We start from the raw sequence: 57,671 nt of genomic DNA on the forward strand, positions 1-57,671 counted from the left end.
CAAAAGATAAAATAATTATAAAATATGCTTAAAGATGATAGATGGAGGAACTAAAATGAAAGAGATTTTACAAGTTAAAGATATAGAAAAATATTATGGAAATAAAGGAAATGTTACAAAAGCTATTAATAACATTAGTTTTAATGTAGAAGAGGGTGAATTTGTTGGAATAATGGGACCCTCAGGAAGTGGTAAAACTACATTGCTAAATTGTATTTCTACTGTTGATAATATAACAACAGGAAATATTAAAATAAATGGTAAGGAAATAACTAAGTTAAAGTCTAAAAGTATAGAAAAGTTTAGAAGAGAAGAATTAGGTTTTATATTTCAAGATTTTAATCTTTTAGATACTTTAACTGCTTTTGAGAATATTGCATTAGCATTAACTATTCAAGAGGGGAAAAAAGCTAAAAATATAAGAGATAGAGTTTTAGAAGTTGCTAGAAAGTTAGATATTGAAGAGGTTTTAAGTAAGTTTCCATATGAAATGTCGGGTGGACAAAAGCAAAGAGTTGCAGCAGCTAGAGCTATAATTACTAATCCATCTTTAATATTAGCTGACGAACCTACTGGAGCTTTGGATTCTAAAGCGTCAAGATTATTATTAGATTCCTTTGAAAAGTTAAATGAGGAAATGAATGCTACAATACTTATGGTTACACATGATGCTTTTACGGCAAGCTATGCCCATAGAATTCTATTTATAAAAGATGGAAGAGTATTTAATGAACTAATTAGAGGAAATGATTCTAGAAAAGAGTTTTTTAATAGGATTATTGAGGTTGTAACCTTACTTGGAGGTGACACAAATAATGTATTCTAAAATGTCAGTTAGAAATGTCAAAAGAAGTTTTAAGGATTATGCAATATATTTCTTAACGTTAACTTTTGCTGTATGTATATTTTATTCTTTTAATTCTATATCATCACAAAAGGCAATGATGGATGTTACAAACAGTAAAGCTGAAATAATACAAATGCTTTCTAAAATAATTTCTATGACATCAGTGTTTGTGTCAATTATATTAGGATTTTTAATAATATATGCAAATAATTTTTTAATAAAAAGAAGAAAGAAAGAAATAGGGTTATATATGACCTTAGGTATGGGGAAAAGAAAGATATCCTATCTATTAATAAAAGAAACCTTTTTAATTGGACTCTTATCACTTGGGTTAGGTCTTATGGCAGGTGTAGTGGTATCTCAAGGATTATCTTTATTTACATCAAAACTATTTGAAGTGAATGTATCAAAGTTCAATTTTGTATTTTCTACTAACGCAGCTATAAAAACATCCTTATATTTTGGGCTGATATTTATACTTGTTATGATATTTAATACTTTGGTAATTTCTAAATATAAGTTAATAGATTTATTAAGAGCAGGAAGAAAAAATGAAAGCATAAAAATAAAGAGTACAAAAGTATCTTTTTTATTATTTCTATTATCAATAATTTTAATAGGAGTAGCCTATTTTATAATTTTAAAATTTGGATTTGATAATGGAATTAGCTATGTTCAAATTTCTGTTATCTTAGGCATAGTAGGGACAGTGTTATTGTTTTTATCTTTATCTGGTTTCTTAATTAATGCATTAGAAAAAAGTGAAAAATTTTATCTGAAGAATTTAAATATGTTTGTTCTAAGGCAGATAAATAGTAAGGTTAATACTACATATATTTCTATGTCAGTTATTTCTTTAATGTTATTTTTAACAATTACTCTCTTATCTACAGGGGTAAGTTTTAAGAATTCCTTACAAACAACTTTAAAAAATAACACTCCCTATGATGTGACTTTCTATTCATTTTCAACAGGGGATGAGGAAATTGCGAATATATCAAAATCTTTAGATAAAATAGGACTTGATTATAATAATGCTTTTAGAGAATATTTTTCATATAACTTGTATACAAGTAACGAAGGAATTAAGAAGTATATATATAACTATGGAAATGATAAAGTTAAAAAGAATTTGGATTCTTATGATAAGAATTTAGATTGTATTGCAATATCAGATTATAATAAGTTAAGAGCAATGGCTGGAGAAAGTACATTTAATCCACAAAAAGATGAAGTTATTCTAATATCAAATGTGAATGATTATGATAAGGCTGTGAATAAGTTTATAGAAAATAATAAAACAATGAGAATTGGTAACAACGATTATAGGATTATAAATAAAAAAGCTTTGAAAGATAATTTAGAAACAAGTGCATTAGCCACGAAGTTTATGGTAGCTGTATTACCTGATGAAGTAGTAAAGGATATGGAGATAAGTACTACTTATTTAAGTGGTAATTATAAGGAGAAGTCTGAGAAGATAGAGAATGAAATATATGATGTATTTACAGGATTTACAACAAGAAAATATGGCTATGATGAATATGGATTTATTTTAGGGGAAACTAGAGATATGGCTTATGATGCAAGCGTTGGAATGTCAGTTACAGTAATGTATATAGGTATATATCTAGGAGTAATATTTTTAATATCAAGTGCAGCAATATTAGCACTTCAACAATTATCAGAAGCAAGTGATAATATAGAAAGATATGAAGTGTTAAAGAAGATAGGAACATCAAGTAATAATATTAATAAAGCAGTGTTTTCACAAGTATTTATATATTTTATGATGCCTCTCACGATTGCTATAATTCACTCTATAGTAGGAATTATAATAGCTAGTAAAGTAATATCTATGTTTGGGGCGTCAAGTATTTTAGTATCAGCTATAATTACTGCAATAATAATTATAGTGGTTTATGGTGGATACTTCTTGACTACATATGTTGGATATAAGAATATAATTAAGGTAAGAAGATAAAGAGGTAAGAATGGAAAAAGTAGCTGTTGAATTAATCAACAGCTACTTTTGTATTAAATACTTAAATTTTTTTCTGCATTTTTTTCTTCTGCTCTATCACTATCTTTAGCAAATACCTTGTACACTTGAATTACAAGTGTTGGGAAGAAAGCTAATAAGTATATGGCTAAAACCAATGAACTACTTAAGCTAGCAACTTGGAATAAGTTTTGTAGTGGTGGTATAAATAGTACTGCATTTAAGAATACTAATCCAGTTCCAAATGCATACCAGCTAAATTTGTTAGAGAATACTCCAAGACTAAATACAGATTTCTTACCTCTACAGTTAAATCCATGGAATAATCTAGCTAGACATAAAGTAGAGAATGCCATTGTGCTTGCGATTTCTTTGTTTCCAGTAGATAAACCAATGTGGAAAGCAATTATAGTAAATATTGCAATTAATAAACCTTCAAATGCTATTTCTATCATAAAGTCTTTTGTTAAGATAGATTCTTTACTATCTCTAGGCTTATCTTTTAGTAAATCTTTACTTGATTTCTCCATTCCTATTGCAATAGCAGGAAGTGAGTCAGTTAATAGATTTATAAATAATAGATGAACTGGAGCAAAAGGTACTGATAAATTCATGATTGAAGCATATAAAACAGCTATTATACCGGACATATTACCAGATAGTAAGAACTTAATAGAGTTCTTTATGTTTCTATAAACATTTCTACCATTGGTAATAGACTTAACTATTGTAGCAAAATTGTCATCAGTAAGGATCATTGAAGCAGCATCTTTAGAAACTTCAGTTCCTGTTATCCCCATTGCAATACCAATATCAGCTTGTTTTAAAGCAGGAGCATCATTAACACCATCACCTGTCATAGCAACAATTTTTCCTTTGTTTTGCCATGCGTCTACTATACGAATTTTGTTTTCGGGTGAAACTCTAGCATAAACAGATATATGAGAAAGTTTTTTGTTTAATTCCTCATCAGACATTTTATCAAGCTCAAGGCCTGTTACAGCCATATCACCTTCTTGAAGAATACCAATTTGTTTAGCAATAGCAGAAGCAGTGATTTTGTGGTCACCAGTTATCATAATAGGTTTGATACCTGCCATGATACAATCCTTAACAGCTTCAGCAGACTCAACTCTTGGAGGATCTATCATTGAAATTAATCCTAAGAAAGTATAGTTGTTTTCATCATCTAAACTCAATTCTTTTTCAGAATCTAATTCCTTATAAGCAAAAGAAAGAACTCTAAGGCCATTTTCTGATAAGTATTGGTTTGTATTTAAAATTCTATCTTTATCAGCTTGAGTTATTTCTTTAACACCTTCAGAAGTTCTTATATGAGTAGTTCTATCAAGAAGAACATCTAATGCACCTTTTGTATACATAACATATTTATTATCTATGTAGTGCAATGTACTCATTAGTTTTCTATCTGAATCAAAAGGAATTTCTTTTAATCTCTTAAATTCATCTCTTACATCCTGCTCGTTTAATGAATGAACATGTCCTAAGTTAACAAGAGCAACTTCAGTAGGATCACCTATTTCTTTTCCATCTACAGAAGTAGAGTCATTACAAAGAATTGCAGCTCTCATTAAATCTTTTTGAACTAGGTTATCATTGAACTTTATATCTTCTGATTCAATTAAACTATTATCGACAAAAATCTGTTTTGTAGTCATTTTATTTTGAGTTAATGTACCTGTCTTATCTGAACAGATGATAGATACACAACCAAGTCCTTCTACAGATTTAATATTTTTAATAATTGCATTTTCTTTAGCCATTTTTTGAGTACCTAAAGCTAGTACAATTGTTACAATAGAACTTAAGGCTTCAGGAATAGCAGCAACAGCAAGGGCAACAGCAAACATTAATGCATCTAATATTTCGGTTTGTCTATATACGCTTAAACCAAATACAATAATACAAATTATTAAGATGATTGTAGCAAGCTTTTTACTGAAATCATCTAAAGTTATTTGAAGGGGAGTCTTCTTTTCTTTAGTTTGCTCCATTAAAGTAGCTATTTTTCCAAGTTCGGTTGTCATACCTGTATTTGTTACTACAATAAGAGCACGTCCATAAGTAACTAGTGAACTTGAGAATACCATATTCTTTTGATCACCAAGTGCAACTTCTTCGCTATCAATTACCTCTTCAAATTTATTAACACTTTCAGATTCGCCAGTAAGTGCACTTTCATTTACTTGTAATGAGAAGCTTTCAATTATTCTACCATCTGCAACAACTAGGTCTCCAGCTTCTAATACAACTATGTCTCCAGGAACAACTTCCCTTGAAGGTATCTCTACCTTTACACCATTTCTTATAACCTTAGCATTAGGTGAAGAAAGTGCTTTTAAGCTATTAAGAGATTGCTCTGCCTTTACATTTTGTACTGTACCTAAAATAGCATTCATAATAATAACAGCAAAAATTACAAGGGTGCTTTCAACATCTCCTGTAGCCATAGAGATAAGGGCAGCTACTATTAATATTCCTACTAAAAGATCTTTAAATTGCTCTAAGAAAACAACTAATACACTCTTTTTCTTTTTTTCTGTTAATTCATTAAATCCATTTTCCTCTTTTGATTTATTTACTTGTTCAGTAGATAAACCTTCTTTAGTCACATTAAAGTGGTTTAAAACATCCTTGGATGATTTTGAAAAAAACTTGTCCATAATATCTTCTCTCCTTTTTTGAGTAATAAAAAAAGACCCCTAATATAATTTACGCATTGCGAAAATTATATTAAAAGTCTGGTAACCTTGATTATTAGGCATATAACACCAGGTTTAAATAACCGCGATTGTTGATGCTATATTTTAAACTACTCCCTCTTAATAAAAGAAATTTATATTTAATTATATTTTTATGATAAATTGTAAATGTAAAAAAGTCAAGAATCTAAATTGAAAATGGAAAAATTATTAAATACACAAAGTGATAAATAGTTCATATACTATAATATAACATTACATGGAGTTGAAAAGTTGTGATATACGGGCTGATTTTAGCTGGAGGCAAGGGAAGTAGGCTATATCCCCTATCAAGAGCCGATCAACCAAAGCAGTTTTTAAAACTAATTAACGATAATAGTTTCTTAGTTAATACTGTTGATAGGATTGTACCTTTAATAAGTAGAGAGAATATTTATGTAGTAACTAATAGAGACTATGAGGATAAAATAAGGAACGAGTTAAGTGATATTAAAGAAGAAAATATTTTTACTGAACCAAGTAATAAAGAAACTGCTACGTGTATAGGTCTTTCAGCTGTTAAGCTTTTAAAGAAAGATGGAGATGCAGTTATGGTTGTTCTTCCGTCAGATCATTATATTGAGAATGAAAAGAATTATGTAGAAACATTGAATCAAGCTGTAGAACTAGCTAATAGAAGAAGAGGAATAGTTACTTTAGGGATAGAGCCAACTAGACCAGAAACGGGGTATGGATATATTGAAATGGGAGAAAGAATTAGTGGGAATATTGCCACTTATAAAGTAGCTAGATTTACAGAAAAACCAAATGTAGAAGTTGCTAAAGACTTTTTAGTTAAGGAAACCTATCTTTGGAATTCTGGAATGTTTGTTTTTAGAGCTGATGTAATATTAAGAGAAATTGAAAAGTATTTGCCTAAGATGCATAAAGCTCTAATGGAAATATATAAGCATGTTGGAGAAGAGGATGAGGAAGAGGTTATAAAGGAACAATATGAATTAATAGATGGTATTTCAATAGATTTTGGAGTAATGCAAAAAACTAGGAAGGCATATGTAATTAGATGTGATTTTCCGTGGGATGATATAGGGAGTTTTTCAGCATTAAGCAGATTTTTGGTGAGTTATAGGAATAATAATGTTTCTAAAAATGTTTATCTTGAAGAGTGCGAGAATTGTTCAATATTTGGAGAAAAAAATTTAATTATTGGGTTAGGGGTAAAAGATTTAGTTGTAGTAGATGCAGGGGATGTTATATTAGTTATGGATAGGGCTCGGGATCAAGAAATAAAACATTTATTAAATAATTTAAGTAAAAATGAAGAGTACCATAGGTTTCTATAAAACATAGTCGTTACAGAATGTAACGACTATGTTTTTTATTATCTTAGTGGCGATGAGGAAAATAAATCAAAAAATGTTGACAAATATACTCTGGATTCATATAATAAAATTAACATATGAACAAATGCTCATACGTTTGGAGGGATGAAAATGGAAAATGATAATTTAGAAAAATGTAGCTATAATATAATTCATGGTGATATTGTTGTAGAAGTAAAAGACAAGCTACCTAAAGAGGAAACTTTATATGATTTAGCAGAGTTTTTTAAGGTATTTGGTGATTCTACAAGGATAAAAATAATTTGTGCCTTATTTGAGGCTGAAATGTGTGTGTGTGATTTATCAGCTTTATTAGGAGTTTCACAATCAGCGATTTCACATCAGCTTAGAACTTTAAAAAGTGCAAGGTTAGTAAGGTATAGAAGAGAAGGTAAAATTGTATACTATTCATTAGATGATGAACATATTAAGCATATTTTTGATGAAGGTTTAAGACACATAACTGAATAGCAAATAGGAGGGTATTATGACAAATGAAATAAAATTATATTTAAAAGGACTAGATTGCGCTAACTGTGCAAATAAGATAGAGAATAAGGTAAACAAATTAGAAAGTGTAGAAGAAGCTGTTTTGAACTTTTCACTAAGTTTATTAATAGTAAGCTTAAAGGAAAATAGTGATGTAAATAGAGTCGAAGAAGAAATAAAGACTATAGTAAGTAAGCTTGAACCTGATGTTATAGTATCAAAATATAATAATAATATAAAAGAAAAGAAAAATGTATGTACTAGTGAATGTTGTAGTGGACATGCACATGACATTGAGGAGAAACATGAAGAAAGCCATGACCATGATCATAGTGAAGGTATTTCTTTAAGAGATAAAGTATCCTTAGCAATAGGATTTATATTATTTGCTATTGCTATATTTATTGGAGAAGAAAAAAGTTATGTTCCATATATATACGCATTAAGTTATGTATTAGTAGGAGGTAAAGTTGTATTAAGTGCCATTAGAAATATATTTAGAGGGCAAGTATTTGATGAAAATTTCTTAATGACAGTTGCAACTTTAGGAGCTTTTGCTATAGGGAACCATCCAGAAGGTGTAGCAGTAATGATTTTCTACGAAATAGGAGAACTATTCCAAAGCTATGCAGTTAATAGGTCAAGAAAATCAATATCTTCTCTTATGGATATTAGAGCAGATTATGCAAACTTAATTACAGATGGAGAAGAGAAAAAGGTAGATCCTAGTGAAATTAAAATAGATGATATTATAGTAATTAAACCAGGTGAGAGAGTTCCTTTAGATGGTATTGTTATTGAAGGAAATTCCTCTTTAGATACATCAGCTTTAACTGGTGAATCATTACCAAGAAATATTGAATTAAATGATGAAATATTAGCAGGAGTTATTAATTTAACTGGTGTAATAAGAGTAAAAGTAACAAAAGAATTTGGAGAATCAACTGTATCTAGAATTTTAGAATTAGTACAAAATGCAAGTAGCAAGAAAGCTCAAACAGAAAAGTTTATAACAAAGTTTGCTAGATATTATACTCCAGTAGTAGTACTATCAGCAGTTGCATTAGCTATGATACCACCTCTAGTAGTTGAGGGAGCATTATTCTCGGATTGGGTATATAGAGCATTAATATTTTTAGTAGTATCTTGTCCGTGTGCGTTAGTTGTTTCTATTCCTTTAGGGTTATTTGCTGGAATAGGTGGAGCCTCTAAAAATGGAGTTTTAATAAAAGGTGGAAACTATCTTGAAGCTTTAAAAGATGTGGAAACAGTTGTATTTGATAAAACAGGAACTCTTACAAAGGGTGTATTTAAGGTTGTAAAGATTAATACAAATAATATAGAGGAATCTGAGTTATTGAGAATAGCAGCAACAGGAGAAAGTTTTTCTAATCATCCTATTGCACAATCTATATTGAAAGCCTATGGAAATGAAGTAGACAAATCAATAATATCTAATTATGAAGAAATTTCAGGAAATGGTATTAAGGTTAATATAGATAATAAAGAAGTTTTATTAGGAAACTACAAACTTATGAATTCTAATGGAATCAAATATAATAATAGTGAAGAGATTGGAACAGTGGTTCATGTAGTTGTTGAGGGTGAATATAAAGGTAGCATTTTAATAGCTGACGAGGTAAAAGAAGATTCTAAAGAAGCTATAGAAATGTTGAAAAAGATTGGCGTTAAGAAATGTGTAATGTTAACTGGTGATAATAAGAAGGTGGCAGAAAAAATTGCAGAAGAATTAGGATTAGATGAAGTATATGCTGAATTACTACCAACAGATAAAGTTGTTATGGTGGAAAAGCTATTAAAGGAAAAGTCTGAAAAGGGGAAATTAGCTTTTGTAGGTGATGGTATTAATGATGCCCCAGTTCTAGCAAGAGCAGATGTTGGGGTAGCTATGGGAGGCATTGGATCTGATGCTGCTATTGAAGCGGCAGATGTAGTGCTAATGAGAGATAACCCATCATCATTGGTTGATGCTATAGAGATAGGAAGAAAGACAAATAGAATTTTATGGCAAAATATAATTTTTTCACTTGGTGTTAAAATTGCAGTATTAATTCCAGCAGCTATTGGAATAGCAAACATGTGGGAAGGAGTATTTGCAGATGTAGGGGTTACTTTAATAGCTGTATTAAACTCTATGAGAGCCTTGAGGAAATAAATGGATTTAATATATTTGTTGACAAAGTTTGTCGATAAAAGTATAATTATTAACGTTGAAATTAAAAACTTTCAGGCATGAGGGAGTAGCATGCAGAGATGTTTTATCTCTGTAACAAGGTCAACATACTGATGATATAATCATCTGGCTTTGTTTTAAATTGTGAGACTTATGTATAACGGATTAGGGTTGCGTTATACATAAGTCTCTTTTTATTTTTTAAGAAATTATACTTGCAATTAAATTGGAGATAAGTTTAATATTTAAATGCTAATAAAGTTTATTCTTTAGTGTTTATAATGATAAAAAATGTATAAAATAAAGATGTGCTATTTAGGAGGAAAAATATGAGTGTTATATCTGTTTTAATGATAGGATTGGGGTTAGCTATGGATGCTCTAGCTGTTTCGATTACTATTGGTATTAATTCTAATAAAAAAAGTAAAATAAAGATGGCTTTTAAAGCTGGTTTATTTTTTGGTGTTTTTCAAGCTATTATGCCCTTTATAGGTTGGGCTGTAGGCAGAAACTTTACTAAGTATATTGAAATGATGGATCATTGGATAGCTTTTATTTTATTAGCTATTATTGGTGGGAAGATGATTTATGAAGCATTAAAGGGAGAAGAGAGTGAAGAAGAGAAAATTTATTCAAATAAAACATTATTAATATTAGCTATTGCTACTAGTATAGATGCATTGGCCGTAGGAATAAGTTTTGCGTTTTTAAATGTAAATATATTATCATCAATATTAATAATAGGAGTAGTAACAGCTATTTTAAGTTTTATTGCAGTGTATATTGGTGAAAAGTTAGGAGAAATGTTTAAGAGTAGAGCAGAAATATTCGGAGGCATTGTTCTAATTTTAATAGGCTTAAAAATATTGATAGAACATCTTTTGAAATAGTTGTTCAAAAATCGACAAAATTCATGCTTGTTATATTGAAAGTGAAAATATTATTTAAGAAAAGTAATGGATTAATAATTAAGTTTTATGGTAATATAATAAATGGTGTATTAGTTGCGTAAAAAGTAAAGTGTAGAATTTACATAACTTTGTTAAAAAATAGATAAAATTTAGAGAGAAGGTGCAGTATGGAAAAGAAAAAAAATATTTCTATGGCTGTAATTAAACGTCTGCCAAAATATCATAGATATTTAAATGAATTAATGAAAAATGATGTAGATAGAATATCATCAAAAGAATTAGGGGAAAAGATAGGATTTACAGCATCTCAAATACGTCAAGATTTAAATTGTTTTGGTGACTTTGGTCAACAAGGATATGGGTATAATGTTAGAGAATTATACAATCAAATAAGTAGTATTCTTGGACTAAGTCAAAAATATAACACTGTAATTGTAGGTGCAGGTAATATAGGGCAAGCAATTGCAAATTATAAGTTTGATAAGCAAGGTGTAAATTTAGTTGGTATATTTGATGCAAATCCTAAGTTAGTTGGACTTAAAATTAGAGATATTGAAATAAGTGAAATAGATACTTTAAAATCTTTTTTAAGTAAGAACAAAATAGATATAGGAATAATTTGTGTTCCTAGAATAAATGCTCAAAAGGTATGCGATGAAATGGTAGAAGGTGGAGTTAAGGGAATTTGGAACTTTGCCCCTGTAGATTTATCGGTACCAGAGAATGTAAGAGTTGAAAATGTTCATTTAAGTGAAAGTTTGATGACGCTTATTTATTTATTACACAGCAATGAGGAATAAAAATAGGAAAAATATCCTTGGGTATAGCTTATAAATTTAACATAAAATCACAATTTGATATTGAAAAAAATTTAACAAGGTATTATAATCTTAATTGAAGTTTGTTAAAAACTTCAATTATTTTTTTATCTAAGTTTGTTATATTATTAACAAAAAAGATAATAAAAAAGTATTTATTTTCAGACAATTCGACAGACTCATGCCACTATTTAGTGTATAATATTGGATAGTTTGTAAAATTAAAAAAGATTAAGAAAAATAAGAGTGTAAATAAGGAGGATATGAGGGGATGGAATTGAAAAACGTGCTTCTTGAAAAAGAAGAGCATTTAGCTATTGTTACTATTAATAGACCAAAAGCTTTAAATGCATTAAATTCAGAAACATTAAAGGATCTTGACGCAGTTCTTGAGAATTTAGAAAATGATAGCAATATTTATGCTGTTATATTAACTGGGGCAGGAGAAAAGTCTTTCGTTGCAGGTGCTGATATAGCAGAGATGAGAGATTTAAATGAAGAACAAGGTAAAGAATTTGGAATGCTTGGAAATAAGGTGTTCAGAAGATTAGAAAAGTTAGACAAGCCTGTAATTGCAGCAATATCAGGATTCGCTCTTGGTGGTGGTTGTGAATTATCAATGGCATGTGATATAAGAATAGCTTCAGAAAGAGCAAGATTTGCTCAGCCAGAATCAGGTTTAGGAATAACTCCTGGATTTGGTGGTACTCAAAGACTACCAAGAATAGTTGGTTTAGGAAAAGCGAAAGAAATGATTTATACAGGAGCTATGGTTAAGGCAGATGAAGCTTTAAGAATAGGACTTGTAAATAAGGTAGTTCCTCTAGAAAATCTTATGGATGAAGCTAGAGCTATGGCTAATGCAATAATTGTTAATGCGCCAGTAGCTGTTAAGTTATGTAAGGATGCTATTGATAGAGGTATGCAAGTAGATATAGATAGAGCAATTGAAATAGAGGCAGAAGACTTTGGAAAATGCTTCAGCACAGAAGATCAAACAGAAGGAATGACTGCATTCTTAGAAAAGAGAGCAGAAAAGAACTTCCAAAACAAATAAATTGTTTTTTTAAATATAAGGAGGGTCAAATCAAATGGATTTCGAATTAACTAGAGAACAACAATTAGTACAACAAATGGTTAGAGAATTCGCAGTAAATGAAGTAAAACCAATAGCTGCAGAAATTGATGAAACAGAAAGATTCCCTATGGAAAATGTTCAAAAAATGGCTAAGTTAGGAATGATGGGTATTCCATTTTCTAAGGAAGTAGGGGGAGCAGGCGGAGATGTTCTTTCATACATAATCGCTGTAGAGGAATTATCAAAGGTATGTGCAACAACAGGAGTTATACTTTCAGCTCATACATCACTATGTGCTTCAGTTATCAATGAACACGGTACTCCAGTACAAAAAGAAAAGTATTTAGCAGACTTATGCTCTGGTAAGAAGATTGGTGCTTTCGGTTTAACTGAACCAGGTGCTGGTACAGATGCAGCAGGACAACAAACTACTGCAGTTTTAGATGGAGACCATTATGTATTAAATGGTTCAAAGATATTCATAACAAATGGTGGAGTTGCTGAAACTTTCATAATTTTTGCTATGACAGACAAGAGCCAAGGTACAAGAGGAATATCTGCATTTATAGTTGAAAAAGACTTCCCAGGATTCTCAATAGGTAAGTTAGAAAACAAGATGGGTATTAGAGCATCATCTACTACTGAATTAATAATGGAAGATTGTATAGTACCAAAGGAAAACTTAATTGGTAAAGAGGGTAAGGGATTTGGTATAGCAATGAAGACTCTTGATGGAGGAAGAATTGGTATAGCTGCTCAAGCTTTAGGTATAGCTGAAGGTGCTTTTGAAGAAGCAATAGCTTACATGAAAGAAAGAAAACAATTCGGTAAGCCACTTTACACTAAGCAAGGTTTACAATGGTACATGGCAGAAATGGATGTAAAGATAGAAGCTGCTAAGCAATTAGTATACAAAGCTGCTATGAGAAAACAAAATGGACAACCTTATTCAATAGATGCTGCTAGAGCTAAGTTATTTGCAGCAGAAGTAGCTATGGATGTTACTACTAAGGTAGTTCAAATCTTTGGTGGATATGGTTACACTAAGGAATATCCAGTAGAAAGAATGATGAGAGATGCTAAGATAACTGAAATCTATGAAGGAACTTCAGAAGTTCAAAAGATGGTTATTTCAGGTAGCTTATTCAGATAGGAGGAAGTTATAAGATGAATATAGTAGTTTGTGTAAAACAAGTTCCAGATACAACAGTTGTTAAGATAGATCCTAAGACTGGTACATTAATAAGAGATGGTGTTCCATCAATTATTAATCCAGAAGACAAGCATGCATTAGAAGCAGCATTACAATTAAAAGAAGCTCATGGTGGAAAGGTTACAGTTGTTTCAATGGGACTTCCAATGGCTAAGGCTGCATTAAGAGAAGCTTTATGTATGGGAGCTGATGAAGCTATTCTTTTAACAGATAGAGTACTAGGAGGAGCTGATACATTAGCAACTTCAAAATCTCTAGCTGGAGTAATTAAGAAGTTAGATTATGATATAGTATTTGCAGGAAGACAAGCTATCGATGGAGATACAGCACAAGTTGGTCCAGAAATAGCTGAACACTTAAACATTCCTCAAGTAACATATGTTCAAGATGTAAAAGTTGAAGGTGATTCTTTAATAGTTAACAGAGCACTAGAAGATGGACATCAAATAGTAGAAGTTAAGACTCCATGTCTATTAACTGCAATCGAAACATTAAATGAACCAAGATATATGAATGTTGGTAATATTTTTGCAACTAGTGACAATGATATCAAGGTTATGAGTGCAGACGATATAGATGTAGATAAGTCAGAATTAGGTCTTAAGGGTTCTCCAACAAAGGTTAAGAAGTCAATGACTAAGGAAGTTAAGGGAGCAGGAGAACTAGTTAAAGAAGGCCCTAAAGAAGCTGCAGCTTATGTTTTAGGAAAATTAAAAGAAAAACACTACATCTAAGATAATAGGAGGGTAATTTATTATGAATATAACAGATTACAAAGGCGTTTGGGTCTTTGCTGAACAAAGAGAAGGACAATTACAAAAAGTATCTTTAGAATTACTTGGTGAAGGTAGAAGAGTAGCAGATAAATTAGGAGTAAAGTTAACTGCTTTATTACTAGGACACAATGTAGAAGGATTAGCAAAAACTTTAGGTGAACATGGTGCGGATGAAGTTTTAGTTGCTGATGATAAGAATTTAGAACATTATACAACTGATGTTTATACAAAGGTTATTTGTGATTTAGCAAATGAAAGAAAGCCAGGAATATTATTTGTAGGAGCTACTTTTATTGGTAGAGATTTAGGACCAAGAATAGCTGCAAGATTAACAACAGGATTAACTGCAGACTGTACTTCAATAGATGTTGAAGTTGAAACTGGAGACCTTTTAGCTACAAGACCAGCATTTGGTGGTAACTTAATGGCTACAATCGTATGTCCCGAACATAGACCACAAATGGCTACAGTAAGACCAGGTGTATTTGAAAAGGTAAATACTGATGCTTCAAACTGTAAGATTGAAAAAGTAGAAGTTAAATTAGCAGATAGCGATATTAGAACTAAGGTTCTTGAAATAATCAAGGAAAAGAAAGATATAGTTGATATATCTGAAGCAAACATTATAGTATCTGGTGGTAGAGGTGTAGGATGTAAAGAAAACTTTGCTTTACTACAAGAATTAGCAGATGCTTTAGGTGGAGTTGTTGCAGGTTCTAGAGCAGCAGTAGAAAAGGGATGGGTTGAAAATGCTTACCAAGTTGGACAAACTGGTAAGACAGTTAAGCCAACAATCTATATAGCTTGTGGTATTTCAGGAGCTATCCAACACGTAGCTGGTATGCAAGATTCAGAATTAATTATTGCTATCAATAAAGATGAAACTGCTCCAATAATGCAAGTTGCTGATTATGGTATAGTTGGAGATGTTAAGAAGGTAATCCCTGAATTAATAGCTCAAGCTAAAGAAATGAAAGCAGCTGAATAATATAAAAATATTGAGTTTTTAGGAGGAATAAAAATGAAAAAGGTTTTCGTACTTGGTGCTGGAACAATGGGTGCTGGAATAGTTCAAGCATTCGCACAAAATGGATTTGAAGTTATCGTAAGAGATATTAAAGATGAATTCGTTGAAAGAGGAATAGCTGGAATAAATAAGAGCTTAAGCAGATTAGTTGCTAAGGAAAAAATGACAGAAGAAGTTAAGGAAGAAATACTTTCTAGAATTTCTGGAACAACTGATATGAGCTTAGCTGCTGATTGTGATTTAGTAGTAGAAGCTGCTATAGAAAATATGAAGATTAAGAAGGAAATATTTGCAGAATTAGATTCAATCTGTAAGCCAGAAACAATCTTAGCTTCAAATACATCTTCTTTATCAATAACAGAAGTTGCTAATGCTACAAAGAGAGAAGATAAAGTTATAGGAATGCACTTCTTTAACCCAGCTCCAGTAATGAAGCTTGTTGAAATTATAAGAGGAGCTAAAACTTCTCAAGAAACTTTTGATGCAGTTAAAGAAATGTCTGAAGCTATAAAGAAGGTACCAGTAGAAGTTGCTGAAGCACCAGGATTTGTAGTTAACAGAATTCTTATTCCAATGATTAATGAAGCAGTTGGAATTTATGCTGATGGAGTAGCATCTGTAGAAGATATAGATACTGCTATGAAATTAGGAGCTAATCACCCAATGGGACCTTTAGCATTAGGAGATCTTATAGGATTAGATGTATGTCTTGCTATAATGGATGTTCTTTATAATGAAACTGGAGATTCTAAGTACAGAGCTCATACTTTATTAAAGAAGTATGTTAGAGCTGGATGGTTAGGAAGAAAGACAGGAAAAGGATTCTACGATTATTCAAAATAATATTAGTAATACAAAACAACCAACTATCATTAAAGATAGTTGGTTTTTTGATTAATATAATGGTTTATCACTTAGTTGGATTGTATCTTGATATCTTCCTTCAGTCTCAAAGATAACAATTCTATTTTCGCCTTCTTTTAATAAAGGAGCTGGAATGTATAGATATCTTGTTGGGCCAATTTCCCAGAAACGACCTATATTAAATCCATTTATAAAGGCAGATCCTTTACCAAAGTTAGGTAGATGAATAAATGTATCCCCTTTTTCTTTAACGTTAAAGGTATATTCATAAAATGCAGGTGTATTTTCTTTATATTCACCAGAGAAATCTACATCATCTATATTATCTAATTCTAATGAATAGTGATCCCATCCAGAATGGAAATGTATGTCAAGCATTACCCCACCTTTAATTCCCTTACGTTGTTTAGGACTTACAAGGCTTGCACCATAGTTGATTCTTCCTAAGTTTTCTACCAAGATATCTATTATGTTATTATCTTCTTTATCCAACGTTAGTGGAATATTTTCTCCCATAGTTTCTTTGTATTGAGTAACTACATGTTTTTCGTTTATAAATACTTGAGCTCTATCATCACAGTCAGCAAGTTTAGCTTTTTCAAATGTACGTTTTTTTCCTATGTTTGCTCTATATAAAATATATCCAAAGTTTTGATTAAGTTTTTCCATATTTAATGTAATATCATTATGTATTGGTTTAGCAATTTTATCAAGGGTACTAAATAATGAAACTTTATTTGAAAGTTTTATAGAACCATAGTTTTTAAATTTTATATCAGTTGATAGTTTTATTTCTGGTATCTTAGTATATTCTGAGATTACTTTCTTGAAAGCTTGATATTTATCTGATGGATTTCCCCATTCATTAAGAGGAGCATCATAGTCATATGTAGTTGTTTGGGGATCTTGTCCGTTATGGTAGCTGCATCCATTGTAGAATCCAAAGTTAGTCCCTCCGTGGAACATATAGATATTTACATGACCTTCTTCTAGCATATCACTAAGTTCTTTTGCTGCATCATCAGCATCTCTTCTCTTGAATTCTCCGCCCCAATTATTAAACCAGCCTATCCAGAATTCCATACACATAAGAGGCCCTTCAATATTGTTATCTTTCATGAATTCTTTAAGGTTGCCTATTTGTTCTTTAGATCTTGAACCAAAGTTAGCTGTTGGGAATACACCTTCAATTGTTCCTGCATCTAAAACTTCTCTCCATCCTCCATCAGAAGTAAACAGAGGAACAGTAGCTCCGTGCTTTATCATTAAATCCTTTATTGCAGTTAGATATTTTTTATCATTGCCAAAAGAACCATACTCATTTTCAACTTGCATCATTATAATTGGGCCACCATTTGTTATTTGTAATGGTACAATATGTTTGAATAATTGAGTAAAGTATGAATCAACAGCATTTAAAAATCCTGGATAAGTACTTCTTACCCTCATTGAATCATCTTTAAGAAGCCATGCTGGTAAACCTCCAAATTCCCATTCAGCACAAATGTATGGAGTTGGTCTTAAAATAACATATAGTCCAAGTTCTTCAGCTATTTTTATGAATTTAACAAAGTCTCTATTACCAGAGAAATTAAACTTACCGTGCTTTACTTCATGATAGTTCCAAGGTATATAAGTTTCAACGCAGTTACAACCTATAGACTTTAATTTTTCTAACCTATCTCTCCAATATTCAGGAACTATTCTAAAGTAGTGGACAGCTCCAGAAATAATTTTTATTTTTTCATTGTTTAAATAGAAATCTTCTTTAATTTCAAATTTACTCATTATATAAAAACCTCCTAGTTTAATAACCTAAAATTTCTGGGACAACCAGTATTGTATATCTATCTTCAAACTTTCTTCCATTATGAATGATGGAGGTAAAGTTACAAATTCTATCCTTTACATCACAGTTGTTACATGAACCTGTAATACTGCAAGGAGTTTTGTGATTAATTCTTTTTGTATTTAAAATTGCAACCTCCTTAATCCTACTATAGCCTTCTTCTAAGTCTTCAACAATTTTATTTACGCCTATTACTATAATTACCTTACGAGGACCAAATATCATAGATGCTGCTCTATTACCAGTAGAGTCTGTAACCATGAGTTCACCGTTTTTTGTTATGGCGTTTACACTTGTAATAAGGTAATCTGCTAGAAGAGATTGCCGCATTATCCCTACTGTTTCTGTGAAAGGAACATTCTTATATCTATCAAATAGTTTGTAATTATCGCCTCTAAAGGTATCTATTATATTTAATTGATTTAGGGTTACAGAGCCGCCTAAGGCTATAGAAGAACCCTCAGGAATCATTTCTAAGATTTTTTCCTTTGCATTATTTAAGTCTGAACAATAAATTGCATTATAATATTTATCTTTCAAAATTTTTATAATATTATTTGCTTCTAATTCATATTTCCATTTTTGTGCTTTATCCATAAAATCATCTCCTAAATATATTTATAAAGCAATTATTATGCCAACTTAGTGTCATAAATTTTATGACAAATAAATTAAAAAAAGTTTATAAATATTACACTATACAAAAATTAGAAAAGTGATATAATGCATTTTATAAGTGATAATGTTTACAAATGGGGGTCAATTATGAGAATAAAAGAAAAAGTACATATGAATTTAGAGGAACTAAGTGAGAAAGCTATTGAAAATGGAGAGAAGGGAGTGACTGCAAAAGAAATATCTGAAATACTTGGAGTTCAGAGAAATGTTGTAAGTCAATATTTGAATGAATTATGTAGAGAGGGACATGCTATAAAAATAAATACTAGGCCAGTTTATTTTTTACATAGTAATTTAGTTAAGGTTAAAAATGAAGATAAAAAAGATAAAACTGATGATCCATTTACTAAATTAATTGGGTACAATGGGAGCCTTAAAGAAGCAGTTGAACAATGTAAGGCTGCAGCAGTATATCCTAATAAGGGCTTACCAATAACTCTTACTGGGAAGAGTGGTGTAGGGAAAAGCTTTATGGCGAGTTTAATTTATGAATATGCAATTCACAAGAAGGTTATAGATGAATCAGCACCTTTTGTTACGTTTAACTGTGCTGATTATGCAAATAACCCTGAACTATTATCAGCAAATCTTTTTGGATATAAAAAAGGTGCTTTTACAGGTGCCGAAAAAGATACAATTGGGTTAATTGAAGCAGCTGATGGTGGATATTTATTTTTAGATGAAGTACATAGACTTTCACCAGAGGGGCAAGAGAAGTTGTTTTTATTTTTGGATCAAGGTAGATATAGAAGAATAGGTGAAACTAATAGGTGGAGAAGTGCTAAGGTAAGATTTATATTTGCAACTACTGAGAATTTAGATGAGGTTTTACTCGATACATTTAAAAGAAGAATTCCTATATTTGTCGAAATACCAAGTCTTGATAAAAGAAGTGTATCTGAAAGGTTAAGTATGATTCATAACTTTTATTTAAATGAGGCAAAGGAGATTGGTAGAGATTTAATTATTAGTAGAAATGTAATTAATTCATTAATATCTATAAATGGAAGTGGTAATATAGGGCTTCTAAAAAATATTATAATAAGTAGTTGTGCTAACGCATATAGAAATAACTTAGAATCAGAAGTTATAGAAATTAATATAAAAGATTTGCCAAGAGAATTTAAAAATAAAACAAATATCAAAAATATATTTTGTTATGAAAATATGAAGATATGTAGGGAGAAAGCTGAGGAAAATTCAGTTCAATATTTAACTAATAATGAAAGTACTTTAATAAAAGAAGAAATACAAGCTATATTAAAAATAATAAATAATTTAAATGCTTCTGTAATAAATGAAGAAAAATTTAAAAAACTTTCTATCGGTAGTTTAAATAAAATTTTTAATGAGATGATATTTAATAATGGCCATATAGAAAAAGATATACTTACTTATAAGCTAATTTCTAGTGTAGTTGATAATGCATTAGTGTCATTACAGCAGGGGTATGGTGTTAAGGTATATGGGAATAGTTCTAAATTAATAACTTATGCTTTAATAGTATTTAAGAATATATGTAATGAGGATAAATCATTAGCTTCTGATTATAAACTTCAACTTAAAACTCTTAAAAAGAAGCTATCAAAAAGTTATTTAATTGCTAATAAGATAGTGGAAATTATTGAAGGAACACTAGACTATGAATGTTGTGATATTTTAAAGATATTTCTGACACTATATTTTAATAAGTTAGTATCATTAGATAAAAATAGATGTAATGCTATCATAGTAGCTCATGGATATTCTACAGCAAGCAGTATTACCTCTGTAGCAAATACATTCTTTGAAGATTTTATATTTGAACCTTTTGATATGCCAATAGATGTAAGTACTATGACAGTAGTAAAAAGAATAAAAGAATACTTAGCAAACGTTAATACTGATAGTGGAACAATAGTGTTAGTGGATATGGGTTCACTAAATGAGATTTATGATGAATTGAGGAATGTGGTTAATGGACATGTTGGTGTAATAAATAATATATCAACTAGGTTAGCTTTAGATGTAGCAAATAGGATTATAAACAATGAGAATATAGAAGATATAGTAAAAAAATGCTCTGATAACAATAAAACTGAATATAGATTTTATAAAGCACCAAAGAAGAAGAGGGCAATAGTTGTTACTTGTATATCTGGAATAGGAACAGCAGAAAAGCTTAGAGGAATTTTAACTAAGTGTATAGGAGAAGCTGATATAGAAATAATTGCCAAGGATTATAATAGTGTGGTAAACAATAGTAAAGATGATTTCGAGAATATAGGATATGATGTAAGGCTTATAATATCTACAACTCAACTAGAAGTTGAAGGAATTAAGGTTATTGAATTACAGAATCTTATAAGTTCAGGCTCAGAGGGGGTAATTGAAGAGGTATTAGATGGAGTGGTAAAGAAGAAAAATATAGATGAAATAAAAAATGATATTATAAAATTCTTTTCCCTACAAAATATACTGAATCAATTAACCATATTAAACCCTGATAAAATAGTGGATGAGGTAGATAAGATAATTAATAACTATGAGATAAGTTTAAATAAGAAGTTTGAAGGGGATTTAAAATTAGCTTTATTCATTCATATAAGTATGCTAATTGAAAGATTAGTTTTAAGAGAAAATATAACGTCACATCCAGATGAAGAAAAATTTAAACAGTGTCATAGTGATTTCATAGAATTGTCAGAAGAAATTTTTAGAGATGTACTAAAAGAGTACAGGGTGTCATTATCTTTAGCTGAAATTGTCATTATACACGATATAATTAATTTTAGAATAGTTAGGACAAGAACTTTAGATAATGAAGACTAAATGGCTTAAATAAAGGATAGAAGCAGAAGGTGTGAAAAAATATATCTTCTGCTTTTTTGTGTGTAAAAAAATTGGCATGGATATTGCTAGTAATAATAGACAAGGAGGTGGGATTGATGTATAAGGTTTTGGTAGTTAGTCACAGTAACTTATGTAAAGGATTTAAAGATGCACTTGAAATGATATTAGGACAAAGTTCATCTGTTGAATATTTAGGGCTAGATGAAGATGGTATAGATTTTTTTTATCAGAGCTTAAAAAATAAGATAGATGAATTAAAAAAAGATAGTGATGAAATATTAGTTCTTGCAGATTTATTTGGTGGATCGCCATTTAATAGAGTACTAATGGAGGCAAGTAAAGATGAAAAGATTAAATTAATTTCTGGGGTAAACTTGCCTATGGTAATTGAGGCTGTTATGAATGAAACATCTAAGTTAGATGAAGTAATTCTTCAGATAATTGAATCTGGAAAAGATTCAATAAAAAAAGGAATTATATTAAATAATAATGATTCAGAGGATGAATAGGAGGAATTTTAAATGGAAGTACAATTATGGCAAATTATTGCAGTAACGGCTTTTATAGTTATTGCACAGTATGATGGGTTAAACACATGTTTTGGTTTAGCTAAACCAACTGTAGCAGGTGGTATAGCAGGTTTATTACTAGGAGATATGCAAACAGGATTATTTGTAGGTGGTACACTTAACTTAATGTCTCTTGGAGTTGCAAACTTCGGTGGAGCAGTAATTCCAGATTATACAAGTGGAGCAGTTTTAGGAGCTGCATTTGCAATAATGTCAGGTCAAGATCCTGAATTTGGTATTTCACTAGGTATTCCAATAGCATTATTACTTACTCAATTAGATGTTTTAGCAAGATTTTTAAATACATTTATTCAACAAAAAGCTGATAAAGCTGCTAAATTAGGTGACTATAAGTTAATGGAAAAAATGAACTTATTAGGATTATTACCATGGGCTCTATCAAGAGCAGTTCCAGTAGTACTTGGACTATCACTAGGAACAGCATTTGTTCAAGGTATTGTAGATAACATGCCATTATGGTTAATGGGTGGATTAAAAACTGCAGGTCAAATAGTACCAGCACTAGGGATTGCTATATTACTTAAGTATTTATCAATTAAGAAATATGTTGCTTACCTTTTAATTGGATTTGCTTTAGCAGCATATTTAGGAGTACCAATGTTAGGAATATCTTTCGTAGGTTTAGCTTTAGCATTAATGACTTATGAAAGAAGACAAGAAGGAACAGTTTCAATAGTTGGTGGAGGAGATGACGAAGATGAGTAAAAAAGTATCTAAAAAAACGATGGACAGAGTCTTTAAAAGATGGTTATTTGGAGTTCATACATGTTGGAATTATGAAACAATGCAAGGGTTAGGTTTCGGGTACGCAATGTTACCTGCTCTTGAAGAAATATATAGTGATGATAAAGAAGGTTTACAAGAAGCGGTAGAAAACAATGTTCAATTCTTCAATACAAATGCAACAACTGGTTCACTAATAGTAGGAGCTGCATTAGCTTTAGAAGAAGAGGGTAAGAGCGCAAGAGAAGCAGTAACTGCTATAAAAACTGGTTTAATGGGACCTTTAGCTGGTGTTGGTGATACATTATTCACAGTTTTACCTAATACTGTAATCGGATCAATTGCAGCTTACATGGCTTTAGAAGGTAATCCTATTGGTATCTTTTTATGGATAGCATTTAACTTCTTAAGACTGTTCTGTATGAAGAAGTTTATGAAAATTGGTTATGAACAAGGAACTAAATTAGTTGGTTCAATTGGAGGTATGCTAAAGAATATTACAGAAGCAGCTAATATTTTAGGTATTACAGTTGTTGGTGCATTAGTGCCAAGTGTTATTAATGCTAAGTTTGCATTTGAATGGCAAAATGGTGATGTAGTATTTAAGCTACAAGATATTGCTGATAGAATTATGCCAGGTTTAGCACCAGTTGCAATAGTAGCATTTACTTACTGGCTATTAGGAAGAAAGAATATGACTTCAACTAAGGCAATATTCATTCTTATGATATTAGGTATAGTACTATTTAACTTAAAAATATTTGCATAATAAATAAAAGAAATTCGTTTAATTAATGGAGGTAATAGCAATGAAGGGAATAATTCATATTAGAATAGATGATAGATTAATACATGGACAAGTAGCAACTAGATGGTCAACAGGACTAGGAGTTTCAAGAATAATGGTTGCAAATGATGAAGTAGCAGCAGATGAAATGCAAAAGGGAATATTAAGAATGGTTGCGCCTCCTGGAATAGCTACATCAATAATTTCAAAAGAAAAGGCAGCAACAAATATTTTGGCTGATAAATATGCAGCACAAAAAGTATTAATGGTACTTAAGAACCCAATAGATGCATTAGATTTAATGGAGAAAGGTTTAGAAATCAAAGAGATAAACGTTGGTAATATGGCTAAAAGAGATGAAACTGTTCAAATAAAGAAATCTATAAGTATTACTAAGGAAGAATACGATGCATTTAAGGAATTAATGAATAGGGGAGTTAAATTAACAGCTAGAATGGTGCCAGATGAAGCTGATGTACTGTTAGACGAATTTTTAAAGAAGGCAAGCTTTTAATTATTAGGGGGAACTGTTAGGTTTCCCCTTTTTTATACAAAAATAGATTAAAGAGATGAGGTATATATTTTGTTTAGGGATTTAGTAGTAGAAGATGTAAAAGATAGAGATGGGTTAGAAAAAAAAGAATTTTTGACTAAGGAAGAAATAAAACGAGGATTAGACATAGTCATAAAAAATATAGATGAGAACTTAGAAAAGTATACAAATAAGTTTCCAAGTGCATGCACGACTAATCTTAAATATAGAGTAAAGGACAATGATGACTGGACAAATGGATTTTGGACAGGAATGCTTTGGTTAGCTTATGAGTATACAGGAGATGACAAGTATAAGAAGGTAGCACAAATTCATACAGAAAATTTTGAAGAACGTTATAATAATGATTTTGTTTTAAATCATCATGATCTTGGATTTTTATACTCTCTTTCTGCAGTAGCAGATTACAGGATAACAGGAAGTGAAAAAGCAAGGGAGCTAGGACTTAAAGCTGCTAATAAATTAAAAGGAAGATATCAAGAAAAGGGTAAATTTATTCAAGCGTGGGGTAACCTAGGAGATGAGTCTGAGTATAGATTAATAATAGATTGCTTTTTAAATTTACCATTACTATATTGGGCATATGAAGAGACTGAAGATCAATCATATCTTAATGTAGCTAACAATCATTTTAATACTGCAATAAACAATGTTATAAGAAAAGATTCATCTACATATCATACTTATTATTTTGATAAAGAAACAGGAGAACCAACTAAAGGAGTAACTCATCAAGGCTTTAAAAATGATTCTTGTTGGGCAAGAGGACAGGCATGGGCGATTTTAGGAATGCCACTTAATTATAGATATAATAAGAATGAAAATTCTAAAGAAGTTTTTGAAGCAGTTACAAACTACTATTTAAATAGATTGCCTGAAGACTTAATTCCATATTGGGATTTAATTTTTACAGAAAAAGATGGGGAATCTAGAGATTCATCATCAGCTGTTATAACTGCTTGTGGTATTTTTGAAAGAAATAAATTTGATGAAGATTACAATAATAAAGATATATATAATAAGGCAGCGCACGAAATGCTTAGAAATTTAATTAATAATTATACTACTGTAAATGAAGATTCAGATGGAATTTTAATGCATGGAGTATATTCATGGCAACATAACAAGGGAATAGATGAGTGTAATCTTTGGGGAGACTATTTCTTCATGGAAGCGTTAATGAGATTATACAAAGAGGATTGGAGATTATATTGGTAATATGAAGATTTTCGAAGTATTAGATTTAAGTTATGAAGGCTTAGAAAAGGTAAGAGAGTTTTATGAAAATAATAATATTGAATTAGCTAAAAAAGAGTTGAAGAAATATTTCATTAATAGAAATTCAGTAAAGGGATTTATAGATAATGAAAAAGAGCTAGTATCATATGCAAAGAAAAATCTTGATTTAGCTTTAAAGAAAACTATTGATATAGCTGATGAGGTTACTAGGAAAGAATTCAGATTTACATTGCCATGGGAAATGGAAAGGTGTAGTGATACTGTAAAGTTTGAAGATGAAATTGATTGGGGGTTAAATCCATACAATGATAATGAATGGACATTTATGCTAAGTAGACATAGATTTTTCACGTGTTTAACAGAAGCGTATTTGTTCACTGGTGATAAAAAATATCTTTCTACAGTTGAGTACTTATTGAAAGATTGGATAGAAAATAACAGAGATATAGAAAAGCTAAAGAATACAACGTGGAGAACAATCGAAAGTGGTATAAGAATAAAAAACTGGGTTAAATCATTAGAAGTAATGTTTTCAAATAGGGAAATTGATGAAGATTTATTAAGTGAAGTATTAGTTTCTATAAGTGAGCATTTAGATTATCTTCATGAAAACAATAAATATGAAAGAATATTAAGTAATTGGGTAATTCTAGAGCAACAAGGAGCCTTTATTGCTGAAGTATTTTTCCCAGAGTTAAAGGTGTCACAATTATATAAAGAAGAAACTATAAAAACACTAGAAGATGCTATAGGTTTACAAGTAATTGAAGATGGCCTACATTGGGAACAATCTTTTCAGTATCATAATGAAATGCTTAAATGTTTCCTAGAGTTCATAACCTTAGCTGAAAAAAATAATATTACAGTATCTGATTTTATAAAGAATAAAGTTAAAGACATGCTTTATGCAACGCTTTATACAATGAAGCCAAATCACTGTCAAAGCAATTATGGAGATAGTGATGAAGAAGATTTAAGAGATTTAATGAACTTTGGAGCTATTATTTTTAAAGACGGTATATTAAAAAATTATGGTAATGAGAGTATAGATTTAAATACCTTACTAACATATGGTTATAAAGGCATAGAGGTATTTGAATCGTTAGTTAAAGAAGAACTTAGTGAAGTATCAAAAGCTTTTGAAGATACAGGACTATATTTTATGAGAACTGGATTTAATGAAAGCTCATCTTATAGCATGTTCAAATGTGGATTTTTAGGAAGTGGGCATGGGCATAGTGATACTTTACATCTTGAAGTAACTTGTATGGGGGAAGATATATTAGTCGACTCAGGTAGATTTTCTTATTCTCCGTCAAAACCAGAGAGAATAGAATTAAAGAGACCAAAGAGCCATAATACTAATATTATAAATGATGAAGACTTTACAGTGTGTACAAGCTCTTGGAGTAATAGTTCAGTAGCATCACCAATAAAAGGTTTATATAAATTCAAGGAAGGTAGCGATTTTGTAGAAGGTGGTCATCTTGGGTATATAAATAGTGATAAACCAACTGTAGTTAATAGAAAAGTAGTATTTATTAAGCCTAATATTTGGGTAGTAAGTGATGAATTTTTTACTAATGAAGAGAATAAGTATAGTCAATTTTATAACTTTAATAATTCACAACTTCAACAACTTAGTAACAATATATTAAAGTATTCTGGGGATAAAATAAATTTCTTTGTTAATACTTTAAATGTTGATGGAGGTTTTTCTTTAGAAGATACTATTGTTTCAAAGGATTATAACCAAAAATATAAGAGTACTAGAGCAGTATTTTCAGTGAATAGTAAAGGAAATACTTTTATTAATACAGTTATGTATGGAAAAACTTTAGAAGCTAATAAAGAAGCCACTATAAAATATATAGATGTTTATGACTGGCAAGGGAAGAAGATGGATAGTGATATAGTTGAAGCTATATCTATAGAAATAAATAATGATAAATATACTGTATTACTTGTTCATAGAGAAGATCCAAAGGGAAGAAAGCTTTATATTGTAAATGGACATAGAGTATATGGAAGAGTTGCAGTTATTAAAGAAAATGACAATAAATATAGTGTAGAAGTATTAGCATATTAAAAAACATATAGATATGACAGTGTCATAAAATAATAAGTAAGTGTCATTAATTAAAAAATAAAGTGGGTTTAAAGCAAGTTATATTGCCAATGTAATAGTCATTATTATTCTGGCATGAAACTTGCTTTATTAATTTGTATAGATAATAAAAATCTAAGGAGGAATAAAAATGGATATAAGATATTCAGTAGGTCCAGATGAATTAAAAACTTTAAGTACAGATGAATTAAGAAAGAAATATTTAATAGAGGAAATCTTCGTAGATAATGGGTTAACAGTTACATATTGTAATGATGATAGAATTATGGTTTTAGGTGCTAAGCCATTAGATGCAAAGGTTGAAATTAATATTTCAGATGAAATAGGAAGCGATTTCTTTTTACAAAACAGAGAAATGGCTGTAATAAATATTGGTGGAGAAGGAACAATTATTTTAGATGGTGTTGAACATGAAATGGTTCAATATGATGGAATGTATATCGGAAAAGGAACTAAAGAAATAGCTTTCACTAGCAAAGATAAAGAAAATCCAGCTAAGTTCTATATGAATAGTGCATCAGCACATAAAGAATATCCAACAGTTAAGGTGGCATTTAAAGATGCTAACCCAACTAAGATGGGTTCAGATAAAGAAATGAATAAGAGAACAATTTATAAATATGTAGATCCAAGTGTATGTGAAAGTTGTCAACTTCTTATGGGAATGACTGTACTTGAAGAAGGAAGTGGATGGAATACAATGCCTGTTCATTTACATCCAAGAAGAATGGAAGTTTACTTCTACTTCAATATGGATGAAAACACAAGAGTGTTCCACTTAGTAGGAAAGCCAGATGAAACTAGACATATTGTAATGTCTAATGAACAAGCGACTATATCTCCAAACTGGTCAATTCATTCAGGAACAGGTACTAGCAATTACACTTTCATTTGGGGAATGTGTGGAGAAAATAAAAACTATGGTGACTTACAACCAGTTGATAGTAAGTTGTTAAAGTAATTTGGAGGAATAAAGATATGTCAAATGTATTAGATAATTTTTCAATGAACTTTTTTAGATTAGATGGAAAGGTTGCAATAGTTACTGGTGGTAATACTGGGCTTGGACAAGCTTATGCTGTTGCTTTAGCAAAAGCAGGAGCAGATTTAGTTATACCAACTTACGATAACAACTGGGATGAGACTAGAGAATTAATTGAAAAAGAAGGTAAAAAAGTTGTATTTGTACAAGGTGATTTAACTAAAAAGGAAGATAGAGCAAAAGTAGTTGAAGCTGCAATGAATGAATATGGAAAGATAGATGTATTAATAAACAATGCAGGAACTATAAGAAGAACACCACTTTTAGAATATAAGGAAGAAGACTGGAATGCAGTTATGGATATAAACTTAAATGCAGTTTATTTCTTAAGCCAAGATGTTGCTAGAATAATGGAAAAGCAAGGTGGAGGAAAGATAGTAAATGTTGCTTCAATGCTTTCATTCCAAGGTGGAAAGTTTGTACCACCTTATACTGCAAGTAAGCATGGGGTTGCTGGTATAACAAAGGCATTTGCTAATGAATTAGCTTGTAAAAATATTCAAATAAATGCAATAGCACCTGGATATATAAAGACTGCAAATACAGCACCAATTAGAGCAGATGAAAAGAGAAATGCAGAAATATTAGGAAGAATTCCAGCAGAAAGATGGGCAGACCCATTTGATTTAATGGGAGCAATAGTATTCTTATCAAGTAAAGCATCAGATTATGTTAATGGTCATATATTAGCAGTTGATGGCGGTTGGTTAGTTAGATAGATAGTAATAATACAGTTTTAATAGCCTTATCGAGTTTATTTCTTGATAAGGCTTAAACAGAATTAGAGGGGGGAGTTAGTTGTTAGATGTAATTACCATTGGTGATGCAATGATTGCTATGTGTCCAGAAAAGAAGGGACCAATTTTGTTTTCAAATACTTTTGAAAGAAAAGTTGGTGGAGCTGAATTAAATGTGGCAATAGGATGTGCAAGACTAGGACTAAAGGTAGGTTGGATAAGTAGACTTGGAAATGATGATTTTGGGAAATATATACTAAAAACTGCAAGAGGTGAAGGTATTGATGTTTCTGAAGTTAAACAAGTAGATGGATATAATACTTCTGTTTACTTTAGAGAGGTTTTATCAGATGGAGCAAGTAGATCCTTTTATTATAGATCCAACTCCCCAACAGAAACTTTGAACATGAATGATGTAAATGAGGACTATTTTAAGAATTCTAAGGTGTTACACATAACAGGTGTTCTACCTTCAATAAATGAACATAATAGAGCTATTATTTTAGATGCAATAGAAATAGCAAAGAGAAATAATATGATAATTTCTTTTGACCCTAACATAAGATTAAAAATGTGGACTAAAGAGGAAGCGAGAGAATTTATAAATAAGATATTATCTAACGTAGATATCTTATTAGTTGGTGATGAAGAGGTAGAAGTTTTATTAGGACATAGTAATATTGAAAAGGGGATAAAAGAATTCCATAACAATTATGGTATAAAAACTGTTGTTGTAAAAAGGGGAGCAAAGGGTGCTACAGGATCGGATGGAAAGAATATTTATGATGTACCTGGAATCAAACCAAGAGCCTTAATAGATACTGTTGGTGCAGGGGATGGTTTTGCTGCAGGATTTTTAACAGCAACTTTAAATGGGAAAGAATTAAAAGAATCCGTAGAGTTTGCTAATGCTGTTGGGTCAATTGTTGTCGGAGTAGAAGGCGATAATGAAGGATTACCTTATTATGAAGATGTATTAGTTCATTTAGGTAAATCTAAAAAGATTGAGAGGTAATTAGTATGAGTAAAGATATATATAGTTTGCTAAAAGAGGATAAAGCAGTTGCAGTTATTAGAACTAATACTTATGAGGAAGCAAAGGAGATTAGTCTAGCTGCTATTAAAGGTGGAATAAAGGTAATAGAGGTTACTATGAGTGTTCCAAATGGAGCAGAACTAATTAATGAGTTAAAGCAAATTAATAATAAGATACTTGTAGGAGCTGGTACAGTATTAACAAAGGAACAACTTATAGAGTGTGTTGATAAAAATGCAGATTTTATTGTATCCCCTTGTTTAGATGAAGAAATAATTAAAGGTGGGCAATATTTAAACATTCCTGTTATTCCTGGGGTAATGACAATGTCAGAGTTAAATAAAGTATATTTAATGGGAGTAAGATTTGTTAAAGTATTTCCGGGAAATGTTGTAGGAAAAGGATTTATAAAGGCTGCGAAATCAATATATACAGATATAGATATAATGCCAACTGGTGGAGTTAGTGATGAGAACTTTAAGGAATGGCTAGATGCAGGTGCTGATTGTTTTGGAATAGGTAGTGATTTAAATAAGGTATTTAAGAATAGGGGGACTGAAGGTATTACCGATTATTGTAAATCATTAATAGCTTCATTATAAAATAGTAAGTGTTATATTTAAATATATAGTTAGTCATAAGTTTCTGAGTAAAAAGGTTTTCAGTGTCATTAAAAAAGGTACAGCAAATTAAGTTTGTTGTACCTTTTTTTATAAGTGTAATAAGAAGTTGCATGTATATTACTAAACTGGTACCACAATACAAGGAATAAAATGGCTTTATACAATACTTTGGGATGAGTTAATAAGTTTGGCATACGACTTGCTATATAAAATATCAGAAATATTGTTAGGAGTGAATAGTAGTATGAATAAGAAAAAAATTCAAATGATTATTGTTAAGGCACTTACTGTTGCTTGTATCACAAATGTCGTAGTTGGTAGTAGTGGAAATTTAATTAGAGCTAATGCTTTTACACAACAAAGAGTTGAAAGTAAAGTATTAAAAGGTGAAGAGAGAGAAGGTTTAACATTATTAGATGAAAATTATAGTGAAACAAAAATTGAAACTGATATTAACTTTAAAACATGGTGGGAAGGTTCAGTAAGACCAAGTACTTGGCAGTTAAGAAAGTGGTCAGGGGCATCTGCTACTGGGACTAATACTCCTTATGGAAGAGTTATTGAATATGAACAAAGTGTTGGTGGAAAATATGTAGAAGTTACTTGTAACAATTCAGTTGGATTTTTTCAACCAGATTCATATGTGAATATTTCACCTAATGTATCATATAAAATGAAGGCTAAGATTAAAACAGAAGGAATAACTTCAGCAGAGCCATTAGCTATAAGAGTAGAATACTATAATAGTTCGAACGCTGTTGTTGAAAGAAAAGATGTTCATAAATTAAGTGGGACAAATGATTGGACAGAATATGAAGCAACTCTAGGAACTACTAAGAGAGATGCTATTAAAATGAAAATAATATTTGTTTTTGGTAATGTTAGCTCAACTAGTAAAGGTGCACAGGGAAAATTTGCTGTTGATAGCTTAAATATAAGTAGTGAGAGTGCTAAACTTGAAAAAATTGAGTTTAATAGTAGTTTAGTTAATATGGGAATTGGAGCGCTATATAGACCAAAGGGAACATTATATCCTTCACATTCACAAGAAAAGTTCTCTTTAGTATCTAATGATGAAAAAATAGTTAAGGTTAAAGATGGAGTATTATATGCAGAAGCTATAGGTAGTGCTTTAGTTAAAGCTATAAGCGAAAGTGGAAAGGAATTAGGTTCATTCACAGTTAAAGTAGGAGAAGATAAGAGTAAGGAGTATAACAAAGTTTTAGATAGTATTTTTGAAACTATGGTTCCAAATTCTATTATAGATTTAAATGATAAACAAACTGTGGATACAATAAATACACAAGTAGCAAACGGTAAGAAGTATTGGAATGCAATGAACAAGTCAAGGGATAGAAAGGGACTATGGGATGATACTACAAGTACAACTAATTCAGCCCATGTAACGACTCAATACAATAGACTTTATGATATGGCAGTAGCGTATGTAATAAATGGTTCAGAATTAAAAGGAAATAAAGACCTATTAAAGGATATCAAAGATGGATTAGAATGGTTAATAATAAATAGATATGATGGTGAAAAATTCTATAATAACTGGTGGGATTGGGAAGTTGGAGCACCTCAAAAGTTAAATAGTATATTAATTTTATTAAGAAATGAATTTACTGACTTAGAAATAATACAGTACACTGATATTATGGACACATATGTTAAAGATCCAACTAAACATACTCAAGGAAGATATGATTCAGTTGGTGCTAACAGATCAGATATGTGTAAGGTAATAATATATAGTGGATTACTTTCAAAAAATGAAGATAGAATAAAGTTTGCTATAAGCAAATTAGATCCATTATTTAAATATGTAGAAGAAATAATTGAAGAAGAAGGCAAAAAAATTGATGGATATTATAAGGATGGATCATGGATTGAACATGGAAATATTCCTTATGCAGGTTCATATGGAGCAGTTTTAATAGGTGGAGTAGGTGAAATGGCTCACGTATTAAATGATACCCCATGGGCAATTGATGAAGAAAAATTAAATACAATTTATCAAGTTATATTAGATTCATTTGAACCACTTATTTATAAAGGTGTAATGATGAATATGGTAAGCGGAAGAGCTATTTCTAGAGCAAATGAAAGAGATTATGGACATGGATTTGGAGTAATGAGAAGAATCTTAGCGTTCTATACAGAGTCAGCTCCAGAGGAGTATAAAAATAGATATAAATCTATGATAAAACAATGGATTGAATCAAATGATAAGAGAGATATTATAGGAACTTCAACAAATCTTCAATTTACAGTACAAGCAAAGGCGTTAATGAAAGATGATACTGTTGATGCTAGAGGGGAACTAATTGGAAATTATATATTCCCTAATATGGATAGAGTAGTTCATAGAAGACCTGGATATGTATTTGGTTTAAGTATGTACTCGAAGAGAGTTGCTAATTATGAGTCTTTAAATGGAGAAAATTTAAAGGGATATCACACATCAGATGGTATGACATATTTATATAATGGAGATATTGAGCAATATTCAAAAGACTTCTGGCCAACAGTAGACTCTAAGAGATTAGCAGGAACAACTGTTGATACAAAGAATATTTTTGAAAACGTAACAGGAACTAGTTATGGACCCGGACAAGCTCAAACTTCAACTCAATCATGGGTAGGAGGAGCAAATCTTGGTGAATATGGTGTAAGTGGAATGTACTTAGATAATAAGAGAAAAGATCCAAGCAAAGAATTAGGTATGGATCTAGAAGCTAAGAAATCTTACTTTATGTTTGATAGTGAAATAGTTGCACTTGGAGCTGGAGTTACAAGCACAAAGGATAGTGGTGTTGAAACTATTGTTGAAAATAGATTAATAAATAAAGAAAATGATAAGATCTATGTAAATGGTCAAGACATAACAAATACTATTGATCAAGATACAAAAGTAGATGCTAAGTGGGCTTATTTACAAGGTGAAAATGATGAGTCAAGCATTGGATATTACTTCCCAAGTAAAACAGAATTAAATGTTAAGAGAGATACAAGAACAGGAAGTTGGAAAGAAATAAATAATGGACAATCAGGTAATAAAGTTACTAATACCTTCTTTACTATGTGGAAAGACCATGGAGTAAATCCAGAAGCAGATACTTATGAATATGTATTACTTCCAAACATAAGCAAAGAAGATACTGAAAAGTATGCAAAGAACTCAGAGATTGAAGTTGTTGCAAATAACGAAGATGTTCAAGCAGTAAAGGAAAACAAAAAAGGAATATTTGCAGCTAACTTCTGGAATGATAAAGAAGTTGAGGTTAATGGGGTTAAGGTAAATAAAAAAGCTTCAGTTATAATGCAAAAGGATAATGAAATTTTAGATATATCAGTATCAGATCCAACTATGGAGAATAAAGGAGAGATAGTTGTTGAATTAGACGAAGAATTAAAAGAGGTTGTATCTACTGATGATAATATAAATGTAACTTCAAAAGATGGTAAAGTAATATTAAAAGTAAACACAAACAATGCTGTAGGACAAAGTTTAAAAGCTAGAATTAAAGTTGTGAATGAAACTCCTGATGAAGAAGAAACAACAAAGCCAGATACGGATAATACAGATAAGGATAACAGTACAAGTACTGATAAACCAAGTTCACCAGTACAAACAGGGGATGTGTCTTTACTTGGAGCACTTGGATTAACTGTAATCACAGCTTTAGGAGCAATGAAATTAACTAAAAATAAAAAGAATAAATAATCATTAGAAATTAAGAGATTGTATCAAAATATATTTTTAGGTACAGTCTCTTTTGTTAATTTATTGATAAAGTGGAAGGTATTATTGTATAATATACTATAAAATACCAAATAAGCAAAAGCATGGGGGGATGAAAGTGTTTAAAATCACTAACAAGAGATTATTGACAGAAAATATTTATCTTATGGATGTTGAAGCACCAAGAGTTGCTAAATCTGCTCATCCAGGACAATTTGTAATTGTTAAGATAGATGAAAAGGGAGAAAGAATTCCATTAACTATTTGTGATTACGATGCAAATAAGGGGACAGTAACTATTGTTTTTCAAACATTAGGAGCATCTACAAAAGAAATGGCAGAGTTAGAAGTTGGGGAATACTTTAGGGATTTTGTGGGTCCTTTAGGACAAGCGTCAGAAATGGTGCATGAAGATTTAGATGAATTAAAAAAGAAAAATATTCTATTTGTTGCAGGTGGAGTTGGAACAGCTCCTGTATACCCACAGGTTAAATGGTTATCTGAAAGAGGTATTAAAGCAGATGTTATAGTTGGGGCAAGAAATAAAGATATTGTAATTTTAAAGGAAGAGATGGAACAAGTTGCTGGAAACTTATACATAGCTACAGATGATGGATCTTCTGGATTTAAAGGATTAGTAACAGATAAAATAAAAGATTTAGTTAATAATGAAGGAAAGAAATATGATTTGGTAGTAGCAATTGGACCTATGATAATGATGAAGTTTGTTGCTTTACTTACAAAGGAATTAAATATTCCTACAATAGTAAGCATGAATCCAATTATGGTAGATGGTACAGGAATGTGTGGTGCATGTAGAGTTACTGTAGGAGGGGAAGTTAAGTTTGCATGTGTTGATGGTCCAGAATTTGATGGACATCTAATAGATTTTGACGAAGCTATGAGAAGACAATCCATGTACAAAACTGAAGAAGGAAGATCAGCTTTAAAGTTAGCTGAAGGAGACACCCATCATGGTGGCTGTGGACATTGCGGAGGTGAAGAGTAATATGCCTAATATGAAGAGAGTACCAATTACAGAACAAGCTCCTAAGGTAAGAGCTACAAACTTTAAAGAGGTTTGTTTAGGGTATACAAAAGAGGAAGCAATGGAGGAAGCATCAAGATGTTTAAACTGTAAAAATCCAAGATGTGTTTCTAAGTGTCCAGTAAGTATTCAAATACCAAGGTTTATAGAACAAGTTAAATTAGGAGACTTTAAAGAAGCAGCTAAGATTATAGCAGAATCATCAGCATTACCTGCTGTTTGTGGAAGAGTATGTCCTCAAGAAAGCCAATGCGAGGGACAATGCGTTCTTGGTATTAAGGGGGAAGCTGTTGCAATAGGTAAGTTAGAAAGATTTGTGGCAGACTGGTCTAGAGAGAATAAAGTAGATTTATCTGAAACATTACCTAAGAATGGCAAGAAGGTTGCTGTTATAGGAAGCGGTCCTGCAGGTTTAACATGTGCAGGTGATTTAGCTAAATTAGGATATGATGTTACAATATTTGAAGCTTTACATGAAGCTGGTGGTGTTTTAGTGTATGGAATACCAGAATTTAGATTACCTAAAGATACTGTAGTTAAGACAGAAATAGACAATGTTAAAAAATTAGGAGTAAAGATTGAAACTAATGTTATTATAGGAAAGACTATAACAATAGACGAATTATTTGAAGATGAGGGATTTGAAGCTGTATTTATAGGTTCAGGTGCAGGATTACCTAAGTTTATGGGTATACCTGGCGAAAATTCAAATGGTGTATTTTCAGCTAATGAGTTCTTAACAAGAAATAATTTAATGAAAGCATATAAGGATGGATACTCAACTCCAATTAGAGCAGGACAAAAAGTTGCTGTAGTTGGCGGAGGAAATGTTGCTATGGATGCAGCAAGAACAGCCTTAAGACTAGGTGCTGAAGTGCATGTAGTATATAGGAGAAGTGAAGCAGAACTACCAGCAAGAGTTGAAGAAGTACATCATGCTAAAGAAGAAGGTGTTATTTTCGATGTACTTACTAACCCAACAGAAATATTATGTGATGAAAAAGGTTGGGTAAGTGGAATGAAATGTGTAAGGATGGAGTTAGGAGAACCTGATGAATCAGGAAGAAGAAGACCAGTAGAAATTAGGGAATCTGAATTTATTTTAGATGTAGATACAGTAATAATGTCTCTTGGAACTTCGCCAAATCCTTTAATATCATCTACTACAAAAGGATTAGAAATAAATAAAAGAAAATGTATAGTAGCATCTGAAGATACTGGATTAACTTCAAGAGAAGGGGTATTTGCAGGTGGAGATGCTGTAACTGGAGCTGCTACTGTTATATTAGCAATGGGAGCAGGTAAAAAAGCAGCAGCAGGAATTCATGAATACTTATCAAATAAATAGAAAACTTTAAGTAAAATAAACCCTAAATGTGATGGATTTTTAATTATATATCACATTTAGGGTTTTTTATTTAAAAAAATAAAAAAATATTTTAGAAAATAGTTAAAAAAATAACACAAATATGGATTTTATAATTAAAATTGCTATAGAAATAATTTGTAGGTTTTAAATATTAAGAAAATTATCAATAATTAGAATTAAAAAAGTGGTTGTTAAAGTTTATATAAATAGAAAAAACGTTAAATATTCTTACCAGAATCCATAAAAAGAAAAATATGGAGTATTTAAAAGAATATAAACAAATAATCTTGAATCTCAATTAAGTTTATATAATCAACATTAAAGTGGTATATAAAACTTTTTAAGAAGTTTTATTGTTTGTATTAAGAGTTAAATGGTTAGATATCATTGTTAAATAGCCATCAATGCTAGGTATTGCCTTATTTATAAAAATTAAATATACTAGTTCAAGTACTTAAGAAAAAACAGTAAAGAAGGTTAAAAATATGGATTTTACACAAAAGAGATGGAAGCTAGCAGATACAGTACAAAATGTTATTAAATCAGAACTATTACCAGGTGCATTATTGTTAGCAGCAACTTTATGTGCATTAGTAATAGCAAATACGTCTTTAGTTAACGAATATCATCACTTTTTTGAAACTGAAGTTGTAAAAGGTGTAACAATGCATGCATTTGTTAATGATTTCTTAATGGCAATATTTTTCTTGGTTGTAGGTTGTGAAATAAAAAAAGAAATAGTTAGTGGACATTTATCAAATATAAAAAAAGCATCTTTTCCTATAGTAGGAGCAATAGGTGGAGTTACGGTTCCAGCAATAATATTTTACTTAATAAATAAAGGTACAAGCTATTCTAGTGGTGTTGGTGTACCAATATCAACGGATATTGCATTTGCAGTTGGAGCTTTTATGATTTTTAAGAAGAGCTTAAACCCAGCGTTAAAGATTTTTTTATTAACATTAGCAGTTGTAGATGATTTGATGTCTATAATAGTTATCGGGGTGTTTTATTCATCAAGTGTGAGAATGGTGCCTTTAATAATTGCAGGATTAATAATGTTTTTATTATTTACTTTAAATAAGTTTTTTAAGTGTAGAAAAGTTTCACCATATATAATTTTAGGATTATTTTTATGGTATTTTGTATATCAAAGTGGTGTTCATGCAACAATAAGTGGAGTTCTTTTAGCCATGCTTATTCCAATAGCAAGAGATGAGAAGGAAGAATGTATTTTATCCAAGATTGAACATTCCTTAAGTCCCTATGCAAATTTAATTGTTTTACCTTTATTTGCATTTTCAAATACTGCTATAGTTCTAAATTTAAGTTCTGTAACAATAGATACAATTCCGCTATCATTAGGAATTATAATTGGGTTGGTTGTAGGAAAACCTGTTGGAATAGTATTATTTACTTCAGTATTATCAAAATTAAATGTAGTAGAAAAACCGAAAGGTGTTAAGTGGAAAGAATTATTAGTAGTTGGAATGCTTGCAGGAATTGGATTTACAATGTCAATATTTGTTTCAGAGATAGCATTTGCAGGTATGAATAAGGCTCTAGATTTAGCTAAAATATCAATACTATTAGCCGCTATAGTATCATGCTTAATCGCCTTTATAACAATAAAATTATTTGGAAGTAAGAAGAGTTACGTATAACGTAGCTCTTTTTTGACATCTAGAAGAATATAAATATCCAACTTACCTTTTTACTTTTAGTTTCTAGAATATAAGTAAATCATAATAAAAAGTTGTAATAAACTACTTAAACGTATATAAAGTAAGATTATTTGATATTAATTATTAAACAATATATAATATAAATTATAATAATGAATAATATTTTTGTATTAAGAGGAAGAATATTATAAGAAATATAAGAGAAATAGGTGAAATATATGGATGTTAACAATATAGTAATTGATAATGATAAAGTAATTTTAGATGGAGTAAAGAATTTTAATATAAAACAAATTTTAGAGTGTGGCCAATGCTTTAGATGGGAAAAAGTTGGTGAGTTAAATTATATAGGTGTAGCTCATGGAAGAGTAATAGAAGTTATTCAAGAAGATGATAAAGTAACTATTTTAAATACTAATGAAGAGGATTTTAATAATATATGGTTAGATTATTTTGATTTAAAAAGAGACTATTCAGAAATTAAGGCTGGCCTAGCTCATGATGAGATATTAGGAAAAAGCGTTGAATATGGCTATGGAATAAGACTTTTAAACCAAGAACATTTTGAGTTGTTAATAAGTTTTATAATTTCTGCAAGAAATAGTATTCCTTCAATAATGAAAACTATAAAGAAGATTTCTGAAAAGTGGGGAACGCCAATTGAGTATAAAGGAAATACTTATTACACATTTCCAACTCCAGAACAATTGAAAGATGCAACAGAAGAGGAAATAAAGGAGACAGGCGCGTCTTTTAGAAGTAAATATATAGTTGATACAATAGCTAAAGTAAATGAAAATAGCTATGATTTTGATTTGGAGAGAATATCAAAACTTAATACAGATGAGTGTCATGTAGCGCTACAAAACTTCAAGGGAGTTGGATCAAAGGTTGCAGATTGCATAATGCTGTTCTCTATGAGAAAGTACTCAGCTTTTCCAGTTGATGTATGGGTAAAGATAGCAATGATATTTTTCTATGGTGCAGAAGATGCTTCTCTAAATAAAATAAGAATATTTGCTAGAGATAAATTTGGTGAATTAGCTGGATTTGCTCAACAGTATTTATTCTATTATGCTAGAGAGAATAAGATAAAGGTTGGAGAAGAATAGATAAGTTAATAATGAACTTGTAGTATAAGAGAAATCTCTAGAAGATTTCTCTTATACTATATTTCTTATAAAAATAATATTATTAATATAAATTATATTTTTAAAATAAATTCTTTTATTAAAAAAATTCTTATTATTTATATTATAAAAATTAATAGTCAAATAGGAATAAAAAAACTCTATGTGAGAATCTAATCACATAGAGTTTTAGTTTTTGCAACGAACAGCTTTTGATTTTTTTATTGTAATGTGAGTATCACCTGAGTGCTTGGATATAAATTTTAAGTAACGTTTGATTTTTTCATCATTTCTTAAACGATCAAGGGTAAAAAGTCTAGCGGCTAATTCACGATTAGTATATAAAGCATGAATTTGTTTGTGACAAGTAATACATAAATTAGCTGTAGGAAAATCTTTTCCACCACGTTCTTTTGGAACTAAATGATGCTCAGTTAATTGAGATACTTCTCTATTACATAATTCACATTTATAAACTGCTATCATAATTATCACCTATGAATATAGAATTTAGACAAGAACAATTATAACATGAAATATACATACAAACAAAATAAAATCAGAAAATTCCGACAATATATTTCACCTTTTTTACCAATGAGTATATATGTTATAATTTAATAGTAATTACAAATAAAGTAACTATGAGGGTATAAAAGAAGGATGAAGAGGTGATTGTATGTTCCAATTTGAAACGCAACTAAATAAGTTGAAGCATGAAGTACTAACAGCTGTAGCTAAATTAGCAAAGGATGATAAGTTAACTAAAGAGGCGATTGAAAAAGTGCCCTATGAAGTAATTAAAGGTGACACAGCAATGTATAGGTGCTGTGTCTATAAAGAGAGGGCTATTGTTTTAGAAAGAGCAAAGCTTGCATCAGGGTTTCTAGCTAATGGGGATACAGAGGATTTAGAGCTAATAGACATTAGACCTGATGAACAAATTATCTATGTTATCGAAGCAGCTTGTGATAAGTGTCCTATAAATAAGTATAGTGTAACAGATTCTTGTAGAAATTGTCTTGCACATAGATGTCAAGAGGCATGTAATTTTAATGCAATTAGTTATATTGCTGGACGAGCATATATAAATCAAGAGATATGTAAAGAATGTGGTATGTGTAAAAAAGCATGTCCTTATGATGCTATTTCAGAAGTTATGAGACCTTGTAAAAAAGTTTGTCCAACAGGAGCTTTGGATGTTAATCCAGAAACAAGAAGGTCTATTATAAAAGAAGAAAAATGCGTAAACTGTGGAGCTTGTATGTCAGCATGTCCTTTTGGTGCAATTTCTGATAAGAGTTTAATTGTACCAGTTGCAAAGAGATTAGCAAGGGGAAGAAAGATGTATGCAGTAGTAGCTCCTGCTATAACTGGTCAGTTTGGAGCAAAAATAGGATATGGACAAATTAAAAATGCAATAAAGAAACTAGGATTTATTGATATGGTAGAAGCAGCATGTGGTGCTGATGGAGTTACTGTTCATGAAAGTAATGAATTTGTTGAAAGAATGGAAAAGGGAGAGAATTATATGACTAATTCTTGTTGCCCAGGATTTTTAAATTATATTGAAAAGATGTTCCCAGATCAAAAGGATAAGATATCAGGTACAGTTTCGCCAATGGTAGCTACAGGTAGATATATTAAAAAGAATGATCCCGATTCAAAGGTGGTATTTATAGGTCCATGTACAGCTAAAAAGAGCGAAGCCGTTAGAGATGGTATTAAGGGAGCTGTAGACTATGTACTTACATTTGAGGAGCTTATTGCATTATTTGAAGCATTTGATATAGATCCTGCAGAATGTGAGAATGAAGTTGTAGATGATGCATCTATATTTGGTAGAGGTTTTGGAACTGCTGGAGGATTAACTGCAGCTATAGAAAACTATATAAAAGAAGCAGGAGTAGATGTAGAATTTAAACCAGTTAAGGTATCTGGTGGAATAGAAATAAAGAAAACTATGAATATGGCTAAGGTTGGAAGATTAAGTGGTAACTTTATTGAAGGTATGATGTGTGAAGGTGGATGTATAAATGGTGCAGGTACAATAGTTCCATCTTTAAGAGCAAAAGGAGTATTCAATAAGACTAATATTCAAGCCACTAAAAAGACGGTATTGTCAAATAAATCTTTAAAAGAATATAAAGAAATTAATTTAGAAAGATAGGTATCTAAAAACTGCAAGAATAATATCATAATTAGTATTCTTGTAGTTTTTTCTTATGTATAAATAATTATTTGAAATAGTTAGAAAAATTAAGCAAATAGAAAATATTTAAGCCTAGTTAGTTATAATTAGGTTATTTAAGGTAATAATATAGAAGATAATATTTGAATAAAATGGATAGGGAGGATATTATAATAATTGTATTAGCACTCTATTAAAGTGAGTGCTAACAAAGGATAAAAATAAGTTTTTATAGGCCTACAAAAACTATAGATTCTAACTATGTCGGGTTAGAAACAGGGTTATAAATATATAAGGAGATTATAGGAGGTATTGTTATGAATATTAAACCACTTGGAGACAGAGTAGTAATTAAAAAGTTAGAAGCCGAGGAAACAACAAAAAGCGGAATTGTTTTAACAGGTAGTGCAAAAGAAAGACCTCAAGAGGCTGAAGTTGTTGCTGTAGGTCCAGGAGCAATGGTAGATGGAAATAGAGTAGCAATGGAAGTTAAGATTGGGGATAAAGTTTTATATTCTAAATATGCAGGAACAGAAGTTAAAGTTGATGGAGAAGAATACACTATTTTAAAACAAGAAGATATATTAGCAGTAGTGGAATAGGAGGAGATTTATTATGGCTAAAATGTTAATGTTTGGTGAAGAAGCAAGAAGATCAATGCAAGTTGGTGTTGATAAGCTAGCAGATACAGTAAAGGTAACTTTAGGACCTAAGGGAAGAAACGTAGTTTTAGGTAAGAAATTTGGTGCACCTCTTATAACTAATGATGGTGTTTCAATTGCAAGAGAAATAGAATTAGAAGATCCATATGAAAATATGGGAGCTCAACTTGTAAAAGAAGTTGCAACAAAAACTAATGATGTAGCAGGGGATGGAACTACAACAGCTACACTTTTAGCACAAGCAATTGTTAGAGAAGGTTTGAAAAATGTAACAGCTGGAGCTAATCCAATGTTAATAAGAAATGGTATTAATATTGCAGTTAAAAAAGCTGTTGAAGAAATACAAGCAATATCTAAGCCTGTAGAAGGTAAAGAAGATATATCAAGAGTTGCTGCAATATCAGCTGCTGATGAGGAAATTGGTAAGTTAATTGCAGATGCCATGGAGAGAGTAGGTAACGAAGGAGTTATTACTATTGAAGAATCTAAGTCTATGGGAACAGAATTAGATGTAGTAGAAGGTATGCAATTTGATAGAGGATATGTATCAGCTTATATGTCAACTGATATGGAAAAGATGGAAGCTAACCTAGATAATCCATATATATTAATTACAGATAAGAAGATTTCTAACATACAAGAAATACTTCCAATACTTGAACAAATAGTTCAATCAGGAAAGAAGCTATTAATTATTGCTGAAGATATTGAAGGAGAAGCAATGGCTACATTAGTAGTTAATAAGTTAAGAGGAACATTTACTTGTGTAGGTGTAAAAGCTCCTGGATTTGGTGATAGAAGGAAAGAAATGCTTCAAGATATAGCTATACTAACAGGTGGTAGAGTTATTTCTGAAGAATTAGGAATGGATTTAAAAGAAACAACTATAGATATGTTAGGAAAAGCAGATAGTGTTAAGGTTACTAAAGAAAGCACTGTAATAGTAAATGGTAAGGGAGATTCTAATGCTATAAAAGAAAGAATCACTCAAGTAAGAAGTCAAATAGAAGAAACAACTTCAGACTTTGATAAAGAAAAGCTACAAGAAAGATTGGCTAAACTAGCTGGTGGTGTGGCAGTCATTAAAGTTGGTGCTGCAACTGAAACAGAGCTTAAGGAAAGAAAGCTTAGAATAGAAGATGCTTTAGCAGCTACAAAAGCAGCTGTTGAAGAAGGAATAGTACCAGGTGGTGGAACAGCTTATGTTAATGTTATAAATAAGGTAAATGAATTAAAGTCTGATGTTGCAGATACTCAAGTTGGTATAAATATAATTGTTAGATCTTTAGAGGAACCAATGAGACAAATAGCTAAGAATGCTGGTGTAGAAGGTTCAGTTATAATAGAAAAAGTTAAGAATAGTGAAGCTGGTATAGGTTATGATGCTTTACATGACCAATATGTGAACATGATAAAGACCGGTATAGTTGATCCAACTAAGGTTACAAGGTCTGCGCTTCAAAATGCTGCATCTGTAGCATCAACATTCTTAACAACTGAAGCTGCAGTTGTAGATCTTCCTGAAAAGGAAGCTCCGATAGCTCCAGACCCATCAATGGGTGGAATGTACTAAGAAGTTTTAGAGAGATAAGGAAAAAAGTCCTTATCTCTCTTTTTTACGTGTATAGTAATAAAATACCATAAATGTTAAGAGTTTTTTAAAAAAATTAAATTTATATAAAAAGCATAGGAGATATATGAAGAAAGTAGAGCTAGTAAGTAAATGGATTTAGTGGAAAATGTCGTCAAAAAAACTGTGTAAATTATTTAAATTTATTCCATAAAAGTGTATAATTAATATAAAGTAGGAAATAGTGGTGAGAAGATGATTAGGACTAAGAAAAGGTTAGGAGATATTTTAGTACAAGCAGGGAAGATAAATCAATCGGATTTAATGTCGGCCTTAAAGAAACAAGCTTTAAGCGGAAGACGACTTGGGGAAATATTAGTTGACGAAGGACTAGTTAGTGAAAACGATATCTTGTCTGTTCTTGAGTTACAATTGGGAATAAAAAAAGTTAATTTAGATTACATTGATATAGATGAAAATGCCATAAGATCAGTATCAGAATCTATTGCTAGAAAACATAATATTTTACCTATAAAAATTGAAGGAAATGATATATATATTGCAATGTCAGACCCCTTTAATTTAATGGCTGTAGAAGATGTTAAGGTAGTAACTGGACTTAATGTTAAAAAAGTATTAGAAAAAAAAGACTCTATATCAAAAGCTATTAAAAACTTTTATACGAAACAATATGCAGAAAAAGTAGCACAAGATTTAGTTCAAAAAGAAAAAGAGAATACTAAGAAAAAGCAAGAAGAAAAGCAAGTTTCAGAACTTGAAAAAGCTACGGCTAATGCTCCAGTTGTTAAATTAGTAGATACTATAATACAAAACTCTATCAGAATGGGTGCGAGTGACGTTCACGTAGAACCATTTGAAAATGAAGTTAGAGTAAGAGCAAGAGTAGATGGAAGCTTACAAAATATGCTTAGTATACCTAAAGAGTCACAAAATACTTTGATTACAAGAATCAAAATATTAGCAAATTTAAATATTGCAGAAAAAAGAATTCCACAAGACGGTAGAATTCTTACCAATATAGATGGAAAAGCAGTTGATTTGAGAGTTTCTATCCTTCCAACCGTAAATGGTGAGAAGGTGGTTATAAGAATTCTTTCTAAAGATTCTAGCCTTATGAATAAGGAAAGCCTAGGAATGAGAAAGGATGACATGAAAAAACTTGAACAGATATTGCAAAATCCTTTTGGGATAATCCTAGTAACTGGACCTACAGGAAGTGGTAAATCAACTACCTTATATGCAGTTTTAAATGAATTAAATACTATAGATAAAAATATTATTACAGTAGAAGATCCAGTTGAATTTATGGTTGATGGTATAAATCAAGTAAATGTTAATGCAAAAGCTGGATTAACATTTGCATCAGGTCTTAGATCAATATTAAGACAAGACCCTGATATCATAATGGTTGGAGAAATTAGAGATGGTGAAACGGCAGAAATAGCCATTAGAGCAGCTATTACAGGACACGTAGTTTTAAGTACACTACATACAAATGATGCACCATCCTCAGTTGCTAGATTAGTTGATATGGGAATTGAACCATATTTAATATCAACATCTGTAACAGGAATAATTGCACAAAGACTTGTTAGAAAGGTTTGCACCAAGTGTGCTAAAAAGTACTATGCCTCAGAATATGAAAAAAGAATTCTTGGTAGGGATAGTGATGAAAAGATAATTTTAACTAAGGGAGAAGGATGTCCACATTGTAATGGGACAGGCTATAAAGGAAGAATTGGTATTTATGAAATACTTCCTATTGAAAGAAATGTTAGGGATGCAATTACAGCAGGAAAGAATTCAGATGTGTTAAAAGATATTGCTATTAGAGATGGAATGAAAACACTAACAATGGCATGTATGGAACATGTTTATGAAGGAATTACAACAGTGGATGAATTGTTAAGAGTAGCTGTAGTAAGAGAATGATGTATTCATAAAGGAGAGGGGGAGTTCTAGTGGCTATATTTAGATATAGTGCAGTTAATGATAGCAATCATGCTATTAGTGGGAGTATGGAGGCTAATTCAAGCAAGGAAGTTGTAACTAGCTTGAGAGAAAGAGGATATTACATTACTGATATACAAGAAGAAAGTGCTTTAAATAAAGATATTGATTTGAATTTCTTAAAGAAGATAACATTGAAAGATTTAGCTTTATTTAGTAGACAGTTTGCATTTACTCTTCAATCAGGTATGCCAATGTTAAGATGTGTAGAACTTTGTATAGAGCAAACTGAGAATAAGATTCTTCAAGATGTTTTAAGAAGGACAAAGGAAGAAATAAAAAGAGGTAGAGCTTTGTCAGACGCTTTAAAGTATGAGGATGGAATTCCAGACTTTATGGTAAATATGATAACAGCAGGTGAAGCATCAGGTAATTTAGATACAGTAATGTATGAGGTATCTGAGTATTATGATAAGTTATACAAGCAGCAAAGAAAGATAAAGTCTGCAACTGCATATCCGAAAGTAGTAGGAGTTTTTGCTGTACTTATAGTTATTTTTTTACTTATATTTGTTGTTCCTCAGTTTGTAAATAACTTAGCAGCAGCTGGAGGGGAGTTGCCGTTACCAACGAAAATAATTTTAGCGATAAGTAATTTTGTATCAGCTTATTGGTATATAGTTTTATTAATAGCAGTAGCAGCTATAGCCTTTAAGAAGTTAGTTTTAGATAAGGATGAAAACTTTATCCTTTGGAGAGATAAAAATAAAATAACTGGTCCATTGTTTGGATCAATTAATGCACAAATAATGGCTAGTAGGTTTGCAAATACATTTTATATTTTAAATAATTCTGGAATGTCTATTTTAAAAAGCTTAGAAATATCTACTAATGTATTAGAAAATTCTTATGTTGAAAGTAAGATGGAATATGCAAAAGAGGATATAAAAAGAGGAAATCTAATAGGAAAAACTATAGAAGATTTAGATATATTCCCGTTAATGTTAACTCAAATGATAACTGTTGGTGAAGAAACAGGAGCCTTAGATGCTTTGCTTAAGAAGACGGCTGAATATTATGATGGTGAAGCAGAAGCGGCAGTAGATAAATTAATTACAATGATTGAACCGTTATTAATTATAGCGCTTGCTGGAGTTGTTTTAGTAATAATTCTTGCAGTAATGCTTCCAATGTTTAATATGATGGATGCGGTTCAAAAAATGTAAATAAAGTGTATATAAATTTAAAGTTTATATAAATAACAATTAATTTTTAGGAGGTATAATTTATGAATGAATTAGCTAAAAAGAAAAAGAAAGGTTTTACACTTATTGAACTTATTGCAGTTATTGCTATTATCGGTATTTTAGCTGCAGTATTAGTTCCAAGAATAGTTGGGTATATGAATGATGCAAATGATGCAAAAACTATAACTCAAGCTAGAAATGTTAGAATGGCATATGAAACTATGATATCAAAAGATCCAGATGTATTTGGTGCTGATACTGCTGATGATGTTACAGTACAAGATGTTGTAGATGAATATGATAGCCCAACTGATACTTCAATAAATTGGGAAGATTACACATCATTAGAAGCGGAGGATTATGATAGATTAGATACAGGAGTATCAATGACAGCGCTAAAAGCTGCAACTGCATCAGGTGATCCTTCATCAATAGCAAACTAGTATATATTTAATTATTAGAATAGCCTCTTTAATGTATAAGGGGCTATTCTGAAATAGGAGAATTAAATGAGTTATATTGCAGAAATCACGGTGTTTGTGTTTGGAATAATTATAGGGAGCTTCCTTAATGTATGTATATATAGAATACCTAAAGAAGAATCAATAGCATATCCACCTTCTCACTGTGGAAGTTGTGGCCATAATCTTAAGGTAATAGATTTAGTACCTATATTTAGTTGGTTACTTTTAAAAGGAAAATGCAGATATTGTGGCGAAAAGGTCTCAAAGCAATATCCAATAGTTGAAGGAGCAACAGGGTTGCTTTTTGTATTTTTATATTTAAAGTTTGGATTTACAATTGAATTATTAAAATATATGGTTTTTACAAGTATTTTAATAGTAGTTGGTATAATAGATTTTAAAACTCAAGATGTGTATGATTCAACAATTATCGCTTTAGGGATAATTGGAGTACTTTTTACTATTATTGAGTTCTTTATAAATAAGCAAATTAGCTTTATTAGTATTATTTTAGGAATAGCAATTCCAGCCCTAATAATATCAATCTTTGCTTGGCTTGGAGCAATGGGCTGGGGGGATGTAGAAATAATAGGTGTTGTAGGATTGTTTCTAGGATTTAAAATGAATATGTTAAATTTATTCACCTCAATAGTCTTAGGAGGAATAGCTGCATTTGTATTAATGATATGGAAAAGAAGAGGGGGAAAGGATACCATGGCATTTGGGCCTTATATAGCTCTCTCATCATATATAACACTTCTTTTTGGAAGTGAAATTTTACAATGGTATTTAAGTTTTATAAGGTAAGTGAGGTGGGGGTATGTTCGAAAAAGACTTAATTGCGATAGACATAAATAAAGAAACTATTTCAATTTTAGTTGGAACAAGATACAAAATATCTAATGGTACTATAATTGAAACTCCTAGAAATTCATTTGATAATGGGAGAATTTTAGATGTAAGCCTAATATCAGGAGCAATAGCGCCACATATAAAAAAGGCAAAAACTAGGGATGTTGCTTTTGCTATAAGAGGTGAGGATATTATTACAAGACATTTAAACATTCCATTTGCAAAAGATGAAGCTATGAGAGATTCAGTAGATTTTGAGTTAAGGCAGTTCATGGGAGACAGAGTAGATGAATATTATTTTGATTATCAAATTATAAATCAAAATAAGAATGATGGAACAGGAAAATGTGATGTTCTTGTAGTAGCTTGCTCTAGAGACAAGATTGATGCATTTATGGAACTTGGAAAAACATTAAGGTTAAATGTAAAGGCAATAGATCTATATGCAAATGTAGTAGCTAGAGTTTTTGGAGATTTAAGAAAATCAACAACAAAAGGAATAAAAACTATTGGAGTAATTGGAATAGATTCAGATGATTCCAATATTACAATTTTGGAATGGGGAAAGCTTATACTTGAAAAGTACAAGGATAGTGGAATATTAAGTACAGTAGATAAGGAATTTACTAATTTAACTGAATATAATTCCATATTAGATACTGTAGATTTAATTGAGCCTAAACAACCAGGAGAAGAAAGTGATATAGAATTATACTTTAAGGAAGAGGCCAATGACTATAATAGTCTAATACAGTACTATACATCAGGCAAAGTTAAGAAAAATTTAGATAGAATATATGTAATGGGATCAGCTACTAGAATTAAAGGGATTGAACAATATTTTGAAGTTAATTTAAGTGCTAGGGCAGCTAAGCTGCCTATGTTTTCTGATTTAAAGACAAGCGTAAAAGCACCTAAGAAGATTAAGTTAAAAGACTATATTATGTGTTATGGGCTATTATTAAGGAGGGATTAGTATGAGTAGAGAATTAAATTTAGTCCCTCAGGTAAATTCCAATACTAAAGGTACTGTAAAATCAAGTAAAACAATATTATTAATTTTATTATTAATAGTTGCATTTATTGGAGGAAGCTTTGGTTATGTAATAGGGAAAGAATATCTATTAAATAAGAAAGCGGAAGAGTTAAAGAATGAGTTAGCTTTAAGCAATAAAAAGTTAAAGGAAAAAGAAGAACTAGATCAACAAATAGCAGCAACAAAGCAACAAATTACTAAAGCAGAACAATTGAAATTGCTTATGGATATAGATACAGATGAGTTAATAAAAGAGTTATATAAATTAGTAGAAATAGATGGAATAAAGATAACAAATATTAACTATAAAGGGGGAGTATCTTCCAGTGTAGAAATTAATGGAAATTCAGGTGATAAGAGTGCTATACAAAAGATGTGGGCTAATCTTAGAGAAAATGAGAAATTTGCTGATTCTCATGTTAATAGTTGGAGTGGTGAAGGTGAAATAAAGTTTTCAGTAAGTGTAAAGACAAAGGGAGGTAGTGCAAATGAAAAGCAAAACTAATGGACGAGCTACCACAAAAAATGAAAAGATAATATTATATGTGTTAGGAGTATTATCTATATTTGCTCTTTGTTATTTATTCATAATATCTCCAGGTGAAGAAAAAACTAAAAATTTAAAACAAGAAATTAAAAGTTTAGAGAGTCAGTTAGTTTCTGTTCAAAGTATTGACTATGATATTGAGCAGAGAAAAAAAACATTGGATGATTTGATGGTTAAGTATAAAGAAGCTACTATAACGCTACCTAAAACAGATAGATATCCAGAAGTTTTTAGAGATGTAGAAAAAATGGTTACAGAATCAGGCCTTTCCTCATCTAATGGCTCTTTTGAAAAAACATCAGTTATTCAATTAGTCGGGGTAGAAGAAGGACAAGAGTCTTCTAATTTAAAAGGAATGAGAAAGATTCAAATAACTTATTCTGTTAAAGGGGATATAAACAAGGTATTATCATTTATTGATAAGTTAGAGAATTATGACAGAATTGCAGAGTTAAACTCTTTTAATCATAGTGGTGAAGGGTGTTCTATAGTGTTTTCATTCTATGATTCTGGAGAAGGCGGAGCAGAAGAATATGATTTTAATTAATAAAACCTTCTAATTAAAGATGGAGGTGTAGTTTTGAAAGTAAAAAAGAAAAAAGGATTTACTTTAATAGAGATTGCAGTGGCTTTAGCAGCTTTTGTAATTATTATGCTTGCAATAACTGGACTGTTAATATCTGTTATTAAAATTAGTTCAATAAATAGTGCAACATATAGTACAGATAATATTTCAAAAGTATTTTTTGAAACATTGAAGGAAGATAGAGTTGCGTTGAACAATATGCCCAAAACAGTAGGTACAAAATATAAGTGTAGCTTTTCAAATGCAGATGAGGTTAGAACATTAGTAAAAGAACATTTGTTAGATGATGATTCAAGTAACAAGCCAGATGGGGTCTCTGATCCAAGTGATTTTAATTTATGTAAGCAAAGTTCATCAGAGTATAGTATGGGAATATATATTAATTGGAATGCTGATGGATTCTATGAAATAGAGACTTGGTGTTGGGATACAAATAAAGGTGAATCAAGCCTAATTAATAGAAAAACCTATGTAACTCCTAGGTAGATGAGGAGGTAGAGTATATGAAAAAGAAAAAAGGTTTTACATTAGTTGAACTTATAGCAGTAATAGGAATAACAGTTATATTTGGGGCTATTGTACTTGGAATATCAATTACATCTGGAAAATTATTTTCAATGACACAATCTCAATCAGTTTTTAATGATGAAGCAAGACTAATTATAAGTACATTAGAAGAAGATTTAAGAATTGGTAAAGAAATAGATGCTACAGCTTTAAATCTTACAGGAAGTAGTAGTATTACAATTAATGGAATTATAGATACTTGCTCTAATTTTAATTTGCCATCTGGTAGCTTTGAAAAATTATTATCGTTAAAGGTAAAGGGAGATTTGTATTATTATATTAAGGTAGGAGATAGAGTTGAAAGAAAGAAATTTGGAGGGGCTGCATTTACATCAGATGTTTCTGGAATTGAAAAAATTAAAGATATAGAGATAAAAAAAAGTGTTGATTCAACGGATAAAAGATATTTTATAACTATTGAATTTGTAAATTTACATGGTGAAATTACAGAATATAAGTCAGCTGTAATGCCAAGAAATTAGGAGGGGAAGTATGAGGAGAAAAGTTAAAAAAGGATCAGCATTAATAACTGTACTAGTTTTTTCCCTTTTATTTGTGGTTATATCTGGAGTTTCTACTTTAGCAGTAGTAAATACAATGAAGGGAAATTCTGGTGAAGAGAAATATCAAACTTTATACTATGAAGCAGAGGCTGGAATTGAAAGAGCATTGGCTAATGCAAATAGTGGTGATTATGATGCATTAGGGGATTTAGGAACATCATCATTTACAATACATGATTCTGCAATGTTTGGAGAAGTTAATGTGAATTTAACAAAGCATATAAATGCATCAGATGAGTATTTACAAGTTGTAAGTACATCAACAACAACTTCTGGGCAAAGTAGGACAGTTAATGCAAAAATAAGAAAATATATTTATGCAAATGATATATTTAGGTATTCAATATGTGGTGAAAATGTAGAGGTAAATGGTGGAGGTTCTCTTAATTTAGATCCTTCTTTAATTAATTCTTCTAATTCAACAGCTAATGTGGGGGCAGGCAGTGTAGCTGCAGGCTCAGAAACAAATGAGCAATTTGAGTTGCCTATTTTTGATAATAGTAAAATACCATATTATAATGGAACATTAGAAATAAATTGTTCAAATAGTAATACTTTAATAAATAATTTAGAGTCCATGAGTTCAGATTTTAGTAAGCCTGTAAGAAAAGTTCCATTATCAACTCCTAATTTTAATGTGTATCTAATTAATGCTGATAAAGTTAAGGTGGTTACACCTGCATTTAATATAGAGAATGTGATGATATTATGCAATGGAGACTTGGAGTTTGTGTTATCAGGACCTTGCCAAATGAAAGGATCTAGTTTAGTGGCGAAAAGTGTAACTGTTGGTAATTTTAATATGCAAATATCTTATAGACCATATGATGAAAATAGTCCAGATTCTCCAGCTATAACATTTTCTCCTTTGTATAGAGCGCATTTGGAAATGTTAATGGATGGATATACTGATGCTTCTAGCAACACTGTAAATGGAATTTCGTATTATGCACCTAATTATAGTTATGGTGGCGGTCCAGGTGCTGGAGGTAGCTTATCAGGGATAATATCAGATTATGAGTAGAAATAAAGTGTTAGTTTGGCTAACACTTTTTCTTTTTGCAATTTTAATTTCATATTTTATTGACAGAAAAGAATAAATAATCTATAATAAGTTTAATTTAATAAGTAGCACATTTACAACTCGTATATCCCCTGAATAAGGCAGGGAGTATCTACCGGAAGCCGTAAATTTCCGACTATGGGTGAATTTGATATAACTTAGTATAGATTACTATAGGCATATTAACTTCACTTAGGTAAGTTAATGTGCTTTTTTTGTACTCAAAAATAGGTAAAAAAATGAAATTATACTTGCAAGAAAATTTAGAAATGCAAATAATTATTCAAAGATATGGGGAGGCAATATTATGGCAAGAATTTTAAAACAAGCTTATACATTTGATGATGTATTATTAGTACCTAACAAATCAGAGATTTTACCAAGGGAAGTAACATTAAAAACAAACTTAACAAAGAAAATAGCTTTAAACATTCCTCTAATTAGTGCAGGTATGGATACAGTTACTGAATCTAAGATGGCAATAGCTATGGCTAGAGAAGGTGGAATAGGAATTATACATAAAAATATGACAATAGCAGAGCAAGCTAAAGAAGTTGATAGAGTAAAGAGACAAGAAAATGGAGTAATAACAGATCCCATTTATCTTTCACCAGAACATACTTTAGCAGATGCAGAAGAATTAATGGGCCAATATAGAATTTCAGGTGTACCAATAACTGTTGAAGGAAAGTTAGTAGGTATCTTAACTAATAGAGATACTACTTTTGAAACAGATTATTCTAAAAAAATAGGTGATGTAATGACTAAGGAAAACTTAGTTACTGCACCAGAAAATACAACTGTAGAAGAAGCTAAAGAAATTTTAAAGAAACATAAAATAGAAAAGTTACCTTTAGTAGATAAGGAAGGAAATTTAAAAGGACTTATTACAATAAAAGATATAGAAAAAACTAAATCTTATCCTAATGCTGCAAAAGATGGACAAGGTAGATTACTTTGTGGAGCAGCAGTTGGTGTAACGGCTGATATGATGGATAGAGTTGATGCTTTAGTAAAAGTTAAGGTTGATGTTATAACTTTAGATACAGCTCATGGTCATTCAAGGGGTGTTTTAGATGCTGTTAAGAAGATAAAAGCTAAATATCCAGAACTTCAAATAATAGCAGGTAATGTTGCAACTGCAGAAGCAACTGTAGATTTAATAAAGGCAGGAGCAGACTGTGTTAAGGTTGGTATTGGGCCTGGATCAATCTGTACAACAAGAGTTGTTGCAGGGGTTGGGGTTCCTCAATTAACAGCAGTTATGGATTGTGCTGAAGCTGCAAGAGAATACGGAGTTCCAGTTATAGCAGATGGTGGAATTAAGTATTCTGGAGATATAGTAAAGGCTTTATCTGCAGGAGCAAAGGTAGCAATGATGGGATCATTATTTGCAGGATGTGAAGAAGCTCCTGGGGATATAGAAATATATCAAGGAAGAAGCTACAAAGTATATAGAGGCATGGGATCATTAGCTGCTATGGCTTGTGGTTCAAAGGATAGATATTTCCAAGAAGGAAATAAAAAATTAGTTCCTGAAGGTGTTGAAGGTAGAATTGCTTATAAAGGATATGTTGCAGATACAATATATCAATTGCTTGGTGGAATTAGATCAGGTATGGGATACCTAGGATCGAAAGATTTAGATACATTATATGAAACTGCAACTTTTGTAGTTCAAACATCTGCAGGGTTAAGAGAAAGTCACCCTCATGATATTAATATAACTAAAGAAGCACCAAACTATAGTGTAAGCCAATAAAATGTTGTAAAAAAGTGAGAACTGTAAGATAATATAAAATAATACTATTATTTGGAGGTCAGCATGAAAAAAGAGTTAGTTTTGGTTATTGACTTTGGTGGTCAATATAATCAATTAATAGCTAGAAGAGTAAGAGAGTGTAATGTATATTGTGAGGTTCATCCGCACAATTTAAGTATTGATAAGATTAAGGAAATGAATCCAAAGGGTATAATTTTCACAGGTGGTCCAAACAGTGTATATGGAGAAGATTCACCTTTATGTGATAAAGCTATATTTGAATTAGGAATACCTGTACTTGGTATATGCTATGGTTCTCAACTTATGGCTCATATGCTTGGTGGAAGTGTTGCAACAGCACCTGTAAGTGAATATGGAAAAACAGAAGTGGCTGTAGATTCAAAATCGAAATTATTTAATGAAGTTTCAGAAACAACAATTTGTTGGATGAGTCATACAGACTACATAGAAAAGGCTCCGGAAGACTTTAAAGTAGTAGCTCATACTCCAGTTTGTCCAGTTGCAGCTATGGAATGTGAAGAAAAGAACTTATATGCTGTTCAATTCCATCCAGAAGTTATGCACACACAAGAAGGTACGAAGATGCTTTCAAACTTTGTTTATAATGTTTGTGGTTGTGTTGGGGATTGGAAGATGGATTCTTTTGTTGAAAAAACTATTGAAGAAATTAGAGAAAAAGTTGGAGATGGTAAAGTATTATGTGCTTTATCAGGTGGAGTTGATTCATCAGTAGCAGCTGTATTACTTTCAAAAGCTGTTGGAAAGCAACTAACATGTGTTTTTGTAGATCATGGATTACTTCGTAAAAATGAAGGGGATGAAGTAGAAGAAGTATTTGGACCTAATGGTGCTTATGATTTAAACTTTATACGCGTTAATGCTCAAGAAAGATTTTATGAAAAGCTAGCAGGAGTAGAGGACCCAGAAACAAAGAGAAAAATAATTGGTGAAGAGTTCATTAGAGTATTTGAAGAGGAAGCTAAGAAGATAGGCTCAGTAGATTATCTTGTTCAAGGAACAATATATCCAGACGTTATTGAAAGTGGTTTAGGTAAGTCAGCTGTAATTAAGTCACATCACAATGTTGGAGGGCTTCCTGATTGTGTAGACTTTAAAGAAATAATTGAACCATTAAGATTATTATTTAAGGATGAAGTTCGTAAAGCAGGACTTGAGCTTGGAATTCCAGAAAAACTTGTATTCAGACAACCTTTCCCTGGACCAGGACTTGGTATAAGAATAATTGGAGAAGTTACGGCTGAGAAAGTTAGAATTGTTCAAGATGCAGATGCTATATATAGAGAAGAAATAGCTAAGGCTGGTATAGATAAGGAAATAGGACAATATTTTGCTGCTTTAACTAACATGAGATCAGTTGGTGTTATGGGAGATGAAAGAACGTATGATTATGCAGTTGCCCTTCGTGCTGTAACAACAAGTGACTTTATGACTGCAGAATCTGCAGACCTTCCATGGGAAGTACTTGGAAAAGTAACAACTAGAATAGTAAATGAAGTAAATGGGGTTAATCGTGTAATGTATGATTGCACTGGTAAACCACCAGCTACTATAGAATTTGAATAAAATTTTAGATTTAGATAGTTATAGTAAATATGCTATAACTATCTTTTTTATATACCCTCAAATGATCGCTTTATGCTATAATTGTATTATTATGGAAGGCTGGTGGGTATGAAAGTAAAAGATAATTTACTAAGTAAAGATTTTGATGATGTTGATATATTAAATATGTTACTTTATTCTGTAGTTATATTTATGCCATTTATAGTAACAACTATAGCAAAACCATATTATGTGTCAGGTAAAGTAGTATATCTATATTTAATATTTTTTCTTATACTCTTTTTATTAGTAAAACTTAAAATGAAAATTAGGTTTAAAATAGAAGAATGTTTAATAATTTTATTTTTGGCGAGTTTGATAATAGCAACATTATTTAGCATTGAATTATCAGTTGCTATTATGGGAAATAAATATAGATATGAAGGACTTCTAGCATATATAATTTATATATTGTTATTTATGAGTTCTTTGTATTTTATAAAGTTTTATAAATACACAAGTCATATTTTTTGTATATCTGGAACAATTATGTCCATATATGCTGTTTTTCAATATTATGGTATTGATCCGTTAAGAATAAGAATGTTCGGTGGCGAAAAGTCTATAGATATGGTTGCGACCATTGGTAATAGAAATTTTCTATCTTCTTATTTACTTTTGTTTTTGATTTTATCAATAGGCATTTATATATTTAAGAATAAGAAAATTTTTTCTATATATTCATCAATAATTTTAGCAGGAGTATTAGTAACCTATACTAGAAGTGGGTGGCTATCATTAGTTGTATGTTGTATAATAGGATTGAGTTTTGTTTTTATAAATAAGGATAGAATTAAAAGAAGTTTAATTCTAGTAATGATGTTT

The 57,671-nt window shown here is 30.7% G+C and carries 48 protein-coding genes and 1 riboswitch (1 of these 49 running past the window's edge); of the genes, 44 read left to right on the top strand and 4 right to left on the bottom strand.

Translation table 11 applies throughout. From position 1 onward, the window contains the following. Positions 1-55: 55 nt before the first annotated feature. Together DR024_RS05605 and DR024_RS05610 are read left to right on the top strand one after the other, a co-directional pair. On the top strand, positions 56-826 hold the full coding sequence (locus DR024_RS05605; RefSeq protein WP_027098904.1) for an ABC transporter ATP-binding protein: 771 nt from the start codon (positions 56-58) through the stop codon (positions 824-826). A gap of 1 nt (position 827) precedes the next feature. Then, a complete protein-coding gene (locus DR024_RS05610) occupies positions 828-2,831 on the top strand; it encodes an FtsX-like permease family protein (RefSeq protein ID WP_207654158.1) in 2,004 nt (667 codons plus the stop codon). Between the two features lie 53 nt (positions 2,832-2,884). Here the strand turns inward: DR024_RS05610 and DR024_RS05615 are convergent, their stop codons facing one another. After that, complete coding sequence (locus DR024_RS05615; RefSeq protein WP_055185052.1) at positions 2,885-5,533, bottom strand: cation-translocating P-type ATPase; 2,649 nt, start codon at positions 5,531-5,533, stop codon at positions 2,885-2,887. Positions 5,534-5,847: 314 nt separating this feature from the next. Between DR024_RS05615 and DR024_RS05620 the strand changes: the two genes are divergently transcribed. The 10 genes from DR024_RS05620 (at position 5,848) to DR024_RS05665 (ending at position 16,303) form a co-directional block, all read left to right on the top strand. Continuing rightward, on the top strand, positions 5,848-6,915 hold the full coding sequence (locus DR024_RS05620; protein WP_027098907.1) for a mannose-1-phosphate guanylyltransferase: 1,068 nt from the start codon (positions 5,848-5,850) through the stop codon (positions 6,913-6,915). Positions 6,916-7,065: 150 nt separating this feature from the next. Beyond that, positions 7,066-7,425 carry an ArsR/SmtB family transcription factor gene (locus DR024_RS05625; RefSeq protein WP_111918298.1) on the top strand — a complete coding sequence of 120 codons (360 nt, stop codon included), beginning with the start codon at positions 7,066-7,068 and terminating at the stop codon, positions 7,423-7,425. A 16-nt stretch (positions 7,426-7,441) separates the two neighbouring features. After that, on the top strand, positions 7,442-9,619 hold the full coding sequence (locus DR024_RS05630) for a heavy metal translocating P-type ATPase (RefSeq protein ID WP_111918300.1): 2,178 nt from the start codon (positions 7,442-7,444) through the stop codon (positions 9,617-9,619). A gap of 347 nt (positions 9,620-9,966) precedes the next feature. Next, positions 9,967-10,527 (top strand): manganese efflux pump MntP, encoded by a 561-nt coding sequence (locus tag DR024_RS05635; protein WP_099314010.1) that lies wholly within the window; start codon positions 9,967-9,969, stop codon positions 10,525-10,527. A 188-nt stretch (positions 10,528-10,715) separates the two neighbouring features. Beyond that, positions 10,716-11,348 carry a redox-sensing transcriptional repressor Rex gene (locus DR024_RS05640; RefSeq protein ID WP_055185264.1) on the top strand — a complete coding sequence of 211 codons (633 nt, stop codon included), beginning with the start codon at positions 10,716-10,718 and terminating at the stop codon, positions 11,346-11,348. Between the two features lie 289 nt (positions 11,349-11,637). Beyond that, on the top strand, positions 11,638-12,423 hold the full coding sequence (locus DR024_RS05645) for a short-chain-enoyl-CoA hydratase (RefSeq protein WP_027098912.1): 786 nt from the start codon (positions 11,638-11,640) through the stop codon (positions 12,421-12,423). A gap of 34 nt (positions 12,424-12,457) precedes the next feature. Continuing rightward, positions 12,458-13,597: an acyl-CoA dehydrogenase gene (locus DR024_RS05650; protein WP_027098913.1), complete on the top strand. Its 1,140-nt coding sequence runs from the start codon at positions 12,458-12,460 to the stop codon at positions 13,595-13,597. A gap of 14 nt (positions 13,598-13,611) precedes the next feature. Next, complete coding sequence (locus DR024_RS05655; RefSeq protein ID WP_111918302.1) at positions 13,612-14,391, top strand: electron transfer flavoprotein subunit beta/FixA family protein; 780 nt, start codon at positions 13,612-13,614, stop codon at positions 14,389-14,391. Positions 14,392-14,413: 22 nt separating this feature from the next. Continuing rightward, positions 14,414-15,421 carry an electron transfer flavoprotein subunit alpha/FixB family protein gene (locus DR024_RS05660; RefSeq protein WP_111918304.1) on the top strand — a complete coding sequence of 336 codons (1,008 nt, stop codon included), beginning with the start codon at positions 14,414-14,416 and terminating at the stop codon, positions 15,419-15,421. A 33-nt stretch (positions 15,422-15,454) separates the two neighbouring features. Beyond that, the gene (locus DR024_RS05665) at positions 15,455-16,303 is read left to right on the top strand and encodes a 3-hydroxybutyryl-CoA dehydrogenase (RefSeq protein WP_027098916.1); all 849 of its coding nucleotides are present in this window, start codon (positions 15,455-15,457) and stop codon (positions 16,301-16,303) included. A gap of 51 nt (positions 16,304-16,354) precedes the next feature. Here DR024_RS05665 and DR024_RS05670 read toward each other — a convergent pair whose 3' ends face one another. Next, positions 16,355-18,112, bottom strand: a complete 1,758-nt coding sequence (locus tag DR024_RS05670; RefSeq protein WP_111918306.1) for a glycoside hydrolase family 35 protein — start codon at positions 18,110-18,112, stop codon at positions 16,355-16,357. 19 nt (positions 18,113-18,131) lie between these two features. Then, positions 18,132-18,770 carry a lactate utilization protein gene (locus DR024_RS05675; protein ID WP_111918308.1) on the bottom strand — a complete coding sequence of 213 codons (639 nt, stop codon included), beginning with the start codon at positions 18,768-18,770 and terminating at the stop codon, positions 18,132-18,134. Positions 18,771-18,938: 168 nt separating this feature from the next. Here DR024_RS05675 and DR024_RS05680 point away from each other — a divergent pair, with 168 nt between their 5' ends. From DR024_RS05680 to DR024_RS05755, 16 genes are all read left to right on the top strand, one after another. Continuing rightward, on the top strand, positions 18,939-21,662 hold the full coding sequence (locus DR024_RS05680; protein ID WP_065254751.1) for a sigma-54-dependent transcriptional regulator: 2,724 nt from the start codon (positions 18,939-18,941) through the stop codon (positions 21,660-21,662). Positions 21,663-21,778: 116 nt separating this feature from the next. After that, positions 21,779-22,192 carry a PTS sugar transporter subunit IIA gene (locus DR024_RS05685; protein WP_065254750.1) on the top strand — a complete coding sequence of 138 codons (414 nt, stop codon included), beginning with the start codon at positions 21,779-21,781 and terminating at the stop codon, positions 22,190-22,192. A gap of 12 nt (positions 22,193-22,204) precedes the next feature. Next, the gene (locus DR024_RS05690; RefSeq protein WP_065254749.1) at positions 22,205-22,978 is read left to right on the top strand and encodes a PTS mannose/fructose/sorbose/N-acetylgalactosamine transporter subunit IIC; all 774 of its coding nucleotides are present in this window, start codon (positions 22,205-22,207) and stop codon (positions 22,976-22,978) included. Continuing rightward, positions 22,971-23,765 (top strand): PTS system mannose/fructose/sorbose family transporter subunit IID, encoded by a 795-nt coding sequence (locus DR024_RS05695; protein WP_242868049.1) that lies wholly within the window; start codon positions 22,971-22,973, stop codon positions 23,763-23,765. The genes DR024_RS05690 and DR024_RS05695 overlap by 8 nt, the downstream gene beginning before the upstream one ends. A gap of 40 nt (positions 23,766-23,805) precedes the next feature. Next, the gene (locus DR024_RS05700) at positions 23,806-24,297 is read left to right on the top strand and encodes a PTS sugar transporter subunit IIB (RefSeq protein WP_065254747.1); all 492 of its coding nucleotides are present in this window, start codon (positions 23,806-23,808) and stop codon (positions 24,295-24,297) included. A gap of 69 nt (positions 24,298-24,366) precedes the next feature. Continuing rightward, positions 24,367-25,554 carry a glycoside hydrolase family 88 protein gene (locus DR024_RS05705; RefSeq protein ID WP_111918310.1) on the top strand — a complete coding sequence of 396 codons (1,188 nt, stop codon included), beginning with the start codon at positions 24,367-24,369 and terminating at the stop codon, positions 25,552-25,554. Position 25,555: 1 nt separating this feature from the next. Next, complete coding sequence (locus DR024_RS05710; protein WP_111918312.1) at positions 25,556-27,664, top strand: heparinase II/III family protein; 2,109 nt, start codon at positions 25,556-25,558, stop codon at positions 27,662-27,664. A 169-nt stretch (positions 27,665-27,833) separates the two neighbouring features. Then, positions 27,834-28,664 (top strand): 5-dehydro-4-deoxy-D-glucuronate isomerase, encoded by an 831-nt coding sequence (kduI, locus tag DR024_RS05715; protein ID WP_065254744.1) that lies wholly within the window; start codon positions 27,834-27,836, stop codon positions 28,662-28,664. Between the two features lie 17 nt (positions 28,665-28,681). Continuing rightward, entirely contained in the window at positions 28,682-29,464 is a 783-nt protein-coding gene (kduD, locus tag DR024_RS05720; protein WP_065254743.1) for a 2-dehydro-3-deoxy-D-gluconate 5-dehydrogenase KduD, read from the top strand. 79 nt (positions 29,465-29,543) lie between these two features. Further along, positions 29,544-30,497: a sugar kinase gene (locus tag DR024_RS05725; protein ID WP_111918314.1), complete on the top strand. Its 954-nt coding sequence runs from the start codon at positions 29,544-29,546 to the stop codon at positions 30,495-30,497. Positions 30,498-30,502: 5 nt separating this feature from the next. Beyond that, complete coding sequence (locus tag DR024_RS05730; protein WP_065254742.1) at positions 30,503-31,120, top strand: bifunctional 4-hydroxy-2-oxoglutarate aldolase/2-dehydro-3-deoxy-phosphogluconate aldolase; 618 nt, start codon at positions 30,503-30,505, stop codon at positions 31,118-31,120. Between the two features lie 265 nt (positions 31,121-31,385). Next, positions 31,386-34,871: a polysaccharide lyase 8 family protein gene (locus DR024_RS05735; protein ID WP_065254741.1), complete on the top strand. Its 3,486-nt coding sequence runs from the start codon at positions 31,386-31,388 to the stop codon at positions 34,869-34,871. Between the two features lie 136 nt (positions 34,872-35,007). Then, positions 35,008-35,898: a sulfide/dihydroorotate dehydrogenase-like FAD/NAD-binding protein gene (locus DR024_RS05740; RefSeq protein WP_027098922.1), complete on the top strand. Its 891-nt coding sequence runs from the start codon at positions 35,008-35,010 to the stop codon at positions 35,896-35,898. A gap of 1 nt (position 35,899) precedes the next feature. Further along, positions 35,900-37,285 carry an NADPH-dependent glutamate synthase gene (gltA, locus tag DR024_RS05745; RefSeq protein ID WP_065254739.1) on the top strand — a complete coding sequence of 462 codons (1,386 nt, stop codon included), beginning with the start codon at positions 35,900-35,902 and terminating at the stop codon, positions 37,283-37,285. Positions 37,286-37,791: 506 nt separating this feature from the next. Beyond that, entirely contained in the window at positions 37,792-38,970 is a 1,179-nt protein-coding gene (nhaA, locus tag DR024_RS05750; RefSeq protein WP_027098924.1) for a Na+/H+ antiporter NhaA, read from the top strand. Between the two features lie 239 nt (positions 38,971-39,209). Further along, positions 39,210-40,103 carry a DNA-3-methyladenine glycosylase family protein gene (locus DR024_RS05755; protein ID WP_111918316.1) on the top strand — a complete coding sequence of 298 codons (894 nt, stop codon included), beginning with the start codon at positions 39,210-39,212 and terminating at the stop codon, positions 40,101-40,103. A 207-nt stretch (positions 40,104-40,310) separates the two neighbouring features. Here DR024_RS05755 and DR024_RS05760 read toward each other — a convergent pair whose 3' ends face one another. Further along, positions 40,311-40,607, bottom strand: a complete 297-nt coding sequence (locus DR024_RS05760) for an HNH endonuclease (RefSeq protein ID WP_027098926.1) — start codon at positions 40,605-40,607, stop codon at positions 40,311-40,313. Between the two features lie 193 nt (positions 40,608-40,800). On the opposite strand from DR024_RS05760, the gene DR024_RS05765 reads away from it, so the two are divergent. The 16 genes from DR024_RS05765 to DR024_RS05840 form a co-directional block, all read left to right on the top strand. Next, positions 40,801-42,291 (top strand): 4Fe-4S dicluster domain-containing protein, encoded by a 1,491-nt coding sequence (locus DR024_RS05765; RefSeq protein ID WP_027098927.1) that lies wholly within the window; start codon positions 40,801-40,803, stop codon positions 42,289-42,291. Between the two features lie 338 nt (positions 42,292-42,629). Continuing rightward, on the top strand, positions 42,630-42,914 hold the full coding sequence (groES, locus tag DR024_RS05770; protein ID WP_027098928.1) for a co-chaperone GroES: 285 nt from the start codon (positions 42,630-42,632) through the stop codon (positions 42,912-42,914). 13 nt (positions 42,915-42,927) lie between these two features. Further along, complete coding sequence (gene groL, locus DR024_RS05775; RefSeq protein WP_027098929.1) at positions 42,928-44,547, top strand: chaperonin GroEL; 1,620 nt, start codon at positions 42,928-42,930, stop codon at positions 44,545-44,547. Positions 44,548-44,799: 252 nt separating this feature from the next. Beyond that, positions 44,800-46,497 (top strand): GspE/PulE family protein, encoded by a 1,698-nt coding sequence (locus DR024_RS05780; protein WP_111918318.1) that lies wholly within the window; start codon positions 44,800-44,802, stop codon positions 46,495-46,497. Positions 46,498-46,526: 29 nt separating this feature from the next. Beyond that, positions 46,527-47,741 carry a type II secretion system F family protein gene (locus DR024_RS05785; RefSeq protein ID WP_111918320.1) on the top strand — a complete coding sequence of 405 codons (1,215 nt, stop codon included), beginning with the start codon at positions 46,527-46,529 and terminating at the stop codon, positions 47,739-47,741. A 62-nt stretch (positions 47,742-47,803) separates the two neighbouring features. Next, on the top strand, positions 47,804-48,205 hold the full coding sequence (locus DR024_RS05790) for a type II secretion system protein (protein WP_053089707.1): 402 nt from the start codon (positions 47,804-47,806) through the stop codon (positions 48,203-48,205). A gap of 66 nt (positions 48,206-48,271) precedes the next feature. Continuing rightward, entirely contained in the window at positions 48,272-49,033 is a 762-nt protein-coding gene (locus tag DR024_RS05795) for a prepilin peptidase (protein ID WP_111918322.1), read from the top strand. A 13-nt stretch (positions 49,034-49,046) separates the two neighbouring features. After that, complete coding sequence (pilM, locus tag DR024_RS05800; protein WP_049177438.1) at positions 49,047-50,054, top strand: type IV pilus biogenesis protein PilM; 1,008 nt, start codon at positions 49,047-49,049, stop codon at positions 50,052-50,054. Between the two features lies 1 nt (position 50,055). Then, positions 50,056-50,619: a PilN domain-containing protein gene (locus tag DR024_RS05805; RefSeq protein ID WP_049177440.1), complete on the top strand. Its 564-nt coding sequence runs from the start codon at positions 50,056-50,058 to the stop codon at positions 50,617-50,619. Beyond that, positions 50,603-51,208 (top strand): type 4a pilus biogenesis protein PilO, encoded by a 606-nt coding sequence (gene pilO / locus DR024_RS05810; RefSeq protein ID WP_027098935.1) that lies wholly within the window; start codon positions 50,603-50,605, stop codon positions 51,206-51,208. Before DR024_RS05805 ends, pilO begins: the two co-directional genes overlap by 17 nt. Before the next feature lie 33 nt (positions 51,209-51,241). Next, entirely contained in the window at positions 51,242-51,733 is a 492-nt protein-coding gene (locus DR024_RS05815; RefSeq protein WP_049177442.1) for a PilW family protein, read from the top strand. A 17-nt stretch (positions 51,734-51,750) separates the two neighbouring features. Continuing rightward, positions 51,751-52,296 (top strand): PilW family protein, encoded by a 546-nt coding sequence (locus tag DR024_RS05820; protein WP_049177443.1) that lies wholly within the window; start codon positions 51,751-51,753, stop codon positions 52,294-52,296. Positions 52,297-52,306: 10 nt separating this feature from the next. After that, positions 52,307-53,401, top strand: a complete 1,095-nt coding sequence (locus tag DR024_RS05825; RefSeq protein ID WP_049177444.1) for a hypothetical protein — start codon at positions 52,307-52,309, stop codon at positions 53,399-53,401. A gap of 100 nt (positions 53,402-53,501) precedes the next feature. Next, positions 53,502-53,599, top strand: a riboswitch (purine riboswitch). Between the two features lie 148 nt (positions 53,600-53,747). Continuing rightward, the gene (gene guaB / locus DR024_RS05830; protein WP_049177445.1) at positions 53,748-55,202 is read left to right on the top strand and encodes an IMP dehydrogenase; all 1,455 of its coding nucleotides are present in this window, start codon (positions 53,748-53,750) and stop codon (positions 55,200-55,202) included. Between the two features lie 63 nt (positions 55,203-55,265). Further along, the gene (guaA, locus tag DR024_RS05835; protein WP_027098940.1) at positions 55,266-56,807 is read left to right on the top strand and encodes a glutamine-hydrolyzing GMP synthase; all 1,542 of its coding nucleotides are present in this window, start codon (positions 55,266-55,268) and stop codon (positions 56,805-56,807) included. A 108-nt stretch (positions 56,808-56,915) separates the two neighbouring features. Next, positions 56,916-57,671, top strand: the 5' portion of a protein-coding gene (locus DR024_RS05840) for an O-antigen ligase family protein (RefSeq protein ID WP_051196011.1). It continues 537 nt past the right edge of the window; 756 of the gene's 1,293 nt are visible here — the first part of the coding sequence; its start codon is at positions 56,916-56,918; the stop codon falls past the right edge of the window.

It is taken from the genome of Clostridium paraputrificum (assembly GCF_900447045.1).
In the GTDB taxonomy this organism is placed as follows: Bacteria; Bacillota; Clostridia; order Clostridiales; family Clostridiaceae; genus Clostridium; species Clostridium paraputrificum.

Bases quoted from the DNA above. Each gene is read 5' to 3' on its own strand.
- DR024_RS05605 (WP_027098904.1), top strand. From the start codon at position 56: ATGAAAGAGATTTTACAAGTTAAAGATATAGAAAAATATTATGGAAAT.
- DR024_RS05610 (WP_207654158.1), top strand. From the start codon at position 828: ATGTCAGTTAGAAATGTCAAAAGAAGTTTTAAGGATTATGCAATATAT.
- DR024_RS05615 (WP_055185052.1), bottom strand. From the start codon at position 5,533: ATGGACAAGTTTTTTTCAAAATCATCCAAGGATGTTTTAAACCACTTT.
- DR024_RS05625 (WP_111918298.1), top strand. From the start codon at position 7,066: ATGGAAAATGATAATTTAGAAAAATGTAGCTATAATATAATTCATGGT.
- DR024_RS05630 (WP_111918300.1), top strand. From the start codon at position 7,442: ATGACAAATGAAATAAAATTATATTTAAAAGGACTAGATTGCGCTAAC.
- DR024_RS05635 (WP_099314010.1), top strand. From the start codon at position 9,967: ATGAGTGTTATATCTGTTTTAATGATAGGATTGGGGTTAGCTATGGAT.
- DR024_RS05640 (WP_055185264.1), top strand. From the start codon at position 10,716: ATGGAAAAGAAAAAAAATATTTCTATGGCTGTAATTAAACGTCTGCCA.
- DR024_RS05645 (WP_027098912.1), top strand. From the start codon at position 11,638: ATGGAATTGAAAAACGTGCTTCTTGAAAAAGAAGAGCATTTAGCTATT.
- DR024_RS05650 (WP_027098913.1), top strand. From the start codon at position 12,458: ATGGATTTCGAATTAACTAGAGAACAACAATTAGTACAACAAATGGTT.
- DR024_RS05655 (WP_111918302.1), top strand. From the start codon at position 13,612: ATGAATATAGTAGTTTGTGTAAAACAAGTTCCAGATACAACAGTTGTT.
- DR024_RS05660 (WP_111918304.1), top strand. From the start codon at position 14,414: ATGAATATAACAGATTACAAAGGCGTTTGGGTCTTTGCTGAACAAAGA.
- DR024_RS05665 (WP_027098916.1), top strand. From the start codon at position 15,455: ATGAAAAAGGTTTTCGTACTTGGTGCTGGAACAATGGGTGCTGGAATA.
- DR024_RS05670 (WP_111918306.1), bottom strand. From the start codon at position 18,112: ATGAGTAAATTTGAAATTAAAGAAGATTTCTATTTAAACAATGAAAAA.
- DR024_RS05675 (WP_111918308.1), bottom strand. From the start codon at position 18,770: ATGGATAAAGCACAAAAATGGAAATATGAATTAGAAGCAAATAATATT.
- DR024_RS05680 (WP_065254751.1), top strand. From the start codon at position 18,939: ATGAGAATAAAAGAAAAAGTACATATGAATTTAGAGGAACTAAGTGAG.
- DR024_RS05685 (WP_065254750.1), top strand. From the start codon at position 21,779: ATGTATAAGGTTTTGGTAGTTAGTCACAGTAACTTATGTAAAGGATTT.
- DR024_RS05690 (WP_065254749.1), top strand. From the start codon at position 22,205: ATGGAAGTACAATTATGGCAAATTATTGCAGTAACGGCTTTTATAGTT.
- DR024_RS05695 (WP_242868049.1), top strand. From the start codon at position 22,971: ATGAGTAAAAAAGTATCTAAAAAAACGATGGACAGAGTCTTTAAAAGA.
- DR024_RS05700 (WP_065254747.1), top strand. From the start codon at position 23,806: ATGAAGGGAATAATTCATATTAGAATAGATGATAGATTAATACATGGA.
- DR024_RS05710 (WP_111918312.1), top strand. From the start codon at position 25,556: ATGAAGATTTTCGAAGTATTAGATTTAAGTTATGAAGGCTTAGAAAAG.
- kduI (WP_065254744.1), top strand. From the start codon at position 27,834: ATGGATATAAGATATTCAGTAGGTCCAGATGAATTAAAAACTTTAAGT.
- kduD (WP_065254743.1), top strand. From the start codon at position 28,682: ATGTCAAATGTATTAGATAATTTTTCAATGAACTTTTTTAGATTAGAT.
- DR024_RS05730 (WP_065254742.1), top strand. From the start codon at position 30,503: ATGAGTAAAGATATATATAGTTTGCTAAAAGAGGATAAAGCAGTTGCA.
- DR024_RS05735 (WP_065254741.1), top strand. From the start codon at position 31,386: ATGAATAAGAAAAAAATTCAAATGATTATTGTTAAGGCACTTACTGTT.
- gltA (WP_065254739.1), top strand. From the start codon at position 35,900: ATGCCTAATATGAAGAGAGTACCAATTACAGAACAAGCTCCTAAGGTA.
- nhaA (WP_027098924.1), top strand. From the start codon at position 37,792: ATGGATTTTACACAAAAGAGATGGAAGCTAGCAGATACAGTACAAAAT.
- DR024_RS05755 (WP_111918316.1), top strand. From the start codon at position 39,210: ATGGATGTTAACAATATAGTAATTGATAATGATAAAGTAATTTTAGAT.
- DR024_RS05760 (WP_027098926.1), bottom strand. From the start codon at position 40,607: ATGATAGCAGTTTATAAATGTGAATTATGTAATAGAGAAGTATCTCAA.
- DR024_RS05765 (WP_027098927.1), top strand. From the start codon at position 40,801: ATGTTCCAATTTGAAACGCAACTAAATAAGTTGAAGCATGAAGTACTA.
- groES (WP_027098928.1), top strand. From the start codon at position 42,630: ATGAATATTAAACCACTTGGAGACAGAGTAGTAATTAAAAAGTTAGAA.
- groL (WP_027098929.1), top strand. From the start codon at position 42,928: ATGGCTAAAATGTTAATGTTTGGTGAAGAAGCAAGAAGATCAATGCAA.
- DR024_RS05780 (WP_111918318.1), top strand. From the start codon at position 44,800: ATGATTAGGACTAAGAAAAGGTTAGGAGATATTTTAGTACAAGCAGGG.
- DR024_RS05790 (WP_053089707.1), top strand. From the start codon at position 47,804: ATGAATGAATTAGCTAAAAAGAAAAAGAAAGGTTTTACACTTATTGAA.
- DR024_RS05795 (WP_111918322.1), top strand. From the start codon at position 48,272: ATGAGTTATATTGCAGAAATCACGGTGTTTGTGTTTGGAATAATTATA.
- pilM (WP_049177438.1), top strand. From the start codon at position 49,047: ATGTTCGAAAAAGACTTAATTGCGATAGACATAAATAAAGAAACTATT.
- DR024_RS05805 (WP_049177440.1), top strand. From the start codon at position 50,056: ATGAGTAGAGAATTAAATTTAGTCCCTCAGGTAAATTCCAATACTAAA.
- pilO (WP_027098935.1), top strand. From the start codon at position 50,603: ATGAAAAGCAAAACTAATGGACGAGCTACCACAAAAAATGAAAAGATA.
- DR024_RS05820 (WP_049177443.1), top strand. From the start codon at position 51,751: ATGAAAAAGAAAAAAGGTTTTACATTAGTTGAACTTATAGCAGTAATA.
- DR024_RS05825 (WP_049177444.1), top strand. From the start codon at position 52,307: ATGAGGAGAAAAGTTAAAAAAGGATCAGCATTAATAACTGTACTAGTT.
- guaB (WP_049177445.1), top strand. From the start codon at position 53,748: ATGGCAAGAATTTTAAAACAAGCTTATACATTTGATGATGTATTATTA.
- guaA (WP_027098940.1), top strand. From the start codon at position 55,266: ATGAAAAAAGAGTTAGTTTTGGTTATTGACTTTGGTGGTCAATATAAT.